The 57,671-nt window shown below is 44.3% G+C and carries 48 protein-coding genes and 1 pseudogene (1 of these 49 running past the window's edge); 25 read left to right on the top strand and 24 right to left on the bottom strand.

All coding sequences use genetic code 11. The features are described from left to right. The 6 genes from G5B00_RS14915 to G5B00_RS14940 all read left to right on the top strand — a co-directional run. Positions 1-310 (top strand): hypothetical protein (locus tag G5B00_RS14915; protein WP_163877154.1); only part of this gene is annotated, 310 nt, incomplete at its 5' end. A 23-nt stretch (positions 311-333) separates the two neighbouring features. Continuing rightward, positions 334-1,992: a hypothetical protein gene (locus G5B00_RS14920; RefSeq protein WP_163877157.1), complete on the top strand. Its 1,659-nt coding sequence runs from the start codon at positions 334-336 to the stop codon at positions 1,990-1,992. A gap of 44 nt (positions 1,993-2,036) precedes the next feature. Next, entirely contained in the window at positions 2,037-2,780 is a 744-nt protein-coding gene (locus G5B00_RS14925) for an Ig-like domain-containing protein (protein ID WP_163877160.1), read from the top strand. Between the two features lie 129 nt (positions 2,781-2,909). Beyond that, entirely contained in the window at positions 2,910-3,476 is a 567-nt protein-coding gene (locus G5B00_RS14930; RefSeq protein ID WP_163877163.1) for a hypothetical protein, read from the top strand. A gap of 93 nt (positions 3,477-3,569) precedes the next feature. Continuing rightward, positions 3,570-3,896, top strand: a complete 327-nt coding sequence (locus tag G5B00_RS14935) for a cupin domain-containing protein (protein WP_163877166.1) — start codon at positions 3,570-3,572, stop codon at positions 3,894-3,896. A 258-nt stretch (positions 3,897-4,154) separates the two neighbouring features. After that, the gene (locus G5B00_RS14940) at positions 4,155-5,726 is read left to right on the top strand and encodes an N-formylglutamate amidohydrolase (RefSeq protein ID WP_163877169.1); all 1,572 of its coding nucleotides are present in this window, start codon (positions 4,155-4,157) and stop codon (positions 5,724-5,726) included. A 115-nt stretch (positions 5,727-5,841) separates the two neighbouring features. Here the strand turns inward: G5B00_RS14940 and G5B00_RS14945 are convergent, their stop codons facing one another. The 3 genes from G5B00_RS14945 to G5B00_RS14955 form a co-directional block, all read right to left on the bottom strand. Beyond that, entirely contained in the window at positions 5,842-6,444 is a 603-nt protein-coding gene (locus tag G5B00_RS14945; protein ID WP_163877172.1) for an alpha-ketoglutarate-dependent dioxygenase AlkB family protein, read from the bottom strand. Continuing rightward, positions 6,431-7,288, bottom strand: a complete 858-nt coding sequence (locus tag G5B00_RS14950) for a methylated-DNA--[protein]-cysteine S-methyltransferase (protein ID WP_163877175.1) — start codon at positions 7,286-7,288, stop codon at positions 6,431-6,433. Before G5B00_RS14950 ends, G5B00_RS14945 begins: the two co-directional genes overlap by 14 nt. A gap of 112 nt (positions 7,289-7,400) precedes the next feature. Beyond that, complete coding sequence (locus tag G5B00_RS14955; RefSeq protein ID WP_163877178.1) at positions 7,401-8,447, bottom strand: 3-oxoacyl-ACP synthase III family protein; 1,047 nt, start codon at positions 8,445-8,447, stop codon at positions 7,401-7,403. A gap of 76 nt (positions 8,448-8,523) precedes the next feature. Here G5B00_RS14955 and G5B00_RS14960 point away from each other — a divergent pair, with 76 nt between their 5' ends. Both G5B00_RS14960 and cls read left to right on the top strand, forming a co-directional pair. Then, on the top strand, positions 8,524-8,805 hold the full coding sequence (locus tag G5B00_RS14960) for an ATP-dependent Clp protease adaptor ClpS (RefSeq protein WP_163877181.1): 282 nt from the start codon (positions 8,524-8,526) through the stop codon (positions 8,803-8,805). 163 nt (positions 8,806-8,968) lie between these two features. Further along, complete coding sequence (gene cls, locus G5B00_RS14965) at positions 8,969-10,450, top strand: cardiolipin synthase (RefSeq protein WP_163877184.1); 1,482 nt, start codon at positions 8,969-8,971, stop codon at positions 10,448-10,450. Between the two features lie 200 nt (positions 10,451-10,650). Here the strand turns inward: cls and G5B00_RS14970 are convergent, their stop codons facing one another. After that, positions 10,651-11,073 carry an SH3 domain-containing protein gene (locus tag G5B00_RS14970; RefSeq protein ID WP_163877187.1) on the bottom strand — a complete coding sequence of 141 codons (423 nt, stop codon included), beginning with the start codon at positions 11,071-11,073 and terminating at the stop codon, positions 10,651-10,653. Positions 11,074-11,106: 33 nt separating this feature from the next. Next, on the bottom strand, positions 11,107-11,586 hold the full coding sequence (locus G5B00_RS14975) for a BON domain-containing protein (protein ID WP_163877189.1): 480 nt from the start codon (positions 11,584-11,586) through the stop codon (positions 11,107-11,109). 274 nt (positions 11,587-11,860) lie between these two features. Here G5B00_RS14975 and G5B00_RS14980 point away from each other — a divergent pair, with 274 nt between their 5' ends. The 3 genes from G5B00_RS14980 (at position 11,861) to G5B00_RS14990 (ending at position 20,532) form a co-directional block, all read left to right on the top strand. Further along, on the top strand, positions 11,861-14,566 hold the full coding sequence (locus G5B00_RS14980) for a carboxypeptidase regulatory-like domain-containing protein (protein WP_163877192.1): 2,706 nt from the start codon (positions 11,861-11,863) through the stop codon (positions 14,564-14,566). A gap of 462 nt (positions 14,567-15,028) precedes the next feature. Further along, positions 15,029-17,089: a hypothetical protein gene (locus tag G5B00_RS14985; RefSeq protein ID WP_163877195.1), complete on the top strand. Its 2,061-nt coding sequence runs from the start codon at positions 15,029-15,031 to the stop codon at positions 17,087-17,089. A gap of 11 nt (positions 17,090-17,100) precedes the next feature. Next, entirely contained in the window at positions 17,101-20,532 is a 3,432-nt protein-coding gene (locus G5B00_RS14990; RefSeq protein ID WP_163877198.1) for a Ser-Thr-rich GPI-anchored membrane family protein, read from the top strand. Positions 20,533-20,576: 44 nt separating this feature from the next. Here G5B00_RS14990 and G5B00_RS14995 read toward each other — a convergent pair whose 3' ends face one another. Beyond that, positions 20,577-21,593 carry a YihY/virulence factor BrkB family protein gene (locus tag G5B00_RS14995; RefSeq protein WP_163877201.1) on the bottom strand — a complete coding sequence of 339 codons (1,017 nt, stop codon included), beginning with the start codon at positions 21,591-21,593 and terminating at the stop codon, positions 20,577-20,579. Then, positions 21,577-23,340, bottom strand: coding sequence for an AMP-dependent synthetase/ligase (locus G5B00_RS15000; protein WP_163877204.1), 1,764 nt, complete (start codon positions 23,338-23,340; stop codon positions 21,577-21,579). Before G5B00_RS15000 ends, G5B00_RS14995 begins: the two co-directional genes overlap by 17 nt. Positions 23,341-23,601: 261 nt before the next feature. Here G5B00_RS15000 and G5B00_RS15005 point away from each other — a divergent pair, with 261 nt between their 5' ends. Next, positions 23,602-29,508: an alpha-2-macroglobulin family protein gene (locus tag G5B00_RS15005; protein WP_163877208.1), complete on the top strand. Its 5,907-nt coding sequence runs from the start codon at positions 23,602-23,604 to the stop codon at positions 29,506-29,508. 287 nt (positions 29,509-29,795) lie between these two features. After that, complete coding sequence (locus tag G5B00_RS15010) at positions 29,796-30,299, top strand: hypothetical protein (protein ID WP_163877210.1); 504 nt, start codon at positions 29,796-29,798, stop codon at positions 30,297-30,299. 157 nt (positions 30,300-30,456) lie between these two features. On the opposite strand, the gene G5B00_RS15015 is transcribed toward G5B00_RS15010, so the two are convergent. From G5B00_RS15015 to G5B00_RS15040, 6 genes are all read right to left on the bottom strand, one after another. Then, entirely contained in the window at positions 30,457-32,190 is a 1,734-nt protein-coding gene (locus G5B00_RS15015; RefSeq protein WP_163877213.1) for a M61 family metallopeptidase, read from the bottom strand. A gap of 10 nt (positions 32,191-32,200) precedes the next feature. After that, the gene (locus G5B00_RS15020) at positions 32,201-33,223 is read right to left on the bottom strand and encodes an LLM class flavin-dependent oxidoreductase (protein ID WP_163877216.1); all 1,023 of its coding nucleotides are present in this window, start codon (positions 33,221-33,223) and stop codon (positions 32,201-32,203) included. A 316-nt stretch (positions 33,224-33,539) separates the two neighbouring features. Then, positions 33,540-33,896: an NINE protein gene (locus tag G5B00_RS15025; protein ID WP_163877219.1), complete on the bottom strand. Its 357-nt coding sequence runs from the start codon at positions 33,894-33,896 to the stop codon at positions 33,540-33,542. A gap of 149 nt (positions 33,897-34,045) precedes the next feature. Continuing rightward, positions 34,046-34,489 (bottom strand): DinB family protein, encoded by a 444-nt coding sequence (locus tag G5B00_RS15030; RefSeq protein ID WP_163877221.1) that lies wholly within the window; start codon positions 34,487-34,489, stop codon positions 34,046-34,048. Positions 34,490-34,540: 51 nt separating this feature from the next. Continuing rightward, entirely contained in the window at positions 34,541-34,774 is a 234-nt protein-coding gene (locus G5B00_RS15035; protein ID WP_163877224.1) for a VF530 family DNA-binding protein, read from the bottom strand. A 16-nt stretch (positions 34,775-34,790) separates the two neighbouring features. After that, a complete protein-coding gene (locus tag G5B00_RS15040) occupies positions 34,791-35,390 on the bottom strand; it encodes a transposase (protein WP_163877227.1) in 600 nt (199 codons plus the stop codon). Between the two features lie 333 nt (positions 35,391-35,723). On the opposite strand from G5B00_RS15040, the gene G5B00_RS15045 reads away from it, so the two are divergent. Beyond that, positions 35,724-37,058 carry a GH1 family beta-glucosidase gene (locus tag G5B00_RS15045; protein ID WP_163877230.1) on the top strand — a complete coding sequence of 445 codons (1,335 nt, stop codon included), beginning with the start codon at positions 35,724-35,726 and terminating at the stop codon, positions 37,056-37,058. Positions 37,059-37,146: 88 nt separating this feature from the next. Here the strand turns inward: G5B00_RS15045 and G5B00_RS15050 are convergent, their stop codons facing one another. Next, the gene (locus G5B00_RS15050) at positions 37,147-37,716 is read right to left on the bottom strand and encodes a transposase (protein WP_163877233.1); all 570 of its coding nucleotides are present in this window, start codon (positions 37,714-37,716) and stop codon (positions 37,147-37,149) included. 59 nt (positions 37,717-37,775) lie between these two features. Further along, positions 37,776-37,928: a hypothetical protein gene (locus G5B00_RS15055; protein ID WP_163877236.1), complete on the bottom strand. Its 153-nt coding sequence runs from the start codon at positions 37,926-37,928 to the stop codon at positions 37,776-37,778. 250 nt (positions 37,929-38,178) lie between these two features. On the opposite strand from G5B00_RS15055, the gene G5B00_RS15060 reads away from it, so the two are divergent. The 6 genes from G5B00_RS15060 to G5B00_RS15085 all read left to right on the top strand — a co-directional run bounded on the left by G5B00_RS15060 (position 38,179) and on the right by G5B00_RS15085 (position 45,122). Beyond that, entirely contained in the window at positions 38,179-39,252 is a 1,074-nt protein-coding gene (locus tag G5B00_RS15060) for a TonB-dependent receptor (protein ID WP_163877239.1), read from the top strand. Between the two features lie 21 nt (positions 39,253-39,273). Continuing rightward, the gene (locus G5B00_RS15065) at positions 39,274-40,641 is read left to right on the top strand and encodes a DUF4876 domain-containing protein (RefSeq protein WP_163877242.1); all 1,368 of its coding nucleotides are present in this window, start codon (positions 39,274-39,276) and stop codon (positions 40,639-40,641) included. Between the two features lie 18 nt (positions 40,642-40,659). Next, positions 40,660-42,204, top strand: a complete 1,545-nt coding sequence (locus tag G5B00_RS15070) for a DUF6850 family outer membrane beta-barrel protein (protein WP_163877245.1) — start codon at positions 40,660-40,662, stop codon at positions 42,202-42,204. Between the two features lie 41 nt (positions 42,205-42,245). Further along, positions 42,246-43,385 carry a cytochrome-c peroxidase gene (locus tag G5B00_RS15075; protein ID WP_163877248.1) on the top strand — a complete coding sequence of 380 codons (1,140 nt, stop codon included), beginning with the start codon at positions 42,246-42,248 and terminating at the stop codon, positions 43,383-43,385. A 278-nt stretch (positions 43,386-43,663) separates the two neighbouring features. Next, the gene (locus G5B00_RS15080; RefSeq protein ID WP_163877251.1) at positions 43,664-44,533 is read left to right on the top strand and encodes an N-acetylglucosamine kinase; all 870 of its coding nucleotides are present in this window, start codon (positions 43,664-43,666) and stop codon (positions 44,531-44,533) included. A gap of 79 nt (positions 44,534-44,612) precedes the next feature. After that, a complete protein-coding gene (locus G5B00_RS15085) occupies positions 44,613-45,122 on the top strand; it encodes a glutathione peroxidase (protein WP_163877254.1) in 510 nt (169 codons plus the stop codon). 795 nt (positions 45,123-45,917) lie between these two features. On the opposite strand, the gene G5B00_RS15090 is transcribed toward G5B00_RS15085, so the two are convergent. Continuing rightward, on the bottom strand, positions 45,918-47,222 hold the full coding sequence (locus tag G5B00_RS15090; RefSeq protein WP_163877257.1) for an ammonium transporter: 1,305 nt from the start codon (positions 47,220-47,222) through the stop codon (positions 45,918-45,920). A gap of 368 nt (positions 47,223-47,590) precedes the next feature. Here G5B00_RS15090 and G5B00_RS15095 point away from each other — a divergent pair, with 368 nt between their 5' ends. Next, positions 47,591-48,622: a porin gene (locus tag G5B00_RS15095; protein ID WP_163877260.1), complete on the top strand. Its 1,032-nt coding sequence runs from the start codon at positions 47,591-47,593 to the stop codon at positions 48,620-48,622. Between the two features lie 174 nt (positions 48,623-48,796). On the opposite strand, the gene G5B00_RS15100 is transcribed toward G5B00_RS15095, so the two are convergent. After that, complete coding sequence (locus G5B00_RS15100; RefSeq protein WP_240894528.1) at positions 48,797-49,225, bottom strand: tail fiber domain-containing protein; 429 nt, start codon at positions 49,223-49,225, stop codon at positions 48,797-48,799. A gap of 153 nt (positions 49,226-49,378) precedes the next feature. Continuing rightward, positions 49,379-49,678, bottom strand: coding sequence for a hypothetical protein (locus G5B00_RS15105; protein ID WP_163877263.1), 300 nt, complete (start codon positions 49,676-49,678; stop codon positions 49,379-49,381). A 190-nt stretch (positions 49,679-49,868) separates the two neighbouring features. Here G5B00_RS15105 and G5B00_RS15110 point away from each other — a divergent pair, with 190 nt between their 5' ends. Further along, positions 49,869-50,492 (top strand): OmpW family outer membrane protein, encoded by a 624-nt coding sequence (locus G5B00_RS15110; RefSeq protein WP_163877266.1) that lies wholly within the window; start codon positions 49,869-49,871, stop codon positions 50,490-50,492. A gap of 83 nt (positions 50,493-50,575) precedes the next feature. On the opposite strand, the gene G5B00_RS18410 is transcribed toward G5B00_RS15110, so the two are convergent. Both G5B00_RS18410 and G5B00_RS18210 read right to left on the bottom strand, forming a co-directional pair. Next, positions 50,576-50,761: an ATP-binding protein gene (locus G5B00_RS18410; protein WP_163877305.1), complete on the bottom strand. Its 186-nt coding sequence runs from the start codon at positions 50,759-50,761 to the stop codon at positions 50,576-50,578. A 44-nt stretch (positions 50,762-50,805) separates the two neighbouring features. Then, positions 50,806-51,978, bottom strand: a pseudogene (locus G5B00_RS18210) (sensor histidine kinase); the annotation flags it as partial. A gap of 106 nt (positions 51,979-52,084) precedes the next feature. Here G5B00_RS18210 and G5B00_RS15120 point away from each other — a divergent pair. Further along, positions 52,085-52,837 (top strand): YoaK family protein, encoded by a 753-nt coding sequence (locus G5B00_RS15120; RefSeq protein WP_163877269.1) that lies wholly within the window; start codon positions 52,085-52,087, stop codon positions 52,835-52,837. 69 nt (positions 52,838-52,906) lie between these two features. Here the strand turns inward: G5B00_RS15120 and rpsJ are convergent, their stop codons facing one another. From rpsJ to rpsL, 4 genes are all read right to left on the bottom strand, one after another. Further along, entirely contained in the window at positions 52,907-53,212 is a 306-nt protein-coding gene (gene rpsJ / locus G5B00_RS15125) for a 30S ribosomal protein S10 (protein WP_013667229.1), read from the bottom strand. Between the two features lie 142 nt (positions 53,213-53,354). Continuing rightward, the gene (fusA, locus tag G5B00_RS15130; RefSeq protein ID WP_163877272.1) at positions 53,355-55,484 is read right to left on the bottom strand and encodes an elongation factor G; all 2,130 of its coding nucleotides are present in this window, start codon (positions 55,482-55,484) and stop codon (positions 53,355-53,357) included. Between the two features lie 103 nt (positions 55,485-55,587). Beyond that, entirely contained in the window at positions 55,588-56,055 is a 468-nt protein-coding gene (gene rpsG / locus G5B00_RS15135) for a 30S ribosomal protein S7 (protein WP_163877275.1), read from the bottom strand. A 19-nt stretch (positions 56,056-56,074) separates the two neighbouring features. Further along, positions 56,075-56,482 carry a 30S ribosomal protein S12 gene (gene rpsL, locus G5B00_RS15140; protein ID WP_130140989.1) on the bottom strand — a complete coding sequence of 136 codons (408 nt, stop codon included), beginning with the start codon at positions 56,480-56,482 and terminating at the stop codon, positions 56,075-56,077. 195 nt (positions 56,483-56,677) lie between these two features. On the opposite strand from rpsL, the gene G5B00_RS15145 reads away from it, so the two are divergent. Continuing rightward, a complete protein-coding gene (locus G5B00_RS15145; protein WP_163877277.1) occupies positions 56,678-57,154 on the top strand; it encodes a hypothetical protein in 477 nt (158 codons plus the stop codon). A gap of 190 nt (positions 57,155-57,344) precedes the next feature. After that, positions 57,345-57,671 carry the 5' portion of a homoserine O-succinyltransferase gene (gene metA, locus G5B00_RS15150; protein ID WP_163877280.1) on the top strand. Its footprint extends 618 nt past the window's final position, so only the first 327 of its 945 coding nucleotides appear in the window; it begins with the start codon at positions 57,345-57,347; the stop codon falls past the right edge of the window.

Consider the following 57,671-nt stretch of genomic DNA (forward strand, 5'->3'; position numbering starts at 1 on the left):
TCTCCCGCTTACCCTTACCGGCAAAGTCCATCTTCTGTCCCATGGGGCATACATAGAAGTCTTCTTTTCCTATGGAGAGTTGCTGTTTGGATTTGCTCCTCATTCGACCAATCTTACCCTGTTGGGCTATGACGAAAATAAGACGCCTATCCGCACACGAGCCAAACAATTGTATAGTCTGGAGATCGTCGAAAAATCAGAAAAGGGCTATTGGATGCGTGTGACGACCAAGACCGAAACATGCTATGCATTTCTACAGCAATCGACATTTGACCAAAGCAAAGGCATCAATATTAAAGACCTGTTTTAAAACAATAAAGAAATAACACTGAGATGAAAAAAATATTTACTGTCGGCATCATAAGCCTCTTGGCGCTATCGTCCTTTCAGGCCTGCACCAAAGAAGAGCTGATCACCATCAACGATCCCTTGGAACTGGATGAAAACTCCGTCCAATTCCAACAATACATGGAAGAACGTGCCGTTCAACTGATCAAAAAATACAGATTTGACCAATTGGGCAACACCATAGACCGTATCAAAGATCCTGTAGTGAGGGAAAGGGTTATTGCCCTGCTGACCGAGTACCGGGATCGGGCATTCAACGAAGCGCTATATTATGCAAAACCCAATGGAGATACTATTTTCTTTTTTCCGCCTAATATAGATAACCGCTTCGAAACCAAAAGGCTACTTATAAGCAATCTGTACCAAAAGGCGGTAGTCAATGAGATAGGCGTACTCCACGGCTTTAAGAATTTTCCTAATGTAGAGACCGTGGATATAGGAAACTCTTTGGCAACAGGTATCAAAGACCTGAATAGCTTACCCGAACTGAAAGCTTTTCACTGGACTTTTGAACCCTACTATTTTGCCCAGTTTTATCCAGAAGTAGAGCTTGCTCCCCGGCCTTTGGAGTTTGATTTCTCTCAAAACGATAAATTGGAAACAGTAAACATACAATATGTAGATTTAGCTAATTTGAAATTCCTTGTAACCAAAATTAAAAATGTTAGTTTAACGGATGCTATTGTCAACAAGTCCCAAGAGATAAATGCTATTACTGCCAATGATATTCGTATTGCTGGTGTTTCAGAAGCAAAAGATCTGGTCTTAACATCACAAGCTACCGATGCGTTGATTCTGAATTTGGCAGGTGTCAGTTCTCTTGATATGAGTGAAGCTAATATAAAGACATTCACAAATGGTTTAGGGGTAGAAAAAATAAAGTTCAATGAAGGGTTGAAAAAACTTAGTCTAAATGCAGCCGGCTTAAAAGAGCAGCCTATATTCCCCATAAGTATAGAGGAGCTTACAGTGTATAATTACCCCTTTGCGGCTAACTATCCCCACCAACTCAAAAAATTGACCTACCGCTATAATAACGGTCATGTGGAGGAAACTGACATTTCACATTTGACGCAGCTGGAGGACTTAAATTGTTTTTTTAACACAAATAATGACTATACTTCAGGTACATGGCTAGAATGGTATGGAAACAAGTTGAAGATGCCCGAGGGGCTAAAACGGTTCGAAACAGGCACAGCCGGTTATTACCTGATAAATGTAGAGGATATGAGATTTCCTTCATCCGTACAGTCTATAAAATTTGGAGGTACTATCAAGAGTGGAACATTGGATCTGTCGGTTCAACCCAATCTTAAAGAGTTGACTATAAATGAGATGCAAAATGGTGTAGTGAAACTACCGGTAGGTATAGAGCGTATTAACATCGGTGCGAGAACACCTGAGCTTGATCTTAGCCATTTGACTAATTTGCAGTATTTAAGTCTTTCATTAGGATCTACAAACAAAGTTTTTTTCCCTGAGCTAACCAATATTCCAGTAACATTGATCCTGCCACCAAATTTACAGGAAAGTGCATTGTCAGGAGTGAATATAGGTCGGAAACCTATTAACCTAACGCCCGGTAGTACCATTGTAAACGAACCGGCTTGGTTTGATAAATATGTAGAATACATCAATTATTGATAAAGATGCACAAAGACATTAATAGTAAGCCATCATAAAAACAAATGAAAATAAAATACATACTATTACTCCTCACAGTTTTTGCTGTGATTGCTTTCAGCTCCTGCTCCAAAGACGATCCTGATACACTCAATAATAACACGGTCAATGCGCCGTCGTCTATCCAGGTGAGTACGGCAAATGACAAAGCCACTATTACAGGTAAGGGAGATGTGGGCAGTGAAGTCACCTTTCAATATGTCGGTACGAATGGACAGGTACTGCGTACCATCAAGCCGGATGCTTCGGGCAATTTCAGCGTGACAGTAGACCAGTTGGTGGAGTACGAGCAGCAGTTGGTTGCTTTTGCGAGCAAAGGAGACAAGACTTCGGAGAAGGTCAAAATGCCTAATATAGCTGCCAAATCGGCTTACAGTGGCGATCTGGTAGCGGCAAAAGTGCTGATACAGGCACACCGTTGGAAGTCCGATCAGACGGTATCGCGTGTCATTATCAAACAAAGCAATCCTACGCCACCATACGATATGTTTGCCACGGTGGCACAGAAATACCTTGACTTCAAGGCCGATGGTGTATTCCATTTTGAGGTAACCAACCCCTTGCAGTTCACCCACACGTCAGGAACCTGGGAGATGGATGAAGATGGCGTGATCACGATCAATACGGTCATCCCTTTGGGGCCTATGCAGATACACAATGCTAAAATTCAATACCTGGATGCCGATCGGTTGACCTTATTGGCCAATATTGCAGATGGATTATTTCTATTGAGTATGACAAAGGAATAAGGTAATTTGAAAATGGTGGAATTTGGAAATTTACGTAGGGGCAATCCCTTGTGGTTGCCCAAAAACAGGTAATTTTTACGTAGGGGCAAAAGATCTTTTGCCCAAATCCAATAAAGAACAAAAGAATATATGAAACATAAAAACCTTTACAGATATTGCATATTACTTTTCATAACCATCCTGTCCTGTACGAAAGACAAGGAAGAAGACGGCCAATCGTTGATTGAAAAGCATGGATTGGCAGGCACGTTTACAGCACAGATTACCCCTGCATTTATGGGCACGAATCCTATGACCAGTGGCGAGCATACCGTATATTTCGAAAACGTGGGTAATGGTCGTTTACGCTTACACTTTGAAAAATTCCAGGCAGAATCCATGCCATTCGAAATGACTGTTGATATCACAATGGCCGTAAAAGCAGGGCCAAATAATACGGTGTTGCTTGAAGGTAACAAAGGTACATTCAAGGCCGAACCACCCAATGGTGAAGAAATCGACCCAGAGGATATACCGGATGGTATCCAATTGCCTGAGGGATCCGAAGGAGGCTTGTCCTCCGACCAGGCTTCGATCAAGGGCAGCTATGCCGAAATCGAAAAAGATGGCCAGACGGCTTGGCGATACGATTTGGACGTGACACCCGGTGTTCCTTTGCCTATACAGATATTGATATATACAAAGAGCAAACAATGATCCTGCTCGTCGATAAAGAAATAAAGATGAATAGATGCGTCGGATCATATTATTAACGAAAATTAACCCATAAATTTATAAAAAAGAAGAGACATGAGTACGATTACAGAGAGAGCAACGGTCTTCGCTCCCAAAGAAGAGATCAGCTATGTGGCGAACAGTGTAGTAAGTCAACAAATTACCAAAAATAAAGCTGGCAACATTACCCTGTTTGCCTTTGCCGAAGGACAGCAATTGAGCGAACATTCGGCTCCCTTTGATGCAGTGATCCAAGTCGTCGACGGTACGGCCGAAATCCATATCGCCGGAGAACCTCATCAGGTACAAGCAGGAGAAATGATCATCCTACCTGCCAATATTCCGCACGCCGTGCATGCAACGACGGCATTCAAGATGTTGCTGACAATGATCAGGGGATAGGGTATCGGCTCTCCAAGGGTTCAACACTCTTGGAGGGCTTGGCAACAACAATATTCACTTATATCGTCAATTCTATCCCAGGTTTCCAGGTACTGTACGGACAATTGCCACCCTGACCGAAGAGGAAGAATCGCATCATTATTTTTTCGGAATAATGGTCAAAAGATTGAATAGTCTTTTGATTAATGGTTTTTAGTGGTTAGCTTTATAGAGTATAATATAAATCTGAATTTTAAGCTTTCACAAAAATCACTGCTTATGTCATCACATCATTATCCCTCAGCCCTATGGAGGAAAATGTGTTTCTGCCTTTTCCTTTTTTCTCTCTCCTTTACCGCTTGCAACAAGACGCAGATACAATCGGAACTTCTCTCCACAGATGAGACGCTGTCTACAGCAGAACTCAAAACCAGTGCTATATTATCAACCCAATCCGGAGATGTCATCTTCGACGAACATGGATGGGCCGAATACAGAGTGGGCGATATCCCTTTGGTGATCAGCGTCCCCCACGGCGGCAACCTGCAAACAAATTTGATTGCCGATAGAACTTGTCCGGGTTCTACTACGGTAACCGATGCCAACACTATTGCTTTGGCTAGGGATATCGAGGCCGAATTCATCAGCAAGTATGGAGTACGTCCCTATATGATTATCAGTCACCTATCACGAAAGGAAGTAGACCACAACCGGGAAAAAGAAGAGGGCACCTGTCAAGATCCAATGGGTATGGTGGCATGGGAATGGTACCATGACCGTATCGATGAGGCGCTTCAAGCAGCAGTAAACCAACACGGCAGAGCAGTACTCATTGATCTGCATGGGCATGGACATACCAACCTCAGATTAGAGCTAGGATATAATTTGACTACGACCAACTTAACAAATATCTACAATAACATCAATCTAAGCACCTTACAGAATAAATCGAGCATATCCAATTTATTTGTCCTGCGTCCTGATTTAAATTTCAAAGACATGATTATGGACGTGCCGGCCTTTGGTACCTTAATGGAAAATGCCGGGGTACATTCCGTACCGAGTCTACAAGACCCTCATCCACAATCGGGAGAATCCTTTTTTTCTGGAGGATATATCACGAGTCATTACACTTCTACTACAGCATATCCCAACGTATATGGATGGCAGATAGAATGCCACAGGGTAGGTCTTAGAGATACAGATGCCAATCGCAAGGCTTTTGCTAAGGTCTTTTCCGAGGATATGATGTACTACATGGATTATACCCAAGACCTGCAGAGTGCCGATGTGTTAAACACGAAACAAATTAAAATAGGAGGGTGGTCATCACTTGGTCCTGAAGGGGATACCTATCATGTTGATCTGGCAGCCATTGAACGCCACAACCCTGCATCTGCGGACAATAATCAAGCGAGTATAGACATGCTCAATCTTTGGTCAGGCTCGGGATTTGTCAATTTTATGACACCATCGAACGGGGCAGTGACGGCCTGGGGAAGCTCTAGCCGTATTGTGAATTGGAATGATCGAAACTCAGGTACATTTGTACGTATAGAATCCCCTAACACGGCTGAGCAAAATAAATTTAATAATTTGGTAAGCAGGAGACTATTGATAGAAGCATACGAGGATGCAGTCGCTACGGTGCCTAATCGACCTGGTTATACCTTAGCTAATCATGGCCCGAGTACTCGTATCAGACACTTGGCTCCTGGAGATATCGTTTACTTCAAATCGAGTGCTCCAGGACGTAACCTGTATGCTGCCATAAAAGTGATCAATATAACTCCGGGGAGTGCTAACGGACGAGAAGTGGTGGAAATATTGGTGAAAAGTAACCTTAAATAGAATGCCGACACGATTAACTTTGGAGGAAGACATGGTGACTATTGGAGAAGTTATAGTAGATCCCATACGTAAATAGGATGGATCCACCCGTTCAAGGGCTCAAAAACATTTGGGATTAGCTATTCACTATCTTCCTAAACGTAAGATTGATACGGGGTGTGGTGACTTTTGACGTAGGTGGTAGTCGGTGTAGCCAGTGCGTTTGCGTCGTGCCTTTCATGACCAGGAGGCTACCATTCTCCAGTACGATGTCAATTTTCTCCTTACGGACTTTATGTTTGAAAGAGAATTTTCGCTCGGCGCCGAGTGTCAACGAAGCTATGGCTCCATTCGGTTGGAGATCCTTCTCGCCATCGCTATGCCAGGCCATTCCTTCCTTTCCGTCGTGGTATAGATTGGCCAGACAGGAATTGTACGTTTCTCCCGAAATTTTTTCGCACAATGTTTTCAGTTCCAATAATGCTGTCGTCCATGGCAAGGCCGTCTTCTGAATACCCGAATAGGTGTAGCTGAATGCCGAGTCCCCATACCAAGCCACTTTTCTTTTGGTCTGTATGTACTTGCCAAAGATGATAGCCTCGTCATTTTTCCAGTCTAATCCCGATAGTAATGCCCTATAATACCGGTCGGGATCGGGGCAGACGACCCCATAGTAGTGGGTTACCCCATCGTAGGGAAGCAGGTTTGTTGTGGGCAGGATCGGGTCAAATAGTTTCATCTTGTATATTGGTTTGTGCTTGTTCCCAACCGATCATAGCGGCTTTTCGTACAGGATTCCACATATATCCCCCAAACGTACCGGAAGATTGAATGACGCGGTGGCAAGGGATGACGAAGGCAATGGGATTGCTGCCTATGGCTGTACCTACGGCTCTACTGGCCTTAGGGTGTGCTATGTCTTGCGCCAATTGGCCGTAGGTACGCAGTTGCCCTTTAGGGATACGGAGCAGGGCTTCCCACACTTTCAATTGGAACGGTGTGCCTCGCAGATGAAGTTTGAGTTGGGGAAGATCCTCGCTTTGCGAAAAAATAGCCAAGGCATCCTGGTGTATCTGTTGTTGCCCCTCGATGTATGTCGCTTTTGGAAAACTTTTTTTCAAAGCCGCGATAGCTTGTTCCTTGTCGTTGGCAAATGATATCCAGCAGATACCTTTGTCCGTTGAACCGATCAGGCAGGTGCCGAAAGGTGTATCATAGAAATAGTAAGCTATCGTAAGGTTTTGTCCACCTTGTTTGTACTCGGCAGGAGTCATACCTTCTATCTCTACAAAGAGATGATGGAGCCTGCTCGTACTGCTGATGCCGAGATCCAAATGGGTATCAAACAGGGTCTTTTGTTTGTCCTTCAATAGTTGTTTTGCGTAGGATACCTGTAGGTACTGCATGAATTTCTTCGGACTTGTACCTGCCCAAGCCGTAAAGAGGCGTTGGAAATGAAAAGGACTGAGGTGCACGTGTTCAGCGATCTCTTCCAGACTGGGGCGTTCTCTGACCCGCTGGAGGATAAAATAGATTGCTTTTTCGATGCGCCGATAATTGATCTCTTGCTGTATATTGTCCATATCCAAATTTCGGAATTGCTAAGCAAATAAAAAATCCGAAACTTGCTGTTTTTTTCAGTGATCAGTAGTCAGAAACTGTCAACTCTCCACTTTCAATTCTCAATTCTTCACTCTACCACCGAATCAGCGCCGATCCCCAGGTAAAGCCGGCGCCAAAGGCAGCCAGACAAATCAGGTCACCATCTTTGATCTTTCCGGCTTCCCACGCTTCGCTCAAGGCAATGGGTACGGAGGCTGCGGTAGTATTTCCATATTTTTGGATATTGTTGAATACTTGATCGTCACGCAGTTTCAGCGTTTTTTGGACAAATTGGGCTATACGTAGGTTGGCTTGATGTGGGATCAGCAGGTCTATATCAGCAGGAGTAAGGCTGTTTTTGGCCAAGGCCTCGACGATAACCTCGGGAAATTTGACTACTGCTTTTTTGAAGACGGCCTGTCCGTCCATATAGGGGAAAGCTGTGCCATCGTCGAGCATCTCTTTGGTCATCAGCATCCCCCCGAGTTCCTGCTCTGGCCAATTGGGTTGGCTGTCGAGCCAGATTCCGCCCGAAGTTCCGGGATAGTACATGGCCAGTTTTTCAGCTTCACTGCCATCCGAATGCAGATGTGTGCTGAGGATGCCTTTGCCTTGCTCTTGCGTAGGCTGTACGACCACAGCTCCTGCTCCATCGCCGAAGATGACACTTACCGCCCGGCCTCGGGTGGAGTAGTCCAGGGCAAATGAATGTTTTTCCGATCCCACGACCAGAATGTTTTTGTACATACCTGTTTTGACAAATTGGTCGGCAATGGATAATGCATATACAAAGCCCGAACATTGGTTGCGAACGTCCAGTGCACCGACTTCGTTCATACCCATTTCCCGTTGTAGCAATACTCCACAACCCGGAAAATAATAATCGGGAGACAAGGTCGCAAAAATGATGAAGTCCACGTCTTGAGGTGTGATTCCTGCTCTGTCAATGGCTATTTTGGCCGCTTGGACACCCATAGTGGTCGTAGTTTCGCCGATGCGATCAGCATAGCGGCGCTCCTGTATACCTGTACGTTCCTGGATCCACTCATCGCTGGTATCCATAAAACGGGTCAAATCATTGTTTGTATAGATGTTTTTGGGTACATAATAACCTACACCTGCAATTCTGGATTGGAACATATCAAATGGTTTATTTAGCAGTAATCAAATTGGTGTAAAATTACGCTTTTTTTGAAAAATACAGTATTTTTGTGACATGAGTGTCGAAACCGCACAGGAAACCTTTACATTGGAAGAGATATTGGCCTCGATCAAAGAAAGCCATAGGCTTATACTCTGGAACGATGATACCAACACATTTGACCATGTCATCTACTGCTTGATACACCATCTTCAATACAGTGAGAAGGAAGCCGAACGTATAGCCTGGACCGTGCACAATGAAGGCAAGTGTGCCGTGTTGGAAGGCAGCTATACGGAAATGGAAGTATATCGCAAGATATTGAAAGCCGAAGGGCTGACGGTTTCTGTAGAGTAGGGGCAAAAGATTTTTTGCCCCTACAGGGTCTCTACGGAGTAGATTTGTTGGGTAGTTTCAGACTACCCTTTCATGATTGATCCGTAGTGCGCTCTGCTCAACACTACGGATAGTAGATTAGCACTATTTTATTATATTTACTATTTCTAACTGTACTAGAAATATGCAGGCACTCGAATCTTTTATACATTTTGCGCTAAACTGGTATTGGGTTCCGTTGTTGATACTCTACATTGGTTTGATCGGGGCTATACTGATCGAGAATAGAAATCCGACCAAAACGATTGCGTGGATACTGGTCATTATCTTTATTCCATTTATTGGGCTGATCCTGTATTATTTTTTTGGACAGAAATTTGTCAAAGTCCAAAAGATCAAAAAGATCAATAGGCAGCAAGCCCTTCGGTTGCAATATCAGTGGAAAAGACTCGAACCGACTATGGAGTCCTTTATTCGTGATATCCATGCCGAGATTGGTGATCTCTCCAGAGTCTTCCGCCTGATGAAAAACGAACGCCTTTCTTCTCCCACCCTGGACAACGGGGTCAGGTTGTTGATAAATGGAGAAGAAAAATTTGAGTATCTGAAAAATGACTTGTCCCATGCCCGCCATTCCATTCACATGGAATACTATATATTCGAAGTGGATAATATCGGGCGAGAGATTCTCGAATTATTGGAGCAGAAAGCCAATGAAGGGGTAGCTGTGCGGTTGATTGTTGATAGTTTTGGTTCTCCCGATCTGGTTAAATACATGCGAAAGAATAAAGATACAAAAATCTTGTTTCAACCTTTTTTGCCGGTCACCTTTACTTCTCTGGCCAATTCAAATTACCGAAACCATCGAAAAGTGACAGTCATCGATGCCTCTATAGGTTATATAGGGGGGATCAATATATCTGATCGGTATATCAACGCGGATGATTCGACGGACAAGGTGTATTGGCGGGATACTTCGGTACGTATAGAAGGGATGTCCATCAACATGTTGCAGATCGGTTTTTGGAATTCGTGGAACCAAACGGACGGAGAACCTTTCCTTTTAGAACAAGGTTATCTCAAGGTCATCCAGGATGAGGAAGAACGAAAAAAAGGCAAAGCCAGTGTAGGGTTTGTAGCCAGTGACCCTGCATCTGTGGGACCATTCAATATGGAAGCCTTGTTGATTGCCATAGGAGAAGCTAATACCAAGATACAGCTTTGTACGCCCTACTATATTCCTGGCGAAGAATTGGAGCGGGCATTGATCATCGCGGCGGCAGCAGGGGTAGAGGTAGAGTTGATGATACCCGAAAAATCCGATTCTAATCTGGTACACTTTGCTTCTTTTTCCTATTTGAAACCTCTGCTGGAGAGAGGAGTGAAGGTTTATCTTTACAAAAAAGGTTTTTTGCATGCCAAGACCGTTAATGTGGACAACAAGCTAGCCTTCATTGGCACAGTGAATTTGGATATTCGGAGTTTTTATATCAATTACGAAATAGCTGCGGTGATATCGGATGCACAATTGTGTGGGCAATTGGGTAATCAGTTTGAAGAGGATAAGCTGTATAGCCATCACTTTACACTCAACGAATGGAAGAAAAGATCACGTTGGAAGAGAGGTTTGGATTCTTTGTGCAGGCTATTGGCACCTTTGCTGTGAGAAAAAATAGAGGATCCAAAAAGTCTGTCATCCTGACGATAGGAAGGATCTAAAACGGTTTTGAATACCTTTGGAAATAGATTCCTCCTATCGTCGGAATGACAAAATAACGGCAGCTACTGCTTTTGAGACAGCCTCATTATGGACATCATCAGATCGCTTCACGATGACGATGATGTTTAGCTTTTAGAAATTATCTATCAGCCAATAGGCTCGAGGTATTGCGCATAGCAGTACCCTTCTTCTCCATCTTTGGTTCGTACCAGCCACCATTGGTCGTTCGCCTTGCTGATGAGGGTGATGATCTCGTCTTTGGCAGCTTTGCCCACAATAGGCTGATCAGTACCTGGTCCCTTACGAATATTAAGATTCGAAGTCTGGGTAATGACACGTGCCTGACTACCTGCCACCGCAGTGGATACATCAACGTTCATAACCACATCGCCAGACAGGAAATTGGGGTCTATCTGGTTGTAGATATCCCAAAGTTTGTTTTTCACATCAGCATTGGGAGCAGTGCCCCTTACGTGGAGTACACCTTCTTGTTCGGCTATTTGCAGGTCTTCTATCCCTGAAGCTCTGGCTGTATCTATCAATACTTTATATTTATCTAGTAGTGCCATGATATTTGATTATGGATGTTAAAGTACACTCAATTATTTAACGGTCAATGCGGACATGTCAACCTTTTTAGGATTCAGGGCATCCAATGATTGTTTCAATACTTGTACACGAGTCTGCTCTACAGAGCCTGTTACGGTGATGATCCCATCTTTCACACTGACAGATACCGTAGGGAAGTCTTTTGTAGCATCGATGACTTTGGCACTGAGATCAGCATCGTCTGTGTTGATCTCTATCGGGGGCTGCACCGTGATATTGTTGACGACAGACTTGATGCCTTTGGTCGTTTTGGCCGAAGCTTCCAAAGCCTGTCTTTCCTCTTCCGTATTGACAATTCCAGATAGCGTGACTACACCATCCTTGACATCTACCGTGACATTCGGGTTACTGCTGACCACCGACTCGACTTGGGCTTTGAGATCAGTATCCGAAACTTTTGACTTGCAGGATACTGCACCGAATGCAATGAAACTTGATACGACAAGTATCGAAAATGCTTGTTTTAGATTCATAGTTGTTATTTTTTTAAATGTATAATACAAGAATACGATATATAGACAATCAAATGGCTACATTGTTTTCGAAATAACTGAAAAAGTAGTGATATGGCTACTTGGTGCTAGATATGCAATGCTAGCGCACGAATCCTTTCGTATGCTCGTTATTTTTGGCACACGAAAGGATTCGTGCGCCAGCGAAGGATAATCGCGCTCCATATAGTTGTTGATTTTTCCTATTTTAATTTTTACTTTTGAGAATAGGCATTTTGTTTAACCCTGTACATTGATGATAAAAAATAAATTCATTCTGTTCCTCGTCCTGTTTTTGAGTGTCCAATCTCTGGCGAAAGCTCAAGATTTACCTGCTATACCTATCAACACCGTTGTCGAACGTGTCCAAAAATTCTTGAGCGTGTATCCTGTAGAGAAAGTGCACCTGCATTTTGACAAACCTTATTATGCAGTGGGAGACACCCTTTGGTTCAAAATGTACCTATACCACAATCAATTGGAATATTTGCCCAGTAAAATAGGCTATGTAGATATTATCAATGGCCGGGATTCGTTGATCCAGACCATTAAGATTCCGCTGGAAAAGGGTGTGGGTAATGGTTATTTTGTGCTGGATCCGCAGATTGTCAAACAGGACAACTACCGTTTTAGAGGATATACGAAGTGGATGATGAACTTTGATCCGGCTTATTTTTATAACAAGATCGTCACCGTAGGGGATGCTATCAACAAAAAATTAGGAACAAATATTGTCTATGTACCCGATGGCAACAAGACCAAAGCTACTGTACAATTTAGGGACGGCAAGGGTGCTCTGCTGGGTAAACGTAAATTGACATGGGAAGCTATCGATGGTTGGGATCCTTTTGATAAGGGGCGGGGCGAAACCGATGATATGGGAAGAGCCAACATTACGTTTTCAACCAAAAATAAGGATCTGCTGAAAAAAGGACGATTGATCGTCAAATTGGAAGGCGAAAGCAGTTTGGTCGGCGACTTTCCGTTGAAGGATGCTATTTGGGAAGCTGATGTACAGTTTTTTCCGGAAGGAGGCGATCTCCTTGCCGGTCTGGAAAAGAAAGTGGCTTTCAAAGCTATAGGACAAGATGGAAAGGGATTGGCCGTGAAAGGAAAGGTTATAGATGGCAAGAAAAATACAGTAGCCGAGTTTACGGATCTGGGATTGGGTATGGGTTATTTCACGTTGCTGCCACAAGCTGGTCAAACATATAAGGCCGTTGTCACATTTCCAAACGGACAAGAAAAAACCGTCGACTTTCCCGAAGTCAAAGCCGAGGGGATCAATTTGGTTCTGGGTCAACAAACAGATGATCATGTGCAATTGTCCATTCTGGCCAATGAGGCCTATTTTTCCAAGGTACAGAATACACCCTTTTATATTTTCGGACAGCTAAATGGGCATTTGATCTACGGTGCACAGGCGACGATGAAAAATGCTTCCGTGACGATCAATGTACCCAAGACCAATATTCCGAATGGTATCATGCAGTTTACGTTGATGAGTGCACAAGGCCAGCCCCTGAGTGAGCGCTTGGTATTCAACTCCTCGGCCGAATACCTGCAATTGGATGTCAAGACCGATAAAGCAAACTACGCCCGCAAGGAGCAGGTAAAGTTGGATATCAGTAATCTGACTGCACAAAAGAATTTCAGTACGTTGTCGGTTTCTGTGATCGATGAAGCAAAGGTCCCCTATGATCCACATCAAGAGAACACGATCATCAGCAGTCTGCTGTTGACTTCCGACCTCAAAGGTTTTGTGGAGAAACCCGCTTATTACTTCGATCCTAAGGTCGAAAATAGGCAGGAAGCATTGGATGCGTTGATGATGACCCAAGGTTTCAGACGTTTTGACTATGCTGATTTGATTGCCGAAAAGCTTCCCAAAGTGAGTTATTTGCCCGAACAGGGCATCAGCTTGTCCGGTACACTGCTATTGAATACGGGCAGACCGTTTCCAAATGGTGGGTTGCTGCTGTCTATTCCTTCGAGAGCGTATCGCAAAGACGTGTACACCGATCAGAATGGAAGGTTTGTGTTTGAAAATCTGGTGTTTCCCGACTCCTCAAAGGTCAATATAAATGCCCGGGGGAATGACAACTACAGAAGCCTGGTCATCAATCTGGATCAAACCTACTTTCCGGCTATTGATGAGCGCAATCCCTATACAGCCAATGAAGTGTTGAACATTGATGAACAGTTGACACCTTATTTGGAAAACAGTAAAAATGAATATAGAAAGTCGATATTGATTGATGAAGTAGTTGTTTCGCGCACGGTACAGACTTCTCGGACAAGTAAGGAGTTTTCTTCGCTGTCAGGGCTGTCCATGGCCGAGCATAGGATAGAAGGAGATCGCTTCTCCGGCTGTAACGTATTGACCATGTGTTTGAGTACTTTATTGACGGGTATCACCTATGACAACAATACGTTGAAATATTATGTGACCCGAAATTACAATCAAGGTTCTCGCGTGCCGGTACAGTTTTTTCTGAATGGTATGCCTATAGACGAAAATATGCTCAATTCTGTCCAACCACATGAAATAGAGGCTGTAGAGATTTTTTTGCGGGATGATCTGGGTACAGTCAGTCGGATGTATCAAAATGACGGAGTGGTATCTATCATTACCAAGAAAGAGAAACCAAAAGGACCACGGATGACGCTGTCACAGATCGAAGCATTGATCCCTAAAACAAATGTGATCGATATCTTCCCGTTGGGGTATATCAAAGAGCGAAAATTTTATCTGCCGAAGTATGATACGTCACAAAGTAAGGCGACCAATGATTACCGTACGACTATCTATTGGAATCCCGATGTACAGTTGGATGAAAATGGAAAAGTAACGCTCGATTATTATAATGCGGACGGCAATGGCAGATATAAGGTTGTCGTGGAGGGAATGGACGATACGGGGCGCTTGGGGCGTAAGGAGTTTTATTACAACGTCAAGTAACATAGTATGCCAGAAGAATCCGTACGCTTATTTTAATGGAGGCAAAACATATACGTTTGAAACTGTAGGTAATTATAGTCAGGTTCAGATCAATGTGGCGGCTTTCTCTGTCTCTGGATCTTTTGACCTCAACTATAAAATCGAACAGGGAGGAAAAGTTATAGCAGATGAATCACTTACAATTTCAGAAGATGGTAATGCATATACTCAACCGTACGTATTAAAGTAACAAGATATACCGTTGATGCCGGGATTACCCGGTATCCTTCCTGATTAGGCAAGTAGAGATGCGATTTATCGCGTCTCTACTATTTTTATAGGAAGTGTTGTTTTAATGAACACTTCGCCCATCCTGCAATCCACTCTATACATAGCGGTAAACTTCGAAATTTTTTCTCATACGATAGGTAACAATTCATCCATACTGTGGATATAAAGATGTTCACCAAAACATCTTTGATTATGAAACAGTACGTTTACCTTATCTGTATCCTTTTTATACTTCCGCTTCCCGGTCTGTTTGGACAAGGGTTGCCTAGCCTAGGAGTAGGAGGAGGATTTCAATTTCCTGCGAAGAAAGAGCATCTTTCGAATGCTTATGGGACACAATTAAATTTCTATTACCCGTTTTTCAAGAAAGGAAATTTTAGTTTGGGCCCGGCTATCGGTGGAGACTATGCCTTTGCCCATGACGGATCTACATCGTCTATAGCAAAGACAGGATTCGCATTACATCCGGAGTTTTCGTCGACGCTGTTCGAACGTAGCAACGGCTCATCCGGACAAAGGAACTATGGATGGCGAGTAGGCCCACAGGTCGATATACTGGCTGGGAGATTCCTGTTTTCAGGTATTTTACAAGCCGGACAGTCCTATTGGAGCCAAGCAGATTATAGTCTGGAGCAGGAGATCGCAAGAGGTGCAGGAGAACCTGTTCGCAAAATGATCTATGCCCGTGAAGAAGTCAAATCATCCTCATGGATGGTTTCTCCCCGTTTGCGCATAGCGTATCCGCTTTCGAATAGGATACACCTCTGGACAGAGGGTAGTCTGATGACCTCCAACATGCAGGTAAAGGAGCTGGCTATCAATTTTCCCGATGGTACCGTCATTGATGGGGAGACTATCGGAACATTTATTGAAGCCAAGTCTGTCGAGCGTGAGGCTAAAGAAAACTGGAATACCTCTGCGGTACAGTTAGGGCTTAGCTTTCAATTGGGCAAAGCAAAACGTTCTAAACCCACAAAAGGGGTATCACCCATGTATACCGGAAGCGCAAAAACAGGGGACAATCCCTTGTTCGGGAAAAAATCGCTATCGGACAAAAAACCAGATGAACAAAGATTTATAAAACCAATATTACCAAAGAATAATACGCGATTTTCCCAGGAAAAACCTGCCAAAGAACTCCGCTGGCAGCTCCTTGGAAGCAAAATTCCTACCCCTAAGTATGTGGTAGAGTTGCAACGTGTGGATGCCAAAGGGCGTCCACAACAGAGCTACCATGCGACCTCCGAAACGTTGTCCATCCCTATCGAACAAATGACCAAAGGTACATTGCCCGACGGAACGTACCGCTGGCAGGTAAAAGAAGTCGGTACCGGTTTGGTATCTACACCCCAGTTCTTTTCGGTGGGGAGTTGCCAGATTCAGTTTGAGATCAAAAATGATACAATTACCTGCCTGGGTTATGAAGGCGAGAATAGAAAATACAGAATATGTTTTGATTCGGAATACCAAAGTTCATCCGGTGATCTGACCTATACACAGCCAGGTTCCGGCCTTAATCTATTTGACCAGAATTATAATCCGTTGAGCTATACCTTGGTGGCTCCCAACACGACTTTGCAGACACAGGTCGGTAGTACATTATCTTCTGTACAGTACTGTGTAGAAGTATTGGTGCCGCCGTCGGTAACAAGTATTGGCCTTGGCCTGCAGGGCGATGATCTGGATCCCAGCCCGATATTGTGCCAGCCTGGTGTGGCTTTGGCGTTGGACAGCCTGCCCGAATGTATCTGTAAAGAATGCGATGAGCTGACTATGGATATGCAAAACATGCAGATATCACCCTATAATGGACAAGGCAATCAATTCCAGTTTGCAGGAGATCTAGTGGCTAATCAACCCTTGTATGCAGTCGAAGTACAGGTACTATCATTCGATTATACGGCGCAACCGACACCTTGTTCGCCAGGTGTATCTGTATTGGAAGAATCGGGTATGATATTGCGCCCCGGTACGACGATCAATTCAAGCTCGGCCTTACAGTTTATGAATAGTACTGCTAATCCAAATGCCAATGGGAATGCAGCTAAGGTCGTCAAGTACCAGGGTAATGGCGCGATGACCGGCAATATTCCATTGAATATCGTCGTAGGGCTACCCGGACCATTGGCCGGATTTGATGCCTCCTGCTGCCGACTGAACTACGAAGTCTGCTTCCGGGTGGTCGTGTACTATGATGAAAACAGCTGTAAGTCCTGTGTATTCACGAAGTGTTTCCAATTTGACAACCAATAAATCTTACGATCATGAAACTTTTGATATCAACTATACGAATCTGTTGCCTATTGGTCTTGGCGCTTCTGACGACCAAGCAAGGTGCCGCACAGTTTGCACCCATACAGGTGAATGAGACCCCTCAGGTGGCTACTTGTCAGTTAGGTAGTGGAGGCACCGTGACGCTGAGTGTTCCTACGGAAGCACTGACCGGCAATAATATACCTTTGCGCATCAATCTACAGGGATCCTCCTCATCAAACTGCTTGACGAAGGTGTTCATTACGGCAAGCTCCAATCTGGAATTTGTCAGCTCGGCATACCCGTTTCAGCATGTAGGTAATAATGTGTACGAGACGGTAAATCCGTTTCCAAGCAATGATAACCCGCTCTTTAATGTGCATTTCAAATTTCCGGGATATGTCACTTGTAATGGTGCCGTGGGTACATTGGATGTGCGGGTAGAAATGGATTGTGACGGACAGGTAACAGTCTGTAATAAACAGGTACAGGTCATTGCCCGGGCAGGCAATTATTGGACAGTAGAGAAAGAGTTTGTCTCCGGCAACCTGACTTGTGGTACATCACTATGGAAGGTGAATCTGTGGCACAACAACCCTAATCCCAGTGGATTGGGTACCTATGCTATACATGGGACAGTGTCTGAGAGTACAGGACTGCCTGTGGTTTCACCAAGCATACATACGGTCAATTATGCGCTGCATTATAATGGATTAAAAGAAAAGGAGTTCATTGTACAAAACTGTGTACCGGAGGGGTCGACTATTACCAATGCGGTAGATTACGATTTGGTACTAGGCAGCGTGACCAATGAGTGTGGCCGTATGCAGGGAACAGTCACGGCACAGTCACCGCCTATGATCAGTCCCAATGCTGATCTTTCCTTTACAAAACAGATGGCCGGAGTCGCCGCAAACCTCGCTCCGGGCTGTCAGGGACAATATAGTATCACGGTTTCTAACAATGGGAATGTTCCCTGGACCAATATTGTCGTCACCGATGTACTTCCTGTACACATACAGCCGGTCAACCCACCGTTATTTTCGCCATCTGGATCATGGACGTGGTCACTGACCGGAAATACGTATACTTTTTCTTTTGGCAATAATGTATTGCTACCCGGACAGAGTACAACGATCAGGATCACATTTACCATTGATCCTCTGGCGACACCGGGATCTACGATCACCAATACGGCTACAGTCCAATACCAGGCTGTCGGTCAGGGTAGTAGTTCTTCGGGTTCGGGAGGCACAGGTACCCCTTGTCCGGGAGTAAACTGTCCTGAGATCGATACATCTATCCACAACAAAACGGATAGTGTATCTTTTGAGGTGGAGCAGCCCCGTGCTATTCCTCATATCAGAAAATGTATTGTCAATCCACCTAACGGTAGCCAACCACCCATTTACCAGGTAGGTGATGTGATACGTTTTCGGATCAAGGTTGGCAATTCCGGTGCAGCTCCGCTGAGCAGTGTTGTCAGTGATGCTTTGAATACGCCGAATCAAAATCTTCAGATTATTCCGTCTTCTGTACAATATGCGTATTATACCAACGTCTCCGTGACAGGTGAGATGACCAACTGTAATCATCAGACCGTTCCGGAGCCGAATGTTCCTTTCCAGGTCATAGCCAATACGTCAGATCTTCAAAATCCGACATTTCACCTCACGAATATGCCAGGCAACTGTCTGTTGCAACGTGCGACGATGTTAGAGATCACTTTTGACGCGCTGGTCTTGCCACAGATGTATGGCAACAATAAGCTCAATACGGCAGTGTTGTCTACACCCGGTCATACGGATCTACAGCATAGTGTGCAGTATAGTATAGACGATAAAGGTTATCTGGAAGTAAACAAGAGAGCGGATCAGGATTATGTAGAAAATGGGCAAACCTTTAATTATATCATCGAAATAAATAACCTAGGCAGTACCGGGTTACACCATATCACACTGACCGATGCATTGCCCGGCTGTGTACAACGTACCGGTGATATTGTGGTCAAAAATCCTTTAGGCAATACCGTTCCTTATACGATCACAGGTAATGTACAGCTCACCTTGTCCCCGACAGAGCAGTTGGCACCGGGTGGTACGATTACCGTCACCATTCCTGTGCAAAAGGTGTCGGGTGCCACATGCTGTAATGTCACGGCATCTGCTACGGCTCGTTCGGTGACGACCGATGAATTTCTCACTTCTTTCTCGGGAACAGAGCTCGAACCTGCAGCCTGTGTGCGTAGTGTAGAATGCTGTGATGTACAAGGTTTTGAAGCACAATTGGTACAGCAGAACGGTAGATATTATTTGCATATCACAGGTGGTGCAGTACCGCTACAGGAAGTAGATGTGACGATGCTCGATTTTCATGTGGAATACAGTTCTCCGGACTGTAAACCCGCCAATATGGGTGTATTTGGTCAGCTTTCGACAACGGCTAATACGCTAGGCGGCCTGTTGTTGAGCAATGGATTCATGCCTGCCGGAAGCCTCTCGTGGGGCTTGGGAACTCCTTCGGTTATCAATGGAAATGCCATTGAACTGGAGATTACCCATCCGGCTATCTTGGATATCCCATGCTGTGAATTTGAGCTGACCTTCTGTATCAAGGTCCGTGTCAAGGACGTGAATTGTAATGTCTGTGAGAAGACCATTTGCTACACGTCCGAACCGACTGAACCACCCTGCGATCTGGCTGGTTTGGAACTCACGAGTCCGGGGCGTATCTGCCCAGGCCAGACGATATCGTTTACCTGGTCAGGAAGCAGCCCTTCGGGTGGGGTGGAGATTTACCTGGTCAATGCGGCCAATCCTAACAATTACCATGTCATCGCGACAGGGGTGAGCAATGGCATCAACAGTTATACTTATACATTGCCTGCTGACTTCCCTTGTGAAGGCAATCAACAGTGGTATATCGTCATCAAAGATCCCAAATCAGATTGTATGATCAGCAGTAAACGGTTTACGATAACATGTTGTGAGCCACGGTGTGACTGCGGCAGGTGGCTAAGCCGAGATGTGAAGATCACGCAGGTCATAGCTGCTGATAATGGCCATATACAGTTCGAAAGAGGGGATAATCTATTGAAGAGAGCTGCCAACATCAATATGGGCATCATCACACGATGCGGTGAAAAGACCACGTTGAACAAGGGTTCCTATGTACTGACCGCACCCAACTTTGGATGTACACCCGAAAGCTGTACGCCAACCTATCGGTGGGAGGTGCAGCGAGTTGGCGATAGCCAGACGACTATAGGTATGGGCAATAGCTTCCCCTACCAATTTGTACAAGACGGTATCTATAATATCAAAATCATTCCAATATGTGGAGGTCGGGAATGTGAACCTTGCCAAATACAGATCCATGTCGGACGAATCATCGGTACAGTCCACCCGGATATCGCAATAGACAGGGATGTGAGGGGATTGTAGGGATAATATGTAGAGATGCGATCAATCGCGTCTCTACACAATTATTATGGAATAGGGTCGTTATGCTTTTTGACGACTTCACGTTTGCCCGTTTCCGTATCGATTTCCATTTCGGTCTGCTTGACCAAGACGGCAAACGAAGCAGGCATAATGCCTTTACCATATTTAATGGCATATTCTTTGGTAAATTCTGCACCGAAATATAAGATAGCTGCTGAGTAGTACACCCAGGCAAGCAGGATGATGATCGATCCGGCTGCTCCATAGGCCGTAGCTGTCGCATTGTTGGAGAGATAGAGCGAAATCCCGTATTTACCAAGCATAAAGAGTAGAGAGGTAAACAGCGATCCACCCAGAATATCCCTAAAACGAACTTTTGCATCCGGCAAAAAGGAAAATATAAAACCAAATAAGGTGGCAATGACGACAAAAGTAATTCCTGTGTTGACCCATCCCCAGAGCTCAATGTTCCAATCACTCAAAAACGATTCTATGCGTTTGGTGAATACCCCGATGAGGCTACTGATGAGTAGGGAGGCCATCAACAGGAAGCTCAGTCCTAATATCATCGAAAATGAAATCAGCCGATTGATAATCAGTTTCAGCCAACCCTTTTTGGGTTTGGCTTTTACTTTCCAGATCGTATTGATAGAATTTTGGATGTCCACAAAGATTGTTGTGGATGTGATGACCAATGTGGATATACCGATGATAAGCCCGATGTTTGATCTGTTTTCAAAAGAGATCTTTTGGATGGCATCTTGCAGCAATTTCGTGGTATCAGGGCCAAATATGCTGTTCAGTTCCTCAAAGACCTGCACTTGGGCATCTTCCGAACCTTCAAGGTGCAGTCCGTAGAAGAAACCCAATGCCCAGATCATAATGATGATCAGTGGGCCAATGGAAAAAACGGTGTAGTAAGCAAGAGATGCGCTGAGTTTCATGCAGTTGTCTTCCATGAATGCATTGCCGGAGTCCAGAAGTAATTTGCCAAACCCCTTTAGCTTATCGATGACGGTCTCTTCTTGTTTCTGTTCTGTGGTACTATTGGTGTTCTGCATATATATCCGTGATTATGTCCGCATACTTTTGAAGGATTACTTTTCTTTTGAGTGACAATTTTGGAGTCAATTCACCATTGTCTATTGTCCATTCTGCGGGTAAGAGCACAAATTTCTTGATTTTTTCCCACTGTCCGAAGTCGGCATTCGCCTTGTCTACTATCTGTTGGTATTTGGCGATGATCTGTTCATTTTTGACGGCTTCCTGCTTGTCGCCGAATGGTATCCCCTTGTGCTTGCACCATTTTTCCAGCTCTTCAAAAGCCGGCACGATCAGTGCCGAAGGAAAGCGTTGGTTTTCGCCCAGTACCATCACCTGACCAATCAGCGTAGATTCCATCAGTTTGTTTTCCAATACCTGAGGAGCCACATATTTTCCTCCCGCAGTCTTGAACATTTCTTTTTTACGGTCTGTAATCCGTAAAAAACCATCTGTTGTCAGTTCGCCGATATCCCCGGTATGTAGATAGCCTTCGCTATCGATGGTTTCTTTGGTAGCTTCCTCATTCTTGTAGTATCCGGGCGTGATGGACGGCCCTTTGACGAGGATTTCGCCATCATTGGCGATCTTGACATTCAGGTTTGCCAACACACGACCTACTGTGCCAAATTTGACATCGGTTTCTGCCCAGGAGTTGACAGCCACGACAGGCGAGGTCTCTGTCAGGCCATAGCCTTCTAGTACCTTGATGTCTGCTGCCCAGAATATCCTCGCAAGACGCTCCTGCAAGGCTGCGCCACCCGAAATAATGAGTTTTATATGGCCTCCCAATGCATCTTTCCATTTGGAGAAGATCAGCTTACGGGCGATGGACAGTTTAAAGTTATACCAGCCACTGTTTAGCGGAGGTTCCTTGAATTGGTGTCCGAGGTTGAGTGCCCAAAAGAACAGGGCTTTTTTGATACCGGTCAATGCCTTTCCTTTTTCGACGATCTTGTCGTACACTTTTTCGAGCACACGCGGTACGGTCGTGAAGACATCCGGTTTCACTTCGTTGATGTCAGCGACGATATTGTCTAGATTTTCGGCATAGTAGATCTGTAGCCCTTCGGAAATGTAGAGGTACACGACCATGCGCTCGAAAATATGGCAGAGCGGAAGAAAACTCAATGCTTTACGGTATTCTTCTGTCAATAGATGGCGGCAAGCATCTACGTTGCTGATGATATTCTTGTGGGTCAGACAGACACCTTTTGGTTTTCCGGTAGTCCCCGAAGTATAGATCAAGGTCAAGAGATCGTCTTCATGTACGGCCTCGTTGTAAGGTTGGAGATCGACAGACTGTTGCTTGCCCGCTTCATACAGTTCCAGGAAATTTTTGTGACCTGCAACCTGATCAAAAGTATAGATATCGATGTTCAGCTCTTTTTCCCGTATGGCTTTTTCCAGTTTTTCGGTCAATTCCTGGTTGCTGACGAATGCTAATCTGATGTCGGCATCGTTCAGGATATAGGCCAGGTCCTGTTCGGACAGGGTAGGATAAAGAGGAACAGTAGCTATGCCAAGCTGATTGCAGGCGAAGTCCGCAAAATTCCACTCCGGTCGGTTGCCCGACATGATGGCTACACGGTCACCTTTGACAAGACCTAGCGATAGAAGCCCTTTGCTGGTATTGTCCACAATATCGAGGATCTCGTCTCGTTGATATTCTTTCCAGTCATTTTCCGACCTATTGGCCAATAAAACTTCTGCCGACGAAGTCTCTTTACCTTTTAATAAGTCAAATAGTCTGCGTGTTGTCCCCATATCTCTGCGATTATATCGTTTATAAATGATGTCAGGCCGTGCGGCTTGAATACATAAAAATACTAAAAAAAGTAATAATACTAATATGATATAGCAATTATCATTCCTATTGCTAGCCGTAGAGACGCAATGCATTGCGTCTCTACAAAGTACAGATGAAATGAATATATTTTTTCCTTTTCCATTATGGAATTCCAAACATTCCTGCATCCCTTGTTCGATAATGATTTTTTTTATACTTTGACAACTTATTGCCTCATCATGAAAAAACTGATTGGATTATTCATTTTTTTGTTTCCTCTAGCCCTCGTAGCCCAAGATCATGCCGACCAAACAAACATCGAACGATGGGAAAAGGTGGAAAGGCTTATTTCCATAAAAAACTACGAACAGACACAGCCTATCCTGGCCGATATCAAAGCCGCTGCCCGTAAAAATGGCAATAAGGCCGAATGGATCCGTGCGGTATTGGCCGAAAGCCGCGTGATGAAGGTCAATAATACGGACGATACGACCTTTGTCAAGACCCGAAGACATTTGGAGGAAGCCATCCGTCAAGGCGATACGTTGCAAAAAGCTGTTCTTCGAAATTTCTACGCACTGTTTCTATGGTCCAATGCCAATCGGTACCTATCCGATAGTTCAGATGATTTCGTTGCAGCAGATGCCAAGACAAAATACCGGGTCGTAGATTCTTTATTCAGCCTGTCTCTCAAAGAAAAGGATCTACTGATCGGGAGTTCTATCAAACATTGGACACCACTGTTGGAGAAAAGATATAACCTCATTCTCACCCCCACAATATACCATTTCCTGGCCTACCAATATATAGGTTTTCTGAAACAGTCTTCCGACAGGCAAGAAGCCATGGACAAAGTCAAAGCATTGGACGGGCATTTGTTGGCCGTCAATAAAAAATACGGCTATCGTAGTGCGACTTCGTATCTGCTCACCCGCGATATTGTATATGGATCAGAAGATTTTATTAAATCCTATGAAGAGGTAATCAAAAACCATAAATCTCATTACAATGCCTACCTGCTTTATCAGATAGCACAATGGTATAACAATTCAAAGGGTGACAAAGCAAAGGCACTGGAATATATCCATCGTGCATTGGACGAATATCCAAAATCGTCGTGGATAGCCAACAGCAAAGGTCTTGAAAAAAAGATCAAGCAGGCAACATTATCATTAGAACACGCCGTATTTGCACCCTCCGAGGAATATACACCGATCAAACTAACTGCTCAAAATGTAGATACCTTGTATATACGTGTGTACAATACGACCAATACCCCTAAAAACTACAAACAATATACTGTCAAATACGACTCGGTTAGTTTCTTGACATCGGTGGATGCCTCCGTCCGATACGAGGAACAAATGGTATTGAAGGCATTTGATGACCACAAAGCGCATCATACCATTTACAAACTGAATCCACTGCCTTATGGCAATTATATCATACTTGCATCCAATAATAAAGAATTCAAAAATGATGGCGAACAAAGAACAGTCGTCAGCTCGACGCTTGTTGTGACGGATATGTTTATTAGTGCTTCAATGGACAAGGAAACGGAAAAGTTTGATTTATACAAAGGGCTTTTGGTCCATCGCAAAACAGGGCGACCCCATGCCCATAAAAAGGTGCAGCTCTACGATACGGAGTCGAAAACCCCTAAGCTGATCCAGTCCTTACAGACAGATCAAAAGGGTGAATTTGTGTACAAAGCGAACGATCGGAAATCCAAACAAGATCTGGACGACTGTGAGTTGTTCCTGCCCGAAGAAAATCAGCTCATTGCCTTAATGGAATTGGACGATATACCCGAACATTACAACGAAAAGAATAATACAGAAGAAGGCAGTACACGTTTTCGGACAATGCTGGATCGTGCTATTTATCGTCCGGGACAGACGGTTTATTTCAAGACCATCGTATACAACAACCATGAGCTGACCGGGAAGGTCATGGACAATACGGAAATAGATGTATTTTTGTATGATGCCAACCGTCAAAAGATCGATTCCTTACAATTGACTACCAATGCTTTTGGTTCGGCAAACGGTACATTCAAGTTGCCCAACAGAACATTGGCAGGGACATTTCGATTAGAGGTCAAAGCCAAAGAAGGAGGCAGCGATACCCATTATCTGCGGGTAGAGGAATACAAACGACCGACGTTCAAAGTGGAGTTTGAGCCCAATAAGGAAACGTATACGCTGAAGGATACAGCTGTATTTGTCGGAAAAGCAGAATCTCTCGCCGGAGCCAAACTGCCGGATGCGACGGTACGGTACACGGTCAAATTTTACGGCGGTAAACAATACAAGTACAGGACCATCAATTATCTTGATACGGTCACGATCACGGATGCAGATGGTAGGTTTAAGATCGTGGTTCCTTTGATGGATACCATATTTCGAGGTTTGACCGATTTCTCACTGTCTTATACCGCTGAGGTCAGCACTCCCTCGGGCGAGATGCAAAGTGCATCGGGGTCATATGCTTTTTCGACCAAGCCCTGGCGGATAGCCGTCCAGTCGGCATACAGTGTCGAAGAGAAGCGGTGGAGCACATTGCACATCCGGACGACCAACCAAAATGGTCAGCCTTTGAAATTTGCCGGAAAGGTCAATATATATAAAATAGGCGAACACCGAAAGCCACTGTCCGATGTCTATGAGCAGTATTTCCAGAATACCGAATACCACTTGCTGGACAATGACGAGTACGAACGTTACTTTCCCCATTATTTTGATGCGCTTACCCTAAAGAAAGGCACCAAAGAATACATGCAGTCCTATACGTTCGATACCCGGGATACATCCCTGGTAGCGTTGGACTCCAATCTATTTACCAAAGGACGATACAGCATTGAAGCATTCACAGTACAAGGAAACGATACGGTCCGGGCTTCGGCGACGACCTATGTCTATGATGCCAAGACCCGCAAAACGAATGAAAACCAGTTTTTCAGTTATGCCTTGGACAAAGACAGCTATACCATAGGAGACAAGGTGACCATACGTTTTTATACCGATGTAGCCGGTGCCGACAATCTTTTCTTGTTCCCGTCCATAGGCAATATCAAAGAAGATACGCAGGTACTTACCTGGCGGGATGGTCAAGCCTCCTACAGTTTTGTGCTACGCGAGGACATGATCTCGCCTACGGTCGAATTTTCGGCACTCTTTGTCCGCAACAATCAGGCTGCACAGGTCAGTATTCGCATTCCGGTTGTACGTACGGACAAGGGGCTGGAGATCAAGACCGTGACGTTTAGGGATAAGATCACACCCGGACAAAAGGAAAAATGGAGCTTTACGGTCAGCCACAAAAACCAAAACGTGGCGGCCGAGCTATTGGCCACGATGTACGACAGCTCATTGGATGTATTTGCTTCCAACAATTTTCCGGGCAGTTTTGCCATCCACACGCCCTATTATAGCAGTCTGAATTTTCGTTATTTATTGAATGAATTCAGACAGAGTACGTCTAGCAACACTTCATTCCGCAAATCCCTGTCTTATAGGAGTAGAGACAACAGGCTTTCTGTTGTGCGTAGCTATGATCTGTGGAAACCGGGAGCTTGGTATTATTTCCGAACAAATTTTGACGGAAATAATGTCTTGGATGAGGTTGTCGTAGTAGGGTATGGGACGCAAAAGAAGATGAGTTTGACGGGAGCCGTGGCGGGTGTCGAAGCCCAATCCGCGAGTGTCATGCTTAGGGGGACATCTTCTGTAGGAGGTACTGCTCCTCTTTATGTGATCGACGGAGAGATCGTCGAAAACTTTGATCAAGCTTCGATAGACCAAAGTCTGATCGACAACATTGAGGTATTGAAAGATGCGGCGGCGACCGCTATCTATGGATCCAGAGGTGCCAATGGCGTTGTAGTGATCACCACCAAGGAAGGAAAGGAAAAGCAGGAACAGCTGGATAATGTCCAGGCGCGCACTAACCTGCGGGAAACCGCTTTCTTCTACCCGACACTGTACACGGATGCCGACGGCAATGTATCTTTTGAATTTGACTCGCCCGAAGCCTTGACCAAGTGGAAACTGTTGCTCTTTACCCATGGCAAAAATCTGGAAGCCGGCTCGGCAACGTTGTTTACGCAGACCCAGAAGCAATTGATGGTACGGCCCAATCTTCCACGCTATTTCCGGGAGGGCGATAGGATCACCCTCAAAGCACAGATCCAGAATCTCAGTAAAGCCATCCAAAAAGGAAGTGCGCGCATCGAGATACTGAATCCCGAAAATAATGAGGTGATTACGGCACATTTTGTGACGGAAAACAGCACCAAAACCTTTGAAGCACAGTCGGCCAACAATACCATTGTCGAATGGCAGCTCACCGTACCCAAGGACTATCCATCGGTGCATATCAAGATTGTAGCAGCTTCCGACGAGTTTTCGGATGGCGAGATGCAAGAAGTGCCTGTCCTTCCAAACCGTATCTTGGTTTCCGACACGGAGAAGATCGTTTTGAAAGCCAAGGAAGCGCAAACTTACCCTATCCATGCCGCGCAAAAGGATAATCTATATGCTAGGATACAGGTGCAGAGCAACCCCATTCTGGAAATCATTTCGGCATTGGACTACTTGAAAAACTATCCTTACGAGTGCAGCGAACAAAGTACGAGCAAATGGTTTGGGTTGAAAATGGTGCAATATATTGCCAAGCACTATCCTGCTATAGCGGACTATTTCAAGTCCCTCCACACGGCCGAAGCAACGGGCAAGCTCGAAGACAATGCCTCGCTGAGCGAGCTTAAGCTGGAAGAGATGCCTTGGCTGCGTGATATCCAAGGCGATGAGGCCAAACTCCATGCGATTGCTGCTCTTTTCAACAGCAATATACAGGATGAAATAAAGGTCATTGAAAGCAAGGTACTGAAAAACCAATTGCCGAGTGGTGGATTCTCCTGGTTTGAGGGGGGAAAAGAAAATACCTACATTTCTTCGCGTATCCTGGAGATACTAGGCAAAGTACTGTATCTGGACAAGACATTGATCACGCCTGATATCCGTAGTGCCGCCGAGAAGCTGACCAAGTACCTGGATAGGGACAGTACGATGTTCGGCCCGAAGGCAGATTATTCGGCCGGACTGGATTACCTGTATGCAAGACAATACTGGAATGCGTACGTCGGCGTGGATACGGCCAAAGTCCATAAATTACAAGATATATTGGCCAGATCCTCCGAGACGACGGCAAAACGTCCGGCCGGCGTTGCTGCAAAAGCATGGATCGTCAGCCAGATTTTTGGACAGGGAAAGACGTCTAGCGAACTCAAGAACCGTATCGTACAAGAGGCCATTTCGGACGAAAACAAAGGGCTGTATTGGGAATCCAATGCGAATTGGTACAATAGTACGAGCCTGCAGTCCTATATGGTCGAAGCCTATAAATTGCATGACCCAAGCAAATTGCAGGCGATCACACAATGGCTTTACTACAGCAAGCAAGCGAACCACTGGCGTACCACTTGGATGACTGTAGATGCCGTTTATGCGCTGCTGTTGGCGAATAATCCACAGGATTTTGCGATGGAAAATACCGTAAAGGTATATGTCAATCAGCAAGAAGCCAAAGCCAATAAGCTGGTGTTGGGCCAATTCACGAAGTCATTCGATAAGGAAGAATTACAGTCCGACAAAGACGTCAGGGTGGAGAATAACAATGACCGTACGGTCTACGGAAATATCGTGCACCAATATTTTCTGCCGTTGGAGAAGGTCGAGCGCTCTACACAGGCGATTTCGGTGCAAAAGCAATATTTTGTCGAACGAAACGGTGCTTGGGTCGCAACTACCGAGGCAAAATTGGGTGAACGCATCAAGGTCAAATTGACCGTGGTCAACGATGCAGAGTTGCAGTATGTGCATCTGAAAGATGCACGGCCATCCGGCGTCGAGCCGGTCTATCGTCCTTCGGGTTACCAATGGTGGCAGGGGTATTATTTTACGATGAAAGATGCTTCTACCAATTACTTCTTTGACCATCTGGGCAAAGGCAAGCGTGAATTTGAATATGAAGTCAAGGCCAACAATGTGGGAGTGTTCAATTCGGGCATCACGACCGTAGCGTGTATGTACGATCCGTCGGTACAAGCCCGTTCGGAAAATGTGGTACTGACGATCAGGGAGTAAACTTGTAGAGGCGCGACTAAATCGTGCTTCTACTTTTAGGTATGGTTTTTGTCTTTATGAAATTGTAGAATTGTATATTTCCTCTAAAAGTAAGCTTTCAATGGCAGAGGAGAACCGAGCTTGCGAGCTCACCGCAGGTAAATCGATAAACCACGAAGTGCTCATGAATACCTTTGGAAACATACAATCATGAATAATTGCTTTTATATGTAATGCAATTATATTGCATATAAAAGACAATTTATCTAAGTTTGCATGGACACTGAAAATATAAAAAACAACTTTGTATGATAAATAACTTACGTTTCTCCATTTTTGCTGTTGTATTCTTCTTTTTTTGCCAACATTCATACGCTCAACTGGATACCCAACATGCTGCTGGCGTGCGCTTTGGTAGTGCTACGGGGATCAGCTATCGGTACACCTTGCATGAAAGCCGTGCATTGGAAGGGATATTGAGCTGGCAAAGCTCGTCCCGCACGAGCCGTTTCCGTATCGTGGGACTATACCAATACCACAAGCCTTTGGCCGATAATTTTTCCTGGTATTACGGTTTTGGAGGGAGTTTCGGGAGTGTCCAATATAAGTCTTATAAAGATTCCGACGGCAATACGATCCCTTCTTCTTCCGGTCTTTTGTTGAGTGTAGATGGCGTGATCGGTATCGCATACGATATCCCCGATACACCACTGGCCTTATCGTTGGATGCAAAACCTTATCTGGACTTTATTCAAGAGTCTTCCATCCGGTTGATCGATCCTATAGGGTTTACGATCCGGTATAAATTTTAATGTATTTCTCATGTTAGCGCACGAATCCTTTCGTGTGCTTGTTTATTCGAGGCACACGAAGGGATTCGTGCGCCAGCGTTTGTATAAATTTTAATGTATTTCATTGTAGAGACGCGATTAACCGAACGTAGCGAGCTCATCGAAGATAATCGCGTCTCTACAACGATAACCATATATCCCCCAATCGCCTTTGTTCGTCAGAGGCTGATTCCATCCTTTGGATCACAAAGGATTTTTTGTTGGCATACTGTAATGTCACGGGGATGTATTCGATAATACCGTCCCTGGCCACGATCATCCGGATCTCGTCTCCAGCCTGCACAGTGGCCAGTACATGGTCTATCGCTTTACCGTTTCCATCGATCCGATAGTCGTTGATAGCGATGAGCTCGTCGTCCACGCTGAGCCCTGCCTGCCATGCCGCTGAATCCCGGTCTATATTTTTGATGATGACACGTGTGTCGTTATTCACGGTCTTGATGCCCAATGACAAGGTTTTGTTCTCTTGGTTGCTGTCGATGAGCTCGTACCCCACTGCATGGAAATAGCGGTTGTAGTCCAACTCGACAAGTTCATGTGCCGCCCGAAAGATGTCCGAAAGATCCGTTCCTACGATTTCTTCGGCCAGCCTCTGAAACTCGGCCTCTTCAAAGCCACGGTTTTCTATGAGGTAGAATTTTTCATACGCCGCCCGGACCACATCGTCCAACCTCCTGTGTCCCTCGGTGTGTGCGATGATCTTGGTGTCCAATGCGGCGGCCAGCATGGCTCCTTTGTTGTAGTAGGATATGGAGGTATTGTGCGAGTTTTCGTCCGGTCGGTACTGTTTGATCCAGGCATCAAAGCTGGCGGCAGCGGCACTTTGCAAGGTATAGCCCGGACGGTTGTAGACCGTATTGAAATCCTGTGCCAACTGTTGCAGGTATTCCTTTTCGTCGTAAAAACCACATCTCCGTATGATCAAATTGTCATAATAGGCCGTAAAACCTTCCATGATCCACAATGCTGTAGTATAGTTTTCCACGTTGTAGTTGAACGGTCCAAGAGCTTTAGGCCGTAGTCTTTTGACATTCCACAAGTGGAAATATTCATGGGCGACCAGACTGAGGTACGCCTTATAGGTCACCGGATTGGCATAGTGGAATCGGGGTGTTGCCAGCACGGTCGAATTCAGGTGCTCTAATCCACCACTGCCACTCTGTGAGTGATGGGTGATGAAGAGGTAATAATCGTTGGGGTTTGATCCCCAGATTTTATTTTCTTCCCGTACGATGGTCGTGATATCTGCTGTCAGTCGATCACGGTCATAATCCGCTTTGCCGACCATACAGCACTCATGCAGGGTGCCGTCTACGTCAAAGAGCCAAGTGTCTTGGTTGCCCGCTTCTATGGGGCTGTCGTAGAGGATATCAAAGTTTTCGGCATAGAAAGTCTGTTCCGCTATTTTGGGAAGTCCCGAAGATATCTTGCTCCAGGCAGGAGGCAGATCGATCATGATGTGGGCAGGATGGGCAAGGTGGCCATCTATGTAGAAAAAAATACCAACGGGACTTAGAAAAGCGTGTTGCGCATCGATAAAACTCGTTCGCACCGATCGCTCAAAGGCGTAGACGCTATAACGTATATGCACATCTTGTCCTTCGGTCCATATCCGCCAGGTATTTTTGTCCGTTTTTTCGTGAAGGACATCTATTCCCTGCTCGTCCTGTACGGAAAATCGTTCTACATTCTTGGCATATTCCCGGATGAGGTAGGACCCGGGAGCCCATACCGGCATTTTGACGTCCAGTTGTTTCTGTGTAGAAAATCCTTGTATATGCATGTCGACGTTCACATAATGTGTCTGACATTCGGGAAAGGAAAGGCGAAATGTAATGCTTGAGTTCATCATCTTATCAATTTTACCGCCAGCCCAATTCCGGCGCTACGTGTTCCAAGATCGCCGAAAGTACATGTACGTTGTAATCTACGCCCAATGTATTGGGAATGGTCAATAGCAAGGTGTCCGCTTCCTGGATAGCTTCGTCCTGCGCCAACTCCTTGATGAGCTTATCAGGTTCGGCAGCATAGCTTCTGCCGAAGATAGCACGTTTATCGGCTTCGATCATACCGATTTTATCTGTACGGTCAGCCTCATGTCCGAAGTAATACCTGTCTTGGTCGTTGACCAATGCAAAGATCGAACGGCTTACCGACACCCGGGGCTCTCTTTGGTGTCCTGCTTTTTTCCACGCTTCCTTGTATAGACGGATCTGTTCGGCTTGTTGGATATGGAAGGGTTGGCCGCTTTCGTCAAATTTCAAGGTAGAACTTTGCAGGTTCATGCCATTTTCTGCGGCCCACACAGCGGTTGCATTGGCGCCGGCACCCCACCAGATGCGGTCACGCAATCCTTCAGAATGCGGTTCCAATCGCAATAGTCCGGGAGGATTGGGAAACATCGGGTTGGGGTTAGGCTGGGCAAATCCAACACCATTTAGTTTTTCCAGAAATTCCAGACCCTTACGGCGTCCCATATCGGCGTCTGTTTCGCCTTGGGCGGGCTCATACCCAAAATAGCGCCATCCGTCGATGACCTGCTCGGGCGAGCCTCTGCTGATACCCAACTGCAAGCGACCACCCGAAATCAGATCCGCCGCTCCGGCATCTTCGATCATGTACAGCGGATTTTCATAGCGCATATCGATCACCCCTGTGCCGATCTCGATCTTGCTGGTCTTCGCTCCGATGGCCGACAATAACGGGAAAGGTGATGCGAGTTGTTGGGCAAAATGATGCACCCGGAAATACGCGCCATCGATACCTATTTCTTCTGCGGCGACCGCCAGATCAATGGATTGAAGGAGGGTGTCGCTCGCTGTCTGCGTATTGTAAGCCGGATGGTCGGCCCAGTGGCCAAATGATAAGAATCCTATTTTCTTCATGATGGCAAGATCGTATCTGTTATTTACCAAACTTAGATAAATTCATTTTGATATGCAATATAATTGCGCCTGCATATAAAATGAATTTATCGATTTACCTGCGGTGAGCTCGCAAGCTCGGTTCTCCTCAGCCATTGAAAGCATTTTATAGAGGAAATCTAGCAAATATTATTTTTCGGACACTACTCTCCATTGTCTTTTTGAAGTCAAATCCTTATTGCGACAGGGGTTATTGAAGTTATTTTGGTTTTACTCCTAATCTACAGATACTGCCGCACGGCCATCTCGGAAAGGGAAGCCAACTTGTCTAATCGATCTACAGCATCTTTCTTTTTGCTTCTTCAAATTCGGCCTGGGTAATGACTCCTTTTTCCATTAATCCGTGCAACCTCTCGATTTCGGAAGCAACATTGCTCTGTTGATGAGGGGGAGTAGGAATATAGTTGTTGATGACCTGATTAGGTATATAGGTGCGATTGTATTTCATGTCAAAGCTTTCCTTACTCATCGTGAGGAAAACAATAAAATCAATAAATGCAATAAAAGCAGGAACTAAAGTCCAGCAAAATATGAGGTATAAGAAACCTAATCCTGTTTGTCCGAGGTAAAACCGATGTACGCCAAATCCACCTAGGAAAAATGCCAATAGCGCAGCTGTTACTTTGTCTTTCATATCTATGATAAATAACTGTTTCTATTAAATATTTATCCAAATTTAACATTCTGCTTTCAAAATACAGTTCAATTTTCCGTACTTTTCGTCATTTGTAAACGAATAAATCTGTCAAGAGGCTGTCTGATACGCCATATATCCGTTAGTCTTTACCGCTTGTAAAAAATATAGTCCGTAACTAAGGGCTCAAGGCCATACCTTCTGAATTCTGTGGCAATCTGTCCCCTATGATATGTCGAATGATTGATGACATGAAATAATATGTCTCGGATACGATTGTCAAATGGCTGTCCTTTGCTTGTCGAATAAGCAATGGTTTCGTTCAGGTCAAACCTGTCCAATATCTGCAAAGTCTGTTCGTAGTTTGTTTGGTCAATGTCTTTTAAGTGTTGTACTGGGTGCAGTTCCCAAATTCCAAAAGCAGCCTGTTTCGGTTCGATTCTGTTGTTCCAGACCTGATGGGCGTTCAACAGGTGGTTAAACACTTTCACTGCTTTTTCAGATGTCTTGTCGGGACTGTTGTAAAAGACATCAGCCAATTTTTGATTAAAATGATGGCTGTATTCAAATAGTTCTCTCAGAAACTGTTCCATTTGCCTATGGCTTTTATTTATTATCGATTTACCTGCCCCGCTCATGGCAAACTACCTCCTGTTCTTATTTTTCAGGATTGCCCTGAGGTATAGATTTTCTACTTTCTCACGTGCCCAAGGTGTTTTCCTTAAAAAAGCCAATGACGATTTGATACTGGGATTGTCATTGAAACATCGGATACGGATTCTTCTTCCCAACTCTTCCCACCCATACAACTCGACAAGGCTTTCGAGGATGGTGTCCAGTCTTTTTCCGTGTAGTGGATTGTTTATCTGTTCTTGCATCACATCATAAAGATAGTTATTTTAATATTGATTTATAATGATCTTCATTTATATACCATTCGTCATCCTGCCAATAGAGTGGATCATCCTGTATATACGATACAATTCTTTCATGTTCCGCTTGATCTCGGATGATGCGATCGTGGTAACGGGACTGCCAGGCAAAATCGGCGTGCATTAGTTTTGCTGATTTGGTAACACCGATTTTGAATCCACGGATAATGGACGCTAGGTTCTTCGACTGTGGTCCGTATATATTGACCACGGGTTTGTACCTTGTGTGATCCGTTTGTAGAGACGCAAAATCTTGCGTCTCTACGTTGCCGTTGTTATCGGTATCCCCTTTATCAATCACCAGAATTCCGTGTATGTGGTTTGGCATCACGACAAATTCATCTAATATGACAAATGGAAAATGCACAGGTATTTCCGACCAACATTGTTGTGCCATTTCTCCAATCTCCGACAACTGCACCATTCCATCTATGACTTTTCCGAAATACGGTATTCTACTTTTAGTACAGATCGTGACGAAGTATGCCGCATCAGCACCATAGTCCCACCATGAGGCTCTGGCAGAGGATATACGGTATGTTTTCTGAAATAGGTTGGCCATATTTGATATCTATTTGTCCTATTTAAAGATAAGGGACAATTCTTGAAATGCAATAAATACTGCCATAAAGAGAGCATCTACGGACTCCACTGTGAGCATAGAATCAGAATATTCATCAAAAATTAACGTACTGTTCATGTATTGGTCACAAAAAATCCTTTACTTTATATGTGCACTAATACATTTGAACGATGAAAACGGTCATTTACTTCTTCCAAAAGATTGTCTTTCGCTTGTTTCTGACACGATTCAGCTCTTTCTATTCTCCGCTTAGATTCCATAAGATCTGATCGGAGGATAGCAAGTGGTCTCTTCAAAAATAAACTATGATCCATGCTTTTAACTAAGGAAGCCTTTGGCGATGATTTCACATGGGGTGTTGCTACCGCGGCCTATCAAATAGAGGGTGCCAGCAGGGACGATGGCAAAGGCCTTTCGATCTGGGATGTTTTTGTACAGAAGAAAAACAAGATCTTCCAAAACCATCACGGCGATACGGCCTGCGATTTCTACCATCGCTATGTCGATGATCTGCATCTGATGGCTAGCCTGCATATTCCCAATTATAGGTTTTCCATTTCATGGAGCCGCATACTCCCCGGAGGTGTCGGGGAGGTCAATCCGCGAGGGATCGATTTCTACAATCGGCTTATCGATCTTTGCCTTGAGCTGGGTATCACCCCTTGGGTGACGCTGTATCATTGGGACCTGCCCCATGCGCTTGAAACGAAAGGAGGGTGGACAAACCGCGATATCAAGGAATGGTTTGGCCAGTATGTATCTATCTGTGTGCGGCATTTTGGGGACCGCGTAAAGAACTGGATCGTTTTGAACGAACCGACCGTATTTACCGCTGCCGGTTATTTTTTCGGTGTGCATGCCCCCGGCAGAAAGGGGCTCGATAATTTTCTGGCCGCTGTCCACCATACGGCACTTTCGCAGGCTCATGGCGCACGGGTGATCAAGTCACTACAGAAAGACAGTCACGTAGGGACAACTTTTTCGTGCTCCCACGTAGAACCTTATACGATGAGGGAGAAAGACGTGGTGGCTGCCAGAAAAGCAGATACACTGCTCAATCGCTTGTTTGTAGAACCTTTATTGGGTATGGGCTATCCCACGGCCGAAATCAAGGTGCTGAATAGAGTGGAGAGATACATGAAGCAACACGATGAGAAAGACTTGATTTTCGACATGGATTTTGTCGGTGTCCAGAATTATACACGCGAGGTGGTCCGGCATGCTACTTTTGTCCCTTTTCTACAGGCAAAGATCGTGAGTGCACGCAAGCGCAACGTGGAGCTGACCTCCATGAATTGGGAGGTCTATCCGGAATCTCTCTATCATATCTTGAAAAAATTTCAGGCGTATGACAACATTCCTCCCCTGATCATTACTGAAAATGGCGCAGCCTTTACCGATCAGGTAGAGTATAATCAAGTAGAAGACCCCAGAAGGCTAAACTATATCCAGCAAGCTATCGAGCAGGTATTTCGGGCGAAGCAGGAAGGCGTAGCAGTCAAAGGGTATTTCGTATGGACATTTCTTGACAACTTCGAATGGGCCGAAGGGTACCATCCCAGATTTGGATTGGTATACGTGGACTTCAAGAGCCAGCAGCGTATCGTAAAATCATCGGGACATTGGTATGCCGATTTTCTTAAATAGATGGGGCTTTATGTAATGATGTTCCGGGTTCATTTTTCTACGTTCGGTCTTTCAAAATAACAGCTATACACGAATATACACAATCAGTCTACACATACATTTCATCCTGTCCCCAATTAATGGGGTTGTCTTGGATGTATGATGTGATACGTTCATGTTCAGCCTGATCACGGATTATCCGATCGTGGTATCGGGGTTGCCAGGAGAAATTGGCGTGTATCACCCTTGCTGATTTGGTTACCCCGATTTTGAATCCACGGATAATGGACGCTAGGTTCTTCGACTGTGGTCCGTATATATTGACCACGGGTTTGTACCTTGTGTGATCCGTTTGTAGAGACGCAAAATCTTGCGTCTCTACGTTGCCGTTGTTATCGGTATTCCCTTTATCAATCACCAGAATTCCGTGTATGTGGTTTGGCATCACGACAAATTCATCTAATATGACAAATGGAAAATGCACAGGTATTTCCGACCAACATTGTTGTGCCATTTCTCCAATCTCCGACAACTGCACCATTCCATCTATGACTTTTCCGAAATATGGCATTCTATCTTTAGTACAGATCGTGACATAGTATGCTGCATCAGTACCATAGTCCCACCATTGTGCTCTTGCGGAGGGGATGCGGTATCTATTCTTATAGAGATCGGTCATGCTAGGTCCTGTTGGTCACACTAAAGTTAGCAAACAGTCCCTTGAAAAACAAATATCTTTCACTGCTTATTTCCGTTATGGGAAATCTCACCACCGTTATCATTGATCATCTTTTTCTTCATTATAAACACAATCCCCGACGTACCTCCCGTACCCGAATATGTATCTGTTCGTTCGAGTGTTTCCACTAGCTCAAATCCATTTTTGACCATATGGTTCAATATAGCTGCGTATGATTTCTCGTTCGTGATCAGAGTGTTTCATTAGGATGATCTTTTTCGTTTACTTCGTTCCATTGGAATTTATCATTTAACTTTTTGATAAATCGTTCTCTATTAAGTGTTTCATCAAATACATAAGTAGGTATTAGGCTAGCTAGCCACAGAAAAAGGGAAGACCAATTGGAGAAGTCAAATACGACACTCACTATACCTGTGATCATAAAAAAGATAAACCCTAGCAATGAATAGTACACAAGTGAGCCTCACCCCAAAACTAAACGTAGCTGCGGCCTATGGCATATCGGCAAAATCACCTACTCTGGCTCAGATCTATCCGACACCGGCATGGCTGGACATCCCGCTCGTAACCGCTACGAGTACCCAATATAGCCCGGTCTACCTGGTGTACACGCACAAGATGCAGACCTCCAACCTCGATCTGAAGCCCATGCGCAACTCACAGGCCGAAATTAACCTAGGCTACAACGAAAAATCATTCAGTGCACGCTTGAATGCCTACTACAAAAATGTACGCGATGGCTTCAATAGCCGAGCAAACTACATGAATATCACCGTACCTGTGTACGACTACTATGCCGATGATGATCTCCAGAAAATCGTCTACCAACAGACAGGAGACTATAAGACTATAAAAGACATCACGTACAACACGATCGAGAATACCGAAAGCTCGTATACATACGGCTTTGACTGGTCAGTATCCATACCTCGCATCCCGTATATCCACACCTCGCTGTCGACCAGCACCTCGTACATCATTTCCAAAGAAAACAATGTCGGCAATTACGATGCACTGTACCTCAAGACACCGGTAAGCTATCAGGGCAACAATATATGGTATGTGTTATACGATCCCCAATTGTATAGCAAGAGGTATATACTCACCAGCAAGCTCAATACCACGACACATATACCTAAGTTGGGATTCGTCATCATGACCAACACGGATATCTTTTGGAAGAACAACTATGGTTCTCTGCATAAGAACGAATATCAGGAAGCTCTAGGTTATCTGGATCAAGACATGCATATGGTATTCATAGAGCGTGGGAATGGTCCCAGTCTGCCTCCGAGGAATATTGAACTAACAAGCGGTGCACAGAAAATAATATATGCCAACTTTTCCTTGTCCGTCGCCAAGGAGATCGGCAAAAAGATCCGTATAGCGATCACGACATATAATACGTTCAACAGCCTATTGAATCGCGCTGACAAGACGGGCAACGGCGTGGAGCAGATCGTCTCCTACAACGCGCCCCTGAGCATAACCGGGGGAATCAGCCTTAAATTGTAACTATCATAAAAATAATCATATATGAAAACAAATCAAATCCTAATCTTAGTGTTGGCGGTATTTTTCACCGTCGCGAGCTGTAAAAAAGACGATGTTAACGAAGCAAGGCCCGTCGATATCGCTGTGCAGCTGACCGTAAATGAAGAAGAAGTCTGGTTTGACGTGCCCTATGAGGATGCCGTGATCAAACTCGTCAACAAAAGCAATGGCCAAACCTATGATGTCAAGGCCGATACAGATGGTAAAATACTATTGCATCAATTGGTGCCCGGTATCTATGACATCAATGTGACCTTGACTATTCCGGCGGAGACGTACGCCGAGCTGACAGGGGTGAATAGGGAAGACGATTTTACGTTAAACTATACGGTGAGCAGTCAAAGCTTTTATCAGAATCAGGAGATCACGGTAAAACTTATTGCCGCCGAGACGGTAGGTGGTTTTGTCATCAAGCAGATCTACTATGTAGGGTCACATACCAAAGATGCTGCCTTGAATCGCGACAATTTTATCGAAATCTATAACAATACAGATGAGACCCTCTACGCGGACAGTCTGTTGATCGTGCTGGCATATGGCAAACCAAACAAGAATAACGATGAATATTCATTGCCCAACAACCAGTTCGACTGGAGCGAATCCATCGGGATGAATGTGTCGGATGATGCCAATGAGGACTATGTCTATGCCAAGGGAATATTCATGATCCCGAGCGACGGCACGGGCAAAAAATACCCGGTATTGCCCGGCAAGAGCTTCGTTCTGGCCGGATCGGCACTGAACCATGCCGGATCCTATGTCAATAACAATGGCGTAACTATCGGTGCACAGAAGCCTGAACTGACTGTGGACCTGACCGGTGCCGACTTTGAAGCGTGGCTCCTGCCGTACGAACAAAAGCTGGACCCGGAAGCAACTCCTTTTGCTAATGATGTGGACAATGTCGATGTGCCAAACGTAGAGGTGTTTTTTAAACTGAGCATGAATGATATGTACTTCCCTCCCCAAGCCCGCGAATCGTTTGTGCTGATGAAGGTGGATCAGAGCTTTGATCTGAACAATATAGCTGCGTTTGCCACACCTATCACCCGGACTATCACGGATAAGACGACAAAGTACCCGCAGTTGCCGGCCAGATATATCATCGATGCGGTAGAGATAGAACAATATGAGGTCAGTGATCGTATTCCGCGCCGGTTGCCTTTGCGGTTTGATGCCGGAGCGACCTCAGTCCCTGGTGGCCCGTATTCCAGCCAGTCCATTATACGCAAGACCCTCAAGACGGTCAATGGACGCCGGATATTGAAGGATACCAACAACTCGACAAACGATTTTGGCTATTTTACCAAGGCCAATCCGTACAAAGGCGATGATTCTTTCATGGACTGATGAATGAGAGCTTTCTTCATGGCTATAGGATTATTGTGCTGTTCTACTTTGGGGCTGTCCCAAGGTAGAACAGATTCACTGTACGTGTTTGAGCAGAATCGAGATTGGATAAGCAGATCTATCCTTTCGCCCATATTTACGACTGGAGCGGAAACAGACAGCTACGGGGTACTACAACTCAACCAGCAGTACGACCGTGGTGGTCTGCGTATGGCCCAACAGGCCTACGACAAGCGTGTGATCGGTTTTACGGCCAAAGGGTTCAATCGGTTGGGGCGGTTCAAGATCGGGGCGATCTTCCAATTCAACAATCAGCAGGAGGATAGCCTGTCCAATAGCCTGCGCAATGACCTGGATCCCTTGACTACCTACTATCCATACGCGTCCAAAAGCGGGCATTACCGTAGGCAGAATTATATCCTGAATGCCTCGGTAGATTATCGGCTGAATAGATACCTGTCTCCGTATATCCATATAGACTACCACAAGCACTGGACTGCGGGTACCGTAGATCCCAGGCTCAAGTCCGACCGCTTTATCGTCAAGGTAAAGCCCGGCATAGCGGTACACGTCGGAAACCACGATGCCGCCGCTTTCATCAATCTGGGTAGGGCCGACGAGACCGTCAAGGTGGACTATATCAACGATAATTTTAAATTTGCATCCTTATATCCCGAGCGGATATATTACCCTAGCTATGGCTATGGATATAGTGGCCCCTCTAGAGACAGTGCTACCAATTATAAGTACGATACATACAAGGGATTCGGTGTGTCCTATCAGGTACGGTTGCACAAACTGATCGTACAGGCCGAATATAGCTATGAGTACTATCACAATACGAATCAGTATTATTCCAAGTCTTCTGCGCAGTATACAGGGCCGAGGGCTATCTTTAACCTATACAATTCTCATGCTGCGGTGAACGTGCTGTTCCGGTCATCTGACCGTGCACAGCATACTTTGTCATTGGCATACGGCAATAGCAATGGCTATGACGGTTCGCTCCCGGTGACGAAGAGCCTCAAGATCGTCAACTATAGAGTAGATGAAAGAAATGCCGGTATGCGCTATAGTGTACAATTGGACAAAGCGAAGACCTTTGCAAAAGAGTTTGGAGCTGCCGTCGGGTATGGAATTATAGACCGAAAGGACCTGCTTTCGGATGTACAGTTGGATGCTGCGACCCTGAGGCTACAGGTATTTGCCAATCTATACTTACGTCAGGGAATCCGCGATACATACAAACTAGGGCTGAGTCCCTATATAGCAAGGCCGGGAGATGTCAACTTCAGGTACAATGCGTTGGCCACGACAGATTTTGTGAGGAATGTCGTCAATACAGACTACCATTACTACCGCTTACAGAAGTCGGGAATCGTATTCGATGCCGAGTACATGACTCGGCTATTTGGAAAAAATAACATCGGGTTTTACGGGGGAGTAGACTACTCCTGGTCCGACAAGAGTGCCTTGGATGACAACTTCTTGCCGGCCTTTGATCCGAGCGGACAGCGGACAGATATTAATTTGGGTGTGCGTATGTATATCAATGCTCGCTAATCCATACCTTTGTCTAGCGATATGGTGTCATAAAGAGAGAGATGAAAAAAATATATGTCATAGCATTATTAGGTTTATTGATGCTTCTTAGTATCTCATTTGGGTCATGGAACCTAATCCGCGATGGGGCCCAGGACTCTTTGCGGGCTGTCTATGCACGCCCGGTAGCCGAGTGGCCTAAGCCCTCCATTGATACAGGAGTGATGTGGGAAGAGTTTGCACCGCTACCCAACTTTGACACCTCCTATTTCCGAATGATGGAGCAGGCGGATGTGATCTTGGGGCGTATGCTTTTCTTCGATCCGAGGCTCTCCGGATCCAATCAGATATCGTGCAGTACCTGTCACAACCCACAGACTTCCTGGGCAGACAAGCTGTCCACCTCGGTCGGTCATGACCACCAGACGGGCAGTAGAAATACGCTGAGCCTGCTCAATGTGCATGCACGTAAGACTTTCTTTTGGGATGGCCGTGCCACAACCTTGGAGGAGCAGGTCAAAAGCCCGATCCAAGCGCACGACGAAATGGCTATGGATCCCACTAAATTGCCCAGAAAACTAAGAAAAATAAAGGGCTATCGTACATTGGTCAAAAATGCATACGGCACAGAAAAGATAACTTTTGACCATATCGCGCAGGCATTAGCAGCCTTTCAGCGGACGATCAGTAGCCGTCAGAGTAGATTTGACCGCTTCCTGAAAGGCGAATACAAGATGTTGACGGATCAGGAGATACAGGGTATGCATCTCTTCCGAACCAAGGCAAGATGCATGAACTGCCATCATGGACAGTATCTCACCGATGAACAATTCCACAATATAGGGCTGACCTACTATAAGCGCAAGTACGAGGACCTCGGAAGGTACAATGTCACCGGTCATCCGGATGATGTCGGCAAGTTCCGTACGCCCTCGCTTCGGGATATCATGAATACAGACCCTTGGATGCACAATGGCCTCTTTGACAATATCACCGGTCTGATGAACATGTACAACAGTGGGATGCAAATGAATACGGCCAAGCCGGAAGTCAAAGCTGCGGACCCACTGGCGCCCGTGACGGATCCCTTGATGAAACCCCTGAAATTGACCAAAGGAGAGATACGGGACGTGATCGCCTTTCTCCAAGCGGTCACGGCGACAGAATATAAGATGAGACGGCCCACAGAATTGCCAAAGTAAGATGTATCTGCTCTTAAAGTATTTTTGGTCTAGATTTTCTTCCATGAGCATTGTATTGTATCAAGAATACAGCGCGTATATCGAGAGCCTGTTCCAAAGACAGAATGGGCCTCCATTGTGCCTGTATACCCGGTGCAGGGGTAAGTAGTACAATTCACTAGCCGATAGTTGTGGTGCATGTCTCCATATTTGCCATCGGCTTGATAACCTTCAATATCATTTCCCTATATTTCCACTTTTTTGTGTAAGTTTGAGGTAATAAAAGTAAGGAACAAATTATGATTCTAGTTGCTGATAGCGGTTCTTCCAGTTCGGAATGGATGTTGAATATGCCTGATAGCAAGCCTCTTCGTTTTAGAACCAAAGGATTAAACCCATTTTTTGTCAACGAAAAAGAAATCGGAAGAGTGATGAAGGATGTGACGGAGATCATTCCCTATATTGATGAGATCCGGGAAGTTTATTTTTTTGGAGCAGGCTGTGTGACACCGGATAGGAGGGAGATCGTATCGAATGCCATGACCACTTTTTTTCCGAACGCTTTTATCGCTGTGGAAAGTGACCTGTTGGGGTGTGCGTATGCGGCATGTGGGCATAAGAAAGGTTTGATCGCTACGATGGGAACAGGATCGGATATCAGTTATTACGATGGTAACGAACTGATGCCCAGTCATCAAGGATTGGGTTATGTATTGGGGGACGAAGGTTCGGGAGCGTGGTTTGGCAAATATCTGATCACACAGTATCTATATGGTAAAATGCCAAGGGATATCGCAAAAATTTTTGGTGAAAAATATCGGCTGACCAAAGATATAGTCATTAAGAATGTTTATCAAAAAGACCGCCCTAATGCTTATCTGGCTTCTTTTGCGATGTTTATGGAGGAAAATAGGCTTCATCCCTATATCGATAAAGTATTGACAGATGGGTTTGATGAATTTGTGCGTACCAACATTATGACGTATCCAAATTATTGGGAACATGAATGCCATTTTGTGGGGAGTATAGCCTATCATTTTGACCTGCATCTGGCCAAAGTCTGCAAACTGCACGGTATCAAGGTAGGCAAGATACTCAAATCCCCGATCGAGAGTTTATTTCATTTTGTCGTTCAGCGTGAAATGAAACAAATGGATATACATGTTTGATGTAATTGAGGTTAAGGGGTTAACTGTTTAAACGATTGAACAGTTAATCATTTTTATAAAGATTTAAATTTTTACAGTTATGGCTACAGTATTATGTATGGTGTTGAGTATGATGATGGCTGCACCATCGGTCTATGATTATTCGTTTACTTCCATCGATGGGAAGAAGATAGAATTGTCCACTTTCAAGGGAAAGAAAATCCTGATCGTCAATACGGCTTCGAAATGTGGATTTACGAAGCAATACAAAGATCTGCAAAAACTCCATGAGCAGTATGGCGACAAGCTTGTTGTCATCGGTTTCCCGGCCAACAACTTTGGCAGTCAGGAGCCCGGTAGCAATGAAGATATACAGGCTTTCTGCGAGAAGAACTATGGTGTGACGTTCTTGCTGTCCGAAAAGGTTAATGTCAAAGACCCCGGAATGGCTCCCTTATTTAAATACCTGACCCGTGCAAACAATCCGGATTTTACAGGAGATATCAAGTGGAACTTTGAGAAATTCCTGATCGATGAAAATGGAAAACTGATCGGCCGATACCGTTCGGCCGTCAATCCGTTGGATGAAAAGATCACGGGGAGGTTGTGATATTAGGGTGTTGGAGATATTCGTGATAAAACGAAGGTATAAATTATACAATTCTTTTGTCGCTCGAGCCGCGACAGGCTTTGACTTTTTGTCTTGACGCAAAAAGTCAACAAAAAAGTCAAGACTCTTCATCCTCTCATCGATCCGGCTCGCTACACTACGGAAGCGATTTTTCACATCTTGTTTGTTTTCAAAGGTGTTCAAGAGCTCGCTTCGCTCGGTTTTGATGTCTCCATTGCTCAATCCCCATCTCAAAGACTTAAAATGCTTGCATCGTTCCAGATGTAAGCTAGCAAGACCGTAGCTCCACGGCCTTGATCTCGATATGCTGAAAGGTCGATTTTGACAGGGTATTACTTCCTATGTTGGGTAGTAGATAGCGTTTTGATGTGCAGGTAAATCAATGCGTTGTAGAATGCGCTCAGTCCAATCACAAGTGGTGGCAGACGACAGCAGATGCCGGGGCTGTGGGATAGGCAAGGCCTAGGGATTATTTCCGAAGCCCCATACTAAAGGCTTCGGAATTCTTCCCAGCCTTGACGGCATTGCTGTCGTGAGCAGGAGGATGTGCGACTGGCCACCTTGATTGGACAAAGGGCCTTGCCGACTTGGGCCCTTCCAAGTTGGATGCCTGGCCGGCATAGAGGCCGGAAGGGTAGTGCGGAAGGAAGTCTATATTAGTTGTTTAAATTATACCTTCAATTACTTTATCCGTTATAGGCAAAAAAATAGAAAACGCCGCATGGAATGCGGCGTTTTTCAAATTTATAATTTAGATGTTAGTAAAGGACTCGCTTATAGCTCCTCGTCATGTTGGGTGGCATCCAGCCCAATGACTTCTTCTTCTTCGCTAACCCGTAACGGAGCGATCAGGTCTGTGATTTTGAGTAATAAGAGTGAGCCGAAAAATGCAAAGGCAGAGGCACCTACCAAGGCGATCAAGTGGGCGAAGAATAGGCTTGTCTCACCAAAAAACAATCCATTGTCTGTGACAGCCTCATTGACGTTGCTGTGTGCAAACACAGCTGTCAAAAGCATACCCACCATACCGCCCACGCCATGACATGGGAATACATCCAGTGTGTCGTCAATTCCTTTTTTCGTTCTCCATACCACGACCATGTTGGAGATCACGGCTGCGACAACGCCTATCACAAGTGAATGGGGAATAGTCACAAATCCGGCTGCTGGTGTGATGGCCACCAAACCGACAACCGCCCCTATACAAGCGCCCATAGCCGAAGGTTTTCTATTTTTGAGTAGATCGAAGAATATCCAGGCTATTGCTGCGGCAGCAGAGGCTGTAGTCGTAGTGGCAAAAGCAGAAGCGGCCAACTCATTGGCTCCGCCTGCTGATCCGGCATTGAATCCGAACCATCCAAACCAAAGCAGGCCTGTGCCCAGAATGACGTAGCTGATGCGGGCAGGTGTATGTGTTTGTTCTTTTCTTTTGCCTAGATATAGAGCAGATGCCAAGGCTGCCCATCCGGCCGACATGTGTACGACCGTTCCCCCGGCAAAATCCAAAACCCCCATGGATGCGAGAATCCCTTCCGGATGCCAGGTGGCATGAGCCAAGGGCGCATAAATAACGATAACAAACAGGGTGATGAATAGTAGATAAGCATTGAACTTGATACGTTCGGCAAAAGCTCCTGTGATCAGGGCAGGTGTGATCACGGCAAATTTGAGCTGGAACATAGCAAACAAGGCTATGGGAATGGTCGGCAATGCGGACCAAGCATTGTTGCCCAATATGCCTTTCATCATGTAGAAAGTAGAAGGATTGCCGATGATGCCACCTATATCTTCTCCGAATGCCAGGCTAAAGCCAAAAACAACCCAGATCAGCGTGATCAATCCTAGGCAGATAAAGCTTTGCAACATAGTGGATATCACATTTTTCTTACGGACCATACCCCCATAGAAGAAGGCTAATCCAGGAGTCATGAGGAGAACAAGAGCCGCGGACATCAGCATCCACGCGGTATCTCCGGTATCTAATGTAACGTCTGTTACGGTGGTCACTTCGGTGGCTGGTACGATCAATGCTAGGATGACTGCGATCGAAAGAATGCCAAATGGTAGTATTTTTTTCATCTTTTCTTGTTTGGTTTAATGGATTAATGCGTGTTTTTTGTCTTTTGTTGTTGTTTTGTATTGCAAATATTGTAATTGATTTTGATTTTTCATATAAAAAAGTGAAAAATTTTATTTTTTTATTGTTTAATATTCATTTTTACATACAATTTTATGAGTTTTTTATAAAATATTTTTGTGTTTTTATATTTTTATACAAAATTTAGTCGTATAATTGTTTTGAAATAACTTAAATATCTGTTTTTAATAAGTTTTATTTGTTGTTTTGTTTTTATTTTAAGTGTTTTTGTCTTTTTGTTTATTTATTACGGATGTTTGTTAGGGTAATTAACTGATTTTTTAACATTATTATTAAAACAAACTGAATTATGAAAAACTGTTTACTGATTTTCTGTTTCCTTATTGGTTTTTTTGGAGGAGTTTATGGACAAGAATCTTCGTCGTTGGAAATAACTGGATATGCAGATGCATATTGGAAGTATGATTTTGCCGAACAACCCAATATCAACACCTATTTTGCGAATGATCAGAACTCCATCTCCCTCGGAATGCTAGCCTTGGGGGTCAAGAAAACGACGGGCAAAGCTACTTTTGTGGGTGAGCTCTCCTTTGGCCCGAGAGGACAATACCTGACTTTGCCCACGGGAGATGATACGGACAATTCGAACTCCTTTCATATCCAAAACCTATATGCTTCGTATGATTTTACGGACAAGTTCAATATGACTGCAGGTTATATGGGAACTTTTATTGGTTATGAAGTGATTTCTCCGGCAGCCAACTTCCATTACTCAACATCTTACCTCTTTGGAGCAGGACCTTTCCAAAATGCGGGTATTAAAGCTACTTATGCTTTTTCGGATAAGATCTCATTGATGGCGGGATTGTTCAATGATTGGAATGTTTACCAGGATCTGAATGGTGTGTCGCACTTTGGTGCCCAGTTGTCCGTAGCTCCTTTGGAAGGTCTGAGTACGTATCTGAACTTTCTGACAGGTACGGCCGCAGGAGGAAAGGACGATTATACGTCCGGAACCTTGATAGATCTGGTCGCAGGATATGATATTTCAGATAAGTTTTCGCTCGGACTGAATGCTGCGGACTATACATTGGCTGCAGACGGTGGGTATAGCGGTGTCGCATTATATCCAAAATACAATGTATCTGAAAATATAGGAGTAGGGGTGAGGGGCGAGTATTTTAAGATAAAGGATGTGGAAGGTGTGACGGGAGAGGCCTATACCACTGCTACGCTATCCGCTAATATCAAACATGGAGGGCTGACGTTGATCCCTGAGGTGCGGTTGGATACCAATGACCAACCGGTATTCTTGAAAAAGGATGGGGCGGCAACCAAAAGTGCTTCACAGTTTTCGATTGCACTGGTGTATGCTTTTTAAAGGCTATTGAGCTGCAAAGAAATGAAAGGGACTGAAAAGTACTAAGTTATTAACTCGTCATGTTGAGCGGAGCGAAGCGAAGTCGAAATATCTCATCTAACTACGAGATTCTTTCACTCCACTTCGTTCCGGTCAGGATGACGTAAACTTTTTGGATACCTTTATTCCACCAGGTTACTTCTTAGCTTTCAGCACTTCCACCTCTTTCTGTAACGCTTCGATCTGTTGCTGTTGCTCTTTTATTGCAGCGACCAGTAGTGGAATCAAGCTTTCGGAATCGACATTGTCATATCGGGCCACTTTGGTGGTGTTCTTGCCGACTGTATAGACTTGTGAAGATTCCTTGGCCACATCAGGTAGCACACTTTTGACATTGCTTGCCAAAAAACCATATTGGTTGCCTTTAGGTAAGTTCAGTTTCGCAAATTTTTGGGTGTCATAGTCAAATGTGATGGGGGTCAGCTGTTTGAGTTGTTCCGTAGAATTACGGATGTCCTGTATGTTTACTTTTAGTTCTTGCTCATTCAATTGTTGGGCATTTATTGTTTCCAGACCAATGAACATGTAGCATGCCACGGCTATAGTGTATATAAGATTTTTCATTTTGTTGTTCTAAATAGTGTAATAGCTTAATTAATAGCGTATCTTTTGTTAAAGAAGGCACACGCAGCACGCGTGCGCCAGATTTGTGCTAGCGCACGCGTGCTGCGTGTGCTTGAATCTGATTTGCATTTGTCGGTAAAGGGCTTCTTGCTCTCAGCAACGGCTGTTGGGAGGCGGTTCGTGCAAAGGAATAGGAAGTGCGTGGGGGATACGGCTATTTTTAGGGAAATACGAAGCTGTATACTGGTCAGCCCATAAAGTCAAAACTCCCTCGCTTGGCAGGATCTGTTCTTCCAGTTGCCGCTTTGTTTCGTTTTCTTCCTGTGTGTCACTATTGACAGGGAGTTCTTCATGGTGCGCTGTTGATGCCATGATAGGCAATACCATTCCTGGCTTATATACAACAAAAGCCAATACGATTGTCATGCAGAATATGAAGAGTTCGCTGCGCATTCTACTGACTAATATATGCAATTATATAGTCATTTGAAAATTGTAGACCAAAAAAAATCATTTAAGCTTTTGATTGTCAAGGTGAATAAAGTCCGGTAAATTTTGTTTACTTTATTATGATATTTTTACTTTTGACTTTTTAAACAAAAAGGTTAGTTTTGAAAAGGTTTAAATAATAAGTAAAAACAATATGAAAAAATTATTACTAACATTGACTGCAGTTGCAGGATTGACATTGGCTTCCAATGCACAGGAATTTGGCTTTGAAAAAGGCAATTTTATCGTAGAAGGTAGCTTTGGCGTTTCTACTCTTAACAACAAAAATGACGACAGTAAAGAGTCTTCTTTTCAGATCACTCCTAAAGCTGGGTATTTCGTGACGGACAAGATTGCTGTAGGTGCGTCGTTGGGTTATGGACAGGACAAAAACACGACAAATCCAGCTGCAGGAAAACATGAGGAGACAGAAAGTGCATTTAGCGCCGGAGTATTCGGTCGCTATTATTTTCTGGATCTAGGTTCACGTTTCAAAACATATACGGAAGCTGGCGTAGGATATGTTAACTCTACGATTGAAGAAACAGATGTCGACAAATTGAAAGCCAACGGATTCGGTGCGGGCTTAGGTTTGGGTGTCAACTATTTCTTGACAGACAAGATCGCTGTAAACTTTGCTCTTGCGGATATCATCAACTATTCTACAGCGAAAGTAGACGTGGACGGAGCAGAGTCGGTATCCTCATTCAATGCAAATGTTAACGTATTTAACAACTTCTTCAGCACTGCTAAATTTGGATTGACTTTTAAATTCTAATCCGGGTAGTAATTTTTTGAAGAAAGAGGTGTCTAAGAGGTCTAAATATGGCTTTTTTAGACACCTCTTTTTTTGACCTGTCTTTAATTTAATTCCACCAGATCATGTTTCTGTTTGTGTTTTTTTATCGGTAGGGAAATGATGAAAGTTGATCCAACATCTGTTTGACTCTCGATCCTGAAGGTACCCCCGTTTTGGATGAGTAATTCTTTGCATAATAGTAGTCCCAGTCCACTTCCGCGTTCGCCATCTGTTCCTGACGCAGGGATCTGTACATTATTGAATAAACTGTTGAGTTTATCTTTTTTATTCCTGTGCCTTTGTCCTTGATTTCAATAGCAGCATATCCCAGCGTTTCTTTTGCTGAAATGAATATGCTTTCTCCAAAAAAACTGTACTTTATGGCATTGCTGATGATGTTGCGTAATACTACGGTGATCTGGTCTCGGTCTACATAGGAAATCAAGGTATTGTCTATGTCTTTTTTAAGCTTGATTTCTTTTTGGTTGATCTGCGGAGCCAACAACTGAAATACTTCCTCTATGATCCCGGCTATAGATACATTTTTTCGGTAGGCATGTAGACCATGAATATTGCGCGATCCCCACTGAAGAAGATTGTCCAGTGCAGCATTCAGGTGAGATAGCTTGTTGTTTATGACAGTTACATTTTCTTTGACATACTGCTCTGTAATGATGTCTTTTTGAAATAAGAATAACATATATTGCACAGAGGCCAGGGGGCTTCTGATATCATGGGCAACAATGGAAAAAATGCTTTCCATTGTACTGTTCATCTCTTTGAGCTTTGCATGTTGTTCTTCTATTTTGTCTTGGTAGCTGAGCTGGATATTCTTAAAGAAGACCACGACCGTGATGATGAACGATACTGCTCCCACGAAGTTAAAGATGATTCGGAAGGAAGGTACTTGTTGTTCCGCAAACAACGGGCTGGGATAAAAGAAGACGATAAACATAGCCGTGAGAATAACAATGCCTGAGCTTATTTGTACCCATTTCTGATCATATACCTGGAGGATCACAATGAGCGTACTCAAGAGAAAATATTCTCCTCCGTTGGAAAAAAAGAATCCTCCCAGAAAGAAAAACAAAAAATTTCCAAAGGTTAAAGTCAATTTTGCACCTGTATAGAGGCGGTAGTGATGAAGGATCAACACAGAAACAGAGGCAATAAAGTTTGATGCATTGATAATGGATAGAAAATATTTGCCGTCATGCCAATTCATCAGGGAGAAGAAAAAGGTAAACGGAACGCAGGTCCATGCTATCAAGTTTAGCATCTTGATCTTTTTACTATCCAGATAAGATATATCAGGGTGTATGCCTATGGATTCGAGACTTTTGAGGTGTGTCCATAGCTTTTTTATCTGGTCTTCCATTTCTATCGTTGCCCAATATGCTATCGAAGTTACGAATAACTTGTCAGTTTTGTGAAAAATGACTTCCGATTTCTGATCTTGCGACATGACTTTTATTCAATTGGTACGAAGAAATGGGATATATGGAAGAAATGCGGCTGTTATGAAATAAAATAAGTAGATTTGCTATCGTTCATTTCACTTTGTATCAGCTATGTTTCGACATACCGGAAGGGGTCGTACCTTTTCCCACAATCTAAGATTAGCTTCCTTATTGTCAGCCGTGGCAGGCATCGTCAATATTGTCGGGTTACTTTCGTTTAGAACATTGACGACTAATGTAACAGGCCACTTTGCTTTTTTTGCTGAAGAATTGTTTTTGAAGAACTATGTTATAGCCCTTGTCTTCCTTTTTTATATTTTGTTTTTTTTGCTGGGCGCTTTTGTGTCAAGTCTTTTGATGGAAAGAGTTTCTGTACGTCACCCACAGTACGCTTATGTATGGCCAATTATCCTGGAAATAGCTGTGCTATTGTCTGTAAGTGTTTTTGGGACAATATCCGGAGGTGGTGGCAATGATATTATCCCGACGATACTATCCTGTGCCTTGCTGTTTGCAATGGGCCTGCAGAATGCTTTAGTGACGCGAGTGTCGGGATCGGTAGTCCGTACGACGCATCTCACGGGACTTTTTACCGATTTGGGAATAGATATTTCGAAGTTTTTTTTTCGGTTGGACAAACAAAGGCGAAAACAGCTCCGTAAAGGAATCTTGCTAAAATTCACGATTATTGGGTGCTTCTTCTTGGGAGGTCTGATCGGTGGTTTTGGGTTTCAGCAGATAGGTATATATATGCTCATGGTAGCCTCTGCGATACTGTTGTTTACGTTATGGTATGACGGGCTTTTGTTTCGTTATTATCATATCGTGCGCAGATTCAGACATCACCAGCACGAAAGGGGTTAGCTTAGAAAAAACAAGGGCTTCTTTTTCAACAAAAGAAGCCCTTGTTTTTAATTGAAATCACTGTTCCTATCACACTTTGATCTCAACTTCGACACCTGAAGGCAATTCAAGTTTCATCAATGCATCAACTGTTTTGGAGTTGGATGAATAGATGTCCAGCAATCTCTTGTAAGAACACAACTGGAACTGCTCACGTGCTTTTTTGTTGACGTGTGGCGAACGCAAAACCGTATAGATTTTTTTCTCGGTAGGCAATGGAATAGGACCACTGACAACTGCACCTGTAGGTTTTACTGTTTTAACGATTTTCTCGGCGGACTTGTCTACCAGGTTGTAATCGTACGATTTCAATTTAATTCTGATTCTTTGGCTCATTTTTTATTTGATTTAATATGGCCTTCAGTTAGAGCTATTCACAACCGTCGGCCGGTTTATCTTTTAGGATTCAGGACAAAGGAGCAAAGAATAAGGACTATATTATTGTCTTTTATCTTTGTTCCTTCATCTTTTATCTCAATTAATCTTCGTCAACAAGATTTTTGACTTTTCCTTTTGATTTTGAAATCACTTCCTCAGCCACATTGCGCGGTGCTTCGGCATAGTGATCAAATTCCATTGTAGAAGTCGCACGTCCTGATGTGATGGTACGCAATTGTGTCACGTAGCCAAACATTTCAGAAAGGGGAACGATAGCTTTGATAACCTGTGCGCCACCTCGTGAATCCAAACCTTGCATTTGGCCACGACGACGGTTCAAGTCACCCATGACATCACCCATATTTTCTTCCGGAGTCAATACTTCCACTTTCATGATAGGCTCCATCAATACAGGTGAACACTTAGGCAAAGCGTTACGGTAAGCTGCACGTCCAGCGATCTCAAATGACAATGAATCCGAGTCGACTGCGTGGAATGAACCATCGATCAAACGAACTTTCATTGCCGACAATGGATAGCCTGCCAAGACACCGTTGGCCATAGAGGATTCAAAACCTTTCTGGACAGAAGGAATATACTCTTTAGGAATAGCACCACCCACGATTTCGTTGACGAATTGTAGAGGGGATTTGTTAAGATCCCAATCTTCGTCCACAGGTGAGATAACAACCTTGATGTCCGCGAACTTACCACGACCACCGGTTTGTTTTTTGTACACTTCACGGTGTTCAGTGGTGCCTGTGATAGACTCTTTGTAAGCTACCTGAGGAGCACCTTGGTTTACTTCTACCTTGAACTCACGTTTCAAACGGTCGATCAGGATATCCAAGTGAAGCTCACCCATACCGGAGATAACGGTCTGACCTGTTTCTTCATCAGTCTTTACAACAAAAGTAGGGTCTTCTTCGGCCAGTTTACCTAGAGCCAGACCCAATTTGTCTACGTCAGCTTGTGTCTTAGGCTCGATCGCCAAACCGATTACCGGCTCAGGGAATACCATAGATTCCAAAACGATAGGGTTTTTCTCATCACAAAGTGTATCGCCTGTTTTGATGTCTTTAAAACCGACTACGGCGCCGATATCACCCGCACCGATTCTTTCGATAGGGTTTTGCTTGTTAGCATGCATCTGGAAGATACGGGAGATACGCTCTTTGTTGCCTGAACGCGTGTTCAATACATAAGAGCCGGCTTCCAATACTCCTGAATATGCACGTATGAAACATAGACGGCCTACGAATGGGTCAGTAGCAATCTTGAAGCCCAATGCAGCGAAAGGTTCTGATTCAGAAGGCTTACGCTCGATAGGTTGTTCGGTACGAGGGTCTGTACCCGCTACAGCTTCGATATCCAATGGCGAAGGCAATAGTTCCATCACCAAGTCAAGCATGGTTTGTACACCTTTGTTTTTGAAGGATGAACCACACACCATCGGTACGATAGCGTTGTCCAATACTGCTTTGCGCAAAGCATCTAAGATCTCACGCTCGGTCAATGAATTTGGATCATCAAAGAATTTCTCCATCAAAGACTCGTCGTAAGAAGCAACAGCTTCCAGCAATTTCTCACGGTATTCAGCTACTTCGTCTACCATGTCGTCGGGAATTGGCACTTCGGTATAGGTCATACCTTTGTCTGCTTCGTTCCATACCATACCACGGTTGTTGATCAAGTCGACTACACCTTTGAAATCGTCTTCTGCTCCGATAGGCAATTGCAATGCCACAGCCTCGGAACCCAACATGTCTTTTACTTGTTTGACGACTTTCAGGAAGTCTGCACCCGAACGGTCCATTTTGTTGACGAAACCGATACGAGGAACTTTGTAGCCATCGGCCAAGCGCCAGTTGGTCTCAGATTGAGGCTCCACACCGTCAACTGCTGAGAACAGGAATACCAATCCGTCCAATACACGAAGGGAGCGGTTTACCTCTACTGTAAAGTCCACGTGTCCCGGAGTATCGATGACGTTTACCTGGTATTTTTTGTTACGGTAGTTCCAGAATACGGTTACAGCTGCGGAAGTGATCGTGATACCACGCTCTTGCTCTTGAGCCATCCAGTCAGTCGTAGCCGAACCTTCGTGTGTCTCTCCCAACTTGTGGTTCACACCCGAATAGAACAGGATACGCTCTGTGGTCGTAGTTTTACCGGCATCGATGTGAGCAGCGATACCAATATTTCTTACTAATTTTAAATCTTTTGCCATTGTTATTTTAAAAAAAGATTACACAGGATTAATAAGATTTCACGGATGGAGCTATAAATACTAGATCTGTGTAATCCTTATAATCTGTGTAATCATATCAATATTAGAATCTGAAGTGTGAGAACGCTTTGTTAGCTTCTGCCATTTTGTGCGTGTCTTCTTTCTTCTTCACGGCTGCACCCTCACCTTTGGATGCCGAAATGATTTCTCCGGCCAATTTTTCGTGCATGGTTTTTTCACCACGTTTACGGGCGTAAGAGATCATCCATTTCATACCCAATGCAATCTTGCGCTCTGGACGTACTTCCATAGGAACTTGGAAGTTGGCTCCGCCGACACGACGGGATTTTACCTCTACCGAAGGCATGACATTGTTCAATGCTTTCTTCCATGTTTCCAGACCGTTTTCCTGTGTTTTTTGCTCGACCAGTTCTACAGCATCGTAGAAGATTGAATAGGCGATAGATTTTTTACCATCTACCATTAGGTTGTTGACAAAACGTGTTACCTGAGTCTCATTAAACTTTGGATCAGGTAAAATGATTCTTTTCTTTGGTTTTGACTTTCTCATTTTCTTTTCCTCCGTTTAATTATTTTTTACCTTTTGCCGGAGCTGCTGCTTGTCCTGGTTTAGGACGCTTAGTTCCGTATTTAGAACGACGTTGGTTACGACCATTGACGCCAGAAGTATCCAATGCGCCACGGATGATGTGGTAACGGACACCTGGTAAGTCTTTCACACGGCCACCGCGGATCAACACGATGGAGTGCTCCTGTAGATTGTGGCCTTCACCTGGGATGTAGGCATTCACCTCTTTACCGTTTGTCAAACGAACACGAGCGACTTTACGCATGGCTGAGTTTGGTTTTTTAGGGGTAGTAGTATATACACGCGTACATACACCTCTTCGCTGTGGACATGAGTCCAACGCTGGAGACTTACTCTTGTCTTCCAGAGCTACTCTACCTTTTCTAACTAATTGTTGAATAGTAGGCATTTACCTGTTTTCTTTTTTAAATTGTTTAAAATTTATTTTTTTAGTCCGCAAAGATATGAATAAGTTTTTGAATTGTAAATAGTTAATAACAAATTGTTTTGTTAGTTTTGCAGACCTCTTTTGATAGTGTTTGCTTTTTGATGGCCACATAGAGGGTTATATAAACTGTAAACAACACAATTAAGCTTTATAAATATGAAAATTAAATCGATTATTTTTTTGTTGGCCATAGTGACATTTGTTTTTTTGGGGTGCTCGAAGGATGAGGGCAATGGCGGGGAGAAAGTTTCAGGTGTCAAGGTTACGGTCACTGTAACCGGTATTAAGGAAGGAGATTCGTTTTATACCAGTTTCTTTGGGATGGATCCTAATGGTAAACGCTTATCATGGAAAGTAAATGGGAAGATGTATGAGGCAAATTCGGATGTAGATTTGTATACCGAAGATTTTCTGGGAAGTACCACGACTTATATTGGTGAAGTTGTAGATATAGCGTCGGCTACAGTTGTCGTAGATGCGTCAGCTGCTGATGGTAATTCTTATACGGTTTCTATTAAAGTAGAACAAGATGGCGAAATAATGCATAATGTGCAAAAAACAGTCACCGGAGATGATGGTATTGATATGAAAAATTATATGGTTGTGGGAGATATTGATATTGGCTTCAACTAAATAGGCGAAAAGCATAAATACAATGCCCCAAAGAGTGTCAGACTTTTTGGGGCATTTTTATGGTATGGTGCACATAGGAGGGGATATTCTCTGTTTTCAATTTTCAATTCACCGTTATTCATTATTTTTATTCCCATATATTCTTTTTATTTTTGCTCTGAATTTTTAAAGTAGGGTAAGGGAAACAGCTATGCCAGTCAAAATACCAGATAATCTTCCAGCGATAGAGCTTTTAAAAAAGGAAAACATATTTGTAATGAGTGACCTGCGGGCCAATTCGCAGGATATCCGTCCGCAACGATTGCTTATCCTTAATCTCATGCCGTTGAAGATTACTGCGGAGACAGATTTCGTGCGCTTGCTTTCCAACAATCCCCTGCAGGTAGAGGTCGAGTTCTTGAGGTTGGAAACCCATACGTCCAAAAATACTTCGGAAGAGCATCTGGAATTGTTTTACAAAGGTTTTTCCGAGATCAAAGAGAATTTTTACGATGGCATGATCATTACCGGGGCACCC

Source organism: Parapedobacter sp. SGR-10 (assembly GCF_011030405.1).
Taxonomy (GTDB): Bacteria; Bacteroidota; Bacteroidia; order Sphingobacteriales; family Sphingobacteriaceae; genus Sphingobacterium.

Bases quoted from the DNA above. Each gene is read 5' to 3' on its own strand.
- rpsL (WP_130140989.1), bottom strand. From the start codon at position 56,482: ATGCCTACTATTCAACAATTAGTTAGAAAAGGTAGAGTAGCTCTGGAA.
- G5B00_RS15035 (WP_163877224.1), bottom strand. From the start codon at position 34,774: ATGCAAGAACAGATAAACAATCCACTACACGGAAAAAGACTGGACACC.
- G5B00_RS15120 (WP_163877269.1), top strand. From the start codon at position 52,085: ATGTTTCGACATACCGGAAGGGGTCGTACCTTTTCCCACAATCTAAGA.
- G5B00_RS15045 (WP_163877230.1), top strand. From the start codon at position 35,724: ATGCTTTTAACTAAGGAAGCCTTTGGCGATGATTTCACATGGGGTGTT.
- G5B00_RS14995 (WP_163877201.1), bottom strand. From the start codon at position 21,593: ATGCAGAACACCAATAGTACCACAGAACAGAAACAAGAAGAGACCGTC.
- G5B00_RS15145 (WP_163877277.1), top strand. From the start codon at position 56,678: ATGAAAATTAAATCGATTATTTTTTTGTTGGCCATAGTGACATTTGTT.
- G5B00_RS14925 (WP_163877160.1), top strand. From the start codon at position 2,037: ATGAAAATAAAATACATACTATTACTCCTCACAGTTTTTGCTGTGATT.
- G5B00_RS15010 (WP_163877210.1), top strand. From the start codon at position 29,796: ATGATAAATAACTTACGTTTCTCCATTTTTGCTGTTGTATTCTTCTTT.
- G5B00_RS14950 (WP_163877175.1), bottom strand. From the start codon at position 7,288: ATGGACAATATACAGCAAGAGATCAATTATCGGCGCATCGAAAAAGCA.
- G5B00_RS14960 (WP_163877181.1), top strand. From the start codon at position 8,524: ATGAGTGTCGAAACCGCACAGGAAACCTTTACATTGGAAGAGATATTG.
- G5B00_RS15110 (WP_163877266.1), top strand. From the start codon at position 49,869: ATGAAAAAATTATTACTAACATTGACTGCAGTTGCAGGATTGACATTG.
- G5B00_RS15065 (WP_163877242.1), top strand. From the start codon at position 39,274: ATGAAAACAAATCAAATCCTAATCTTAGTGTTGGCGGTATTTTTCACC.
- G5B00_RS15075 (WP_163877248.1), top strand. From the start codon at position 42,246: ATGAAAAAAATATATGTCATAGCATTATTAGGTTTATTGATGCTTCTT.
- G5B00_RS15055 (WP_163877236.1), bottom strand. From the start codon at position 37,928: ATGGTCAAAAATGGATTTGAGCTAGTGGAAACACTCGAACGAACAGAT.
- G5B00_RS15105 (WP_163877263.1), bottom strand. From the start codon at position 49,678: ATGCGCAGCGAACTCTTCATATTCTGCATGACAATCGTATTGGCTTTT.
- G5B00_RS14985 (WP_163877195.1), top strand. From the start codon at position 15,029: ATGAAACAGTACGTTTACCTTATCTGTATCCTTTTTATACTTCCGCTT.
- G5B00_RS15090 (WP_163877257.1), bottom strand. From the start codon at position 47,222: ATGAAAAAAATACTACCATTTGGCATTCTTTCGATCGCAGTCATCCTA.
- G5B00_RS15025 (WP_163877219.1), bottom strand. From the start codon at position 33,896: ATGAAAGACAAAGTAACAGCTGCGCTATTGGCATTTTTCCTAGGTGGA.
- G5B00_RS15085 (WP_163877254.1), top strand. From the start codon at position 44,613: ATGGCTACAGTATTATGTATGGTGTTGAGTATGATGATGGCTGCACCA.
- G5B00_RS14940 (WP_163877169.1), top strand. From the start codon at position 4,155: ATGTCATCACATCATTATCCCTCAGCCCTATGGAGGAAAATGTGTTTC.
- G5B00_RS15030 (WP_163877221.1), bottom strand. From the start codon at position 34,489: ATGGAACAGTTTCTGAGAGAACTATTTGAATACAGCCATCATTTTAAT.
- G5B00_RS15020 (WP_163877216.1), bottom strand. From the start codon at position 33,223: ATGAAGAAAATAGGATTCTTATCATTTGGCCACTGGGCCGACCATCCG.
- G5B00_RS14930 (WP_163877163.1), top strand. From the start codon at position 2,910: ATGAAACATAAAAACCTTTACAGATATTGCATATTACTTTTCATAACC.
- G5B00_RS15060 (WP_163877239.1), top strand. From the start codon at position 38,179: ATGAATAGTACACAAGTGAGCCTCACCCCAAAACTAAACGTAGCTGCG.
- G5B00_RS15040 (WP_163877227.1), bottom strand. From the start codon at position 35,390: ATGGCCAACCTATTTCAGAAAACATACCGTATATCCTCTGCCAGAGCC.
- rpsJ (WP_013667229.1), bottom strand. From the start codon at position 53,212: ATGAGCCAAAGAATCAGAATTAAATTGAAATCGTACGATTACAACCTG.
- G5B00_RS14990 (WP_163877198.1), top strand. From the start codon at position 17,101: ATGAAACTTTTGATATCAACTATACGAATCTGTTGCCTATTGGTCTTG.
- G5B00_RS15070 (WP_163877245.1), top strand. From the start codon at position 40,660: ATGGCTATAGGATTATTGTGCTGTTCTACTTTGGGGCTGTCCCAAGGT.
- G5B00_RS14920 (WP_163877157.1), top strand. From the start codon at position 334: ATGAAAAAAATATTTACTGTCGGCATCATAAGCCTCTTGGCGCTATCG.
- rpsG (WP_163877275.1), bottom strand. From the start codon at position 56,055: ATGAGAAAGTCAAAACCAAAGAAAAGAATCATTTTACCTGATCCAAAG.
- G5B00_RS14970 (WP_163877187.1), bottom strand. From the start codon at position 11,073: ATGGCACTACTAGATAAATATAAAGTATTGATAGATACAGCCAGAGCT.
- G5B00_RS14975 (WP_163877189.1), bottom strand. From the start codon at position 11,586: ATGAATCTAAAACAAGCATTTTCGATACTTGTCGTATCAAGTTTCATT.
- cls (WP_163877184.1), top strand. From the start codon at position 8,969: ATGCAGGCACTCGAATCTTTTATACATTTTGCGCTAAACTGGTATTGG.
- G5B00_RS14935 (WP_163877166.1), top strand. From the start codon at position 3,570: ATGAGTACGATTACAGAGAGAGCAACGGTCTTCGCTCCCAAAGAAGAG.
- G5B00_RS15100 (WP_240894528.1), bottom strand. From the start codon at position 49,225: ATGAAAAATCTTATATACACTATAGCCGTGGCATGCTACATGTTCATT.
- G5B00_RS14945 (WP_163877172.1), bottom strand. From the start codon at position 6,444: ATGAAACTATTTGACCCGATCCTGCCCACAACAAACCTGCTTCCCTAC.
- G5B00_RS15000 (WP_163877204.1), bottom strand. From the start codon at position 23,340: ATGGGGACAACACGCAGACTATTTGACTTATTAAAAGGTAAAGAGACT.
- G5B00_RS15095 (WP_163877260.1), top strand. From the start codon at position 47,591: ATGAAAAACTGTTTACTGATTTTCTGTTTCCTTATTGGTTTTTTTGGA.
- G5B00_RS14955 (WP_163877178.1), bottom strand. From the start codon at position 8,447: ATGTTCCAATCCAGAATTGCAGGTGTAGGTTATTATGTACCCAAAAAC.
- G5B00_RS15050 (WP_163877233.1), bottom strand. From the start codon at position 37,716: ATGACCGATCTCTATAAGAATAGATACCGCATCCCCTCCGCAAGAGCA.
- G5B00_RS15005 (WP_163877208.1), top strand. From the start codon at position 23,602: ATGAAAAAACTGATTGGATTATTCATTTTTTTGTTTCCTCTAGCCCTC.
- fusA (WP_163877272.1), bottom strand. From the start codon at position 55,484: ATGGCAAAAGATTTAAAATTAGTAAGAAATATTGGTATCGCTGCTCAC.
- G5B00_RS14980 (WP_163877192.1), top strand. From the start codon at position 11,861: ATGATAAAAAATAAATTCATTCTGTTCCTCGTCCTGTTTTTGAGTGTC.
- G5B00_RS15015 (WP_163877213.1), bottom strand. From the start codon at position 32,190: ATGATGAACTCAAGCATTACATTTCGCCTTTCCTTTCCCGAATGTCAG.
- G5B00_RS15080 (WP_163877251.1), top strand. From the start codon at position 43,664: ATGATTCTAGTTGCTGATAGCGGTTCTTCCAGTTCGGAATGGATGTTG.